55 protein-coding genes, 1 tRNA gene and 1 pseudogene (2 of these 57 only partly in view) are annotated in these 56396 nt (G+C 59.6%); 22 read left to right on the top strand and 35 right to left on the bottom strand.

The window, feature by feature from the left end; all coding sequences use genetic code 11:
• Window positions 1–429 carry the 3' portion of an RDD family protein gene (locus NPS56_RS09200; RefSeq protein WP_274074371.1) on the top strand. The gene continues 60 nt to the left of window position 1, outside the view, so only the last 429 of its 489 coding nucleotides appear in the window; its start codon lies off the left edge, out of view; its stop codon occupies window positions 427–429.
• A 138-nt stretch (window positions 430–567) separates the two neighbouring features.
• Here the strand turns inward: NPS56_RS09200 and nadA are convergent, their stop codons facing one another.
• From nadA to NPS56_RS09105, 19 genes are all read right to left on the bottom strand, one after another.
• Complete coding sequence (gene nadA / locus NPS56_RS09195; RefSeq protein ID WP_192410366.1) at window positions 568–1626, bottom strand: quinolinate synthase NadA; 1059 nt, start codon at window positions 1624–1626, stop codon at window positions 568–570.
• A 264-nt stretch (window positions 1627–1890) separates the two neighbouring features.
• Window positions 1891–1966: transfer RNA gene (locus tag NPS56_RS09190), tRNA-Lys, on the bottom strand.
• Between the two features lie 63 nt (window positions 1967–2029).
• Window positions 2030–2722, bottom strand: coding sequence for a 7-cyano-7-deazaguanine synthase QueC (gene queC / locus NPS56_RS09185; RefSeq protein WP_274074370.1), 693 nt, complete (start codon window positions 2720–2722; stop codon window positions 2030–2032).
• Between the two features lies 1 nt (window position 2723).
• Complete coding sequence (gene queE, locus NPS56_RS09180) at window positions 2724–3371, bottom strand: 7-carboxy-7-deazaguanine synthase QueE (protein ID WP_274074369.1); 648 nt, start codon at window positions 3369–3371, stop codon at window positions 2724–2726.
• A gap of 167 nt (window positions 3372–3538) precedes the next feature.
• The gene (ybgF, locus tag NPS56_RS09175; protein ID WP_274074368.1) at window positions 3539–4387 is read right to left on the bottom strand and encodes a tol-pal system protein YbgF; all 849 of its coding nucleotides are present in this window, start codon (window positions 4385–4387) and stop codon (window positions 3539–3541) included.
• A gap of 6 nt (window positions 4388–4393) precedes the next feature.
• Window positions 4394–4891, bottom strand: coding sequence for a peptidoglycan-associated lipoprotein Pal (gene pal / locus NPS56_RS09170; RefSeq protein ID WP_003178634.1), 498 nt, complete (start codon window positions 4889–4891; stop codon window positions 4394–4396).
• A 52-nt stretch (window positions 4892–4943) separates the two neighbouring features.
• On the bottom strand, window positions 4944–6224 hold the full coding sequence (gene tolB / locus NPS56_RS09165; RefSeq protein ID WP_406592123.1) for a Tol-Pal system beta propeller repeat protein TolB: 1281 nt from the start codon (window positions 6222–6224) through the stop codon (window positions 4944–4946).
• 17 nt (window positions 6225–6241) lie between these two features.
• The gene (tolA, locus tag NPS56_RS09160) at window positions 6242–7339 is read right to left on the bottom strand and encodes a cell envelope integrity protein TolA (protein ID WP_274074366.1); all 1098 of its coding nucleotides are present in this window, start codon (window positions 7337–7339) and stop codon (window positions 6242–6244) included.
• Window positions 7339–7791: a protein TolR gene (gene tolR, locus NPS56_RS09155; protein ID WP_162279067.1), complete on the bottom strand. Its 453-nt coding sequence runs from the start codon at window positions 7789–7791 to the stop codon at window positions 7339–7341. The genes tolA and tolR overlap by 1 nt, the downstream gene beginning before the upstream one ends.
• A gap of 24 nt (window positions 7792–7815) precedes the next feature.
• On the bottom strand, window positions 7816–8511 hold the full coding sequence (gene tolQ, locus NPS56_RS09150; RefSeq protein WP_007995636.1) for a protein TolQ: 696 nt from the start codon (window positions 8509–8511) through the stop codon (window positions 7816–7818).
• Window positions 8501–8968, bottom strand: a complete 468-nt coding sequence (gene ybgC / locus NPS56_RS09145) for a tol-pal system-associated acyl-CoA thioesterase (protein ID WP_274074365.1) — start codon at window positions 8966–8968, stop codon at window positions 8501–8503. Before ybgC ends, tolQ begins: the two co-directional genes overlap by 11 nt.
• A 127-nt stretch (window positions 8969–9095) precedes the next feature.
• The gene (gene ruvB / locus NPS56_RS09140; RefSeq protein WP_046818807.1) at window positions 9096–10157 is read right to left on the bottom strand and encodes a Holliday junction branch migration DNA helicase RuvB; all 1062 of its coding nucleotides are present in this window, start codon (window positions 10155–10157) and stop codon (window positions 9096–9098) included.
• Window positions 10158–10766, bottom strand: coding sequence for a Holliday junction branch migration protein RuvA (gene ruvA, locus NPS56_RS09135; RefSeq protein WP_046818808.1), 609 nt, complete (start codon window positions 10764–10766; stop codon window positions 10158–10160).
• A gap of 114 nt (window positions 10767–10880) precedes the next feature.
• Complete coding sequence (gene ruvC / locus NPS56_RS09130) at window positions 10881–11405, bottom strand: crossover junction endodeoxyribonuclease RuvC (protein WP_008015799.1); 525 nt, start codon at window positions 11403–11405, stop codon at window positions 10881–10883.
• A gap of 134 nt (window positions 11406–11539) precedes the next feature.
• Window positions 11540–12286, bottom strand: a complete 747-nt coding sequence (locus NPS56_RS09125) for a YebC/PmpR family DNA-binding transcriptional regulator (RefSeq protein WP_274074364.1) — start codon at window positions 12284–12286, stop codon at window positions 11540–11542.
• A gap of 126 nt (window positions 12287–12412) precedes the next feature.
• Window positions 12413–14188: an aspartate--tRNA ligase gene (gene aspS / locus NPS56_RS09120; protein ID WP_274074363.1), complete on the bottom strand. Its 1776-nt coding sequence runs from the start codon at window positions 14186–14188 to the stop codon at window positions 12413–12415.
• A gap of 109 nt (window positions 14189–14297) precedes the next feature.
• Window positions 14298–14519: an FmdB family zinc ribbon protein gene (locus NPS56_RS09115; protein WP_007977333.1), complete on the bottom strand. Its 222-nt coding sequence runs from the start codon at window positions 14517–14519 to the stop codon at window positions 14298–14300.
• Between the two features lie 136 nt (window positions 14520–14655).
• A complete protein-coding gene (locus NPS56_RS09110; protein WP_274074362.1) occupies window positions 14656–14994 on the bottom strand; it encodes a ribbon-helix-helix domain-containing protein in 339 nt (112 codons plus the stop codon).
• Window positions 14995–15249: 255 nt separating this feature from the next.
• Complete coding sequence (locus NPS56_RS09105) at window positions 15250–15720, bottom strand: Dps family protein (protein WP_180205182.1); 471 nt, start codon at window positions 15718–15720, stop codon at window positions 15250–15252.
• A gap of 307 nt (window positions 15721–16027) precedes the next feature.
• Here NPS56_RS09105 and NPS56_RS09100 point away from each other — a divergent pair, with 307 nt between their 5' ends.
• The gene (locus NPS56_RS09100; protein ID WP_274074361.1) at window positions 16028–16630 is read left to right on the top strand and encodes a cold-shock protein; all 603 of its coding nucleotides are present in this window, start codon (window positions 16028–16030) and stop codon (window positions 16628–16630) included.
• Window positions 16631–16707: 77 nt separating this feature from the next.
• On the opposite strand, the gene NPS56_RS09095 is transcribed toward NPS56_RS09100, so the two are convergent.
• From NPS56_RS09095 to NPS56_RS09085, 3 genes are all read right to left on the bottom strand, one after another.
• Window positions 16708–16914 carry a SlyX family protein gene (locus NPS56_RS09095; protein ID WP_007977339.1) on the bottom strand — a complete coding sequence of 69 codons (207 nt, stop codon included), beginning with the start codon at window positions 16912–16914 and terminating at the stop codon, window positions 16708–16710.
• Between the two features lie 3 nt (window positions 16915–16917).
• The gene (locus tag NPS56_RS09090; protein ID WP_274074360.1) at window positions 16918–17343 is read right to left on the bottom strand and encodes an HIT domain-containing protein; all 426 of its coding nucleotides are present in this window, start codon (window positions 17341–17343) and stop codon (window positions 16918–16920) included.
• Between the two features lie 140 nt (window positions 17344–17483).
• Window positions 17484–17798, bottom strand: coding sequence for a hypothetical protein (locus NPS56_RS09085; protein ID WP_274074359.1), 315 nt, complete (start codon window positions 17796–17798; stop codon window positions 17484–17486).
• A gap of 452 nt (window positions 17799–18250) precedes the next feature.
• Here NPS56_RS09085 and NPS56_RS09080 point away from each other — a divergent pair, with 452 nt between their 5' ends.
• Window positions 18251–19579 carry an OprD family porin gene (locus tag NPS56_RS09080; protein ID WP_274074358.1) on the top strand — a complete coding sequence of 443 codons (1329 nt, stop codon included), beginning with the start codon at window positions 18251–18253 and terminating at the stop codon, window positions 19577–19579.
• 203 nt (window positions 19580–19782) lie between these two features.
• Here the strand turns inward: NPS56_RS09080 and NPS56_RS09075 are convergent, their stop codons facing one another.
• On the bottom strand, window positions 19783–20625 hold the full coding sequence (locus NPS56_RS09075) for a mechanosensitive ion channel family protein (RefSeq protein ID WP_274074357.1): 843 nt from the start codon (window positions 20623–20625) through the stop codon (window positions 19783–19785).
• 136 nt (window positions 20626–20761) lie between these two features.
• Entirely contained in the window at window positions 20762–21247 is a 486-nt protein-coding gene (locus tag NPS56_RS09070; protein ID WP_007990750.1) for a YajQ family cyclic di-GMP-binding protein, read from the bottom strand.
• A 142-nt stretch (window positions 21248–21389) separates the two neighbouring features.
• Between NPS56_RS09070 and NPS56_RS09065 the strand changes: the two genes are divergently transcribed.
• From NPS56_RS09065 to NPS56_RS09055, 3 genes are read left to right on the top strand one after another with little or no spacing between them, the layout of a single operon-like run.
• Window positions 21390–22307: a putative 2-dehydropantoate 2-reductase gene (locus NPS56_RS09065; protein WP_274074356.1), complete on the top strand. Its 918-nt coding sequence runs from the start codon at window positions 21390–21392 to the stop codon at window positions 22305–22307.
• A 45-nt stretch (window positions 22308–22352) separates the two neighbouring features.
• Window positions 22353–24389, top strand: a complete 2037-nt coding sequence (locus NPS56_RS09060; protein ID WP_274074355.1) for a sensor histidine kinase — start codon at window positions 22353–22355, stop codon at window positions 24387–24389.
• Between the two features lie 2 nt (window positions 24390–24391).
• A complete protein-coding gene (locus tag NPS56_RS09055) occupies window positions 24392–24973 on the top strand; it encodes a cob(I)yrinic acid a,c-diamide adenosyltransferase (RefSeq protein ID WP_274074354.1) in 582 nt (193 codons plus the stop codon).
• 117 nt (window positions 24974–25090) lie between these two features.
• Here the strand turns inward: NPS56_RS09055 and NPS56_RS09050 are convergent, their stop codons facing one another.
• The 4 genes from NPS56_RS09050 to secA form a co-directional block, all read right to left on the bottom strand.
• Window positions 25091–26035 carry a Nudix family hydrolase gene (locus NPS56_RS09050; protein WP_274074353.1) on the bottom strand — a complete coding sequence of 315 codons (945 nt, stop codon included), beginning with the start codon at window positions 26033–26035 and terminating at the stop codon, window positions 25091–25093.
• Window positions 26032–26664 carry a glutathione S-transferase family protein gene (locus tag NPS56_RS09045; RefSeq protein ID WP_274074352.1) on the bottom strand — a complete coding sequence of 211 codons (633 nt, stop codon included), beginning with the start codon at window positions 26662–26664 and terminating at the stop codon, window positions 26032–26034. The genes NPS56_RS09050 and NPS56_RS09045 overlap by 4 nt, the downstream gene beginning before the upstream one ends.
• A 132-nt stretch (window positions 26665–26796) precedes the next feature.
• On the bottom strand, window positions 26797–28014 hold the full coding sequence (argJ, locus tag NPS56_RS09040) for a bifunctional glutamate N-acetyltransferase/amino-acid acetyltransferase ArgJ (RefSeq protein WP_274074351.1): 1218 nt from the start codon (window positions 28012–28014) through the stop codon (window positions 26797–26799).
• A gap of 122 nt (window positions 28015–28136) precedes the next feature.
• Window positions 28137–30872 carry a preprotein translocase subunit SecA gene (gene secA, locus NPS56_RS09035; RefSeq protein ID WP_274074350.1) on the bottom strand — a complete coding sequence of 912 codons (2736 nt, stop codon included), beginning with the start codon at window positions 30870–30872 and terminating at the stop codon, window positions 28137–28139.
• 307 nt (window positions 30873–31179) lie between these two features.
• On the opposite strand from secA, the gene NPS56_RS09030 reads away from it, so the two are divergent.
• Entirely contained in the window at window positions 31180–31635 is a 456-nt protein-coding gene (locus tag NPS56_RS09030; protein WP_274074349.1) for a DUF721 domain-containing protein, read from the top strand.
• Window positions 31636–31761: 126 nt separating this feature from the next.
• Here NPS56_RS09030 and NPS56_RS09025 read toward each other — a convergent pair whose 3' ends face one another.
• Window positions 31762–33249 carry a helicase HerA-like domain-containing protein gene (locus NPS56_RS09025; protein WP_274074348.1) on the bottom strand — a complete coding sequence of 496 codons (1488 nt, stop codon included), beginning with the start codon at window positions 33247–33249 and terminating at the stop codon, window positions 31762–31764.
• Window positions 33250–33438: 189 nt separating this feature from the next.
• Between NPS56_RS09025 and NPS56_RS31320 the strand changes: the two are divergent.
• The 5 genes and pseudogenes from NPS56_RS31320 to NPS56_RS09005 all read left to right on the top strand — a co-directional run.
• Window positions 33439–34470, top strand: a pseudogene (locus tag NPS56_RS31320) (cache domain-containing protein); the annotation flags it as partial.
• A gap of 93 nt (window positions 34471–34563) precedes the next feature.
• The gene (locus NPS56_RS31315) at window positions 34564–35328 is read left to right on the top strand and encodes a methyl-accepting chemotaxis protein (RefSeq protein WP_406592124.1); all 765 of its coding nucleotides are present in this window, start codon (window positions 34564–34566) and stop codon (window positions 35326–35328) included.
• Window positions 35329–35515: 187 nt separating this feature from the next.
• Window positions 35516–36637: a glycosyltransferase family 4 protein gene (locus NPS56_RS09015; protein WP_274074346.1), complete on the top strand. Its 1122-nt coding sequence runs from the start codon at window positions 35516–35518 to the stop codon at window positions 36635–36637.
• Complete coding sequence (locus tag NPS56_RS09010) at window positions 36630–37406, top strand: polysaccharide deacetylase family protein (protein WP_274074345.1); 777 nt, start codon at window positions 36630–36632, stop codon at window positions 37404–37406. Before NPS56_RS09015 ends, NPS56_RS09010 begins: the two co-directional genes overlap by 8 nt.
• A complete protein-coding gene (locus tag NPS56_RS09005; protein WP_274074344.1) occupies window positions 37403–38398 on the top strand; it encodes a lysylphosphatidylglycerol synthase transmembrane domain-containing protein in 996 nt (331 codons plus the stop codon). Before NPS56_RS09010 ends, NPS56_RS09005 begins: the two co-directional genes overlap by 4 nt.
• 268 nt (window positions 38399–38666) lie before the next feature.
• On the opposite strand, the gene purU is transcribed toward NPS56_RS09005, so the two are convergent.
• Window positions 38667–39515 carry a formyltetrahydrofolate deformylase gene (gene purU, locus NPS56_RS09000; protein WP_020797876.1) on the bottom strand — a complete coding sequence of 283 codons (849 nt, stop codon included), beginning with the start codon at window positions 39513–39515 and terminating at the stop codon, window positions 38667–38669.
• 337 nt (window positions 39516–39852) lie between these two features.
• On the opposite strand from purU, the gene mvaT reads away from it, so the two are divergent.
• A complete protein-coding gene (mvaT, locus tag NPS56_RS08995; protein ID WP_008058684.1) occupies window positions 39853–40230 on the top strand; it encodes a histone-like nucleoid-structuring protein MvaT in 378 nt (125 codons plus the stop codon).
• A 95-nt stretch (window positions 40231–40325) separates the two neighbouring features.
• On the opposite strand, the gene sbcB is transcribed toward mvaT, so the two are convergent.
• A complete protein-coding gene (sbcB, locus tag NPS56_RS08990; protein WP_274074343.1) occupies window positions 40326–41756 on the bottom strand; it encodes an exodeoxyribonuclease I in 1431 nt (476 codons plus the stop codon).
• A 184-nt stretch (window positions 41757–41940) separates the two neighbouring features.
• Here sbcB and NPS56_RS08985 point away from each other — a divergent pair, with 184 nt between their 5' ends.
• From NPS56_RS08985 to NPS56_RS08960, 6 genes are read left to right on the top strand one after another with little or no spacing between them, the layout of a single operon-like run.
• Window positions 41941–42666, top strand: a complete 726-nt coding sequence (locus tag NPS56_RS08985) for an RDD family protein (protein ID WP_274074342.1) — start codon at window positions 41941–41943, stop codon at window positions 42664–42666.
• Window positions 42663–43640 carry a stage II sporulation protein M gene (locus NPS56_RS08980; RefSeq protein WP_274074341.1) on the top strand — a complete coding sequence of 326 codons (978 nt, stop codon included), beginning with the start codon at window positions 42663–42665 and terminating at the stop codon, window positions 43638–43640. The genes NPS56_RS08985 and NPS56_RS08980 overlap by 4 nt, the downstream gene beginning before the upstream one ends.
• Window positions 43627–45174, top strand: coding sequence for a DUF4129 domain-containing protein (locus NPS56_RS08975; RefSeq protein ID WP_274074340.1), 1548 nt, complete (start codon window positions 43627–43629; stop codon window positions 45172–45174). Before NPS56_RS08980 ends, NPS56_RS08975 begins: the two co-directional genes overlap by 14 nt.
• Window positions 45171–46334, top strand: a complete 1164-nt coding sequence (locus NPS56_RS08970; protein ID WP_274074339.1) for a DUF4350 domain-containing protein — start codon at window positions 45171–45173, stop codon at window positions 46332–46334. The genes NPS56_RS08975 and NPS56_RS08970 overlap by 4 nt, the downstream gene beginning before the upstream one ends.
• Complete coding sequence (locus NPS56_RS08965; RefSeq protein ID WP_274074338.1) at window positions 46331–47332, top strand: AAA family ATPase; 1002 nt, start codon at window positions 46331–46333, stop codon at window positions 47330–47332. The genes NPS56_RS08970 and NPS56_RS08965 overlap by 4 nt, the downstream gene beginning before the upstream one ends.
• Window positions 47329–48660 carry a DUF58 domain-containing protein gene (locus NPS56_RS08960; RefSeq protein WP_274074337.1) on the top strand — a complete coding sequence of 444 codons (1332 nt, stop codon included), beginning with the start codon at window positions 47329–47331 and terminating at the stop codon, window positions 48658–48660. The genes NPS56_RS08965 and NPS56_RS08960 overlap by 4 nt, the downstream gene beginning before the upstream one ends.
• Before the next feature lie 40 nt (window positions 48661–48700).
• Here NPS56_RS08960 and NPS56_RS08955 read toward each other — a convergent pair whose 3' ends face one another.
• A complete protein-coding gene (locus NPS56_RS08955; RefSeq protein ID WP_274074336.1) occupies window positions 48701–49060 on the bottom strand; it encodes a PilZ domain-containing protein in 360 nt (119 codons plus the stop codon).
• A gap of 241 nt (window positions 49061–49301) precedes the next feature.
• Complete coding sequence (locus NPS56_RS08950; RefSeq protein WP_274074335.1) at window positions 49302–49676, bottom strand: tetratricopeptide repeat protein; 375 nt, start codon at window positions 49674–49676, stop codon at window positions 49302–49304.
• Window positions 49677–49848: 172 nt separating this feature from the next.
• Here NPS56_RS08950 and pyk point away from each other — a divergent pair, with 172 nt between their 5' ends.
• The 3 genes from pyk to NPS56_RS08935 all read left to right on the top strand — a co-directional run bounded on the left by pyk (window position 49849) and on the right by NPS56_RS08935 (window position 54467).
• Entirely contained in the window at window positions 49849–51300 is a 1452-nt protein-coding gene (pyk, locus tag NPS56_RS08945; RefSeq protein WP_274074334.1) for a pyruvate kinase, read from the top strand.
• A gap of 238 nt (window positions 51301–51538) precedes the next feature.
• Window positions 51539–52921, top strand: a complete 1383-nt coding sequence (locus tag NPS56_RS08940) for a hypothetical protein (protein ID WP_274074333.1) — start codon at window positions 51539–51541, stop codon at window positions 52919–52921.
• A gap of 244 nt (window positions 52922–53165) precedes the next feature.
• Entirely contained in the window at window positions 53166–54467 is a 1302-nt protein-coding gene (locus NPS56_RS08935) for a hypothetical protein (RefSeq protein WP_274074332.1), read from the top strand.
• Between the two features lie 319 nt (window positions 54468–54786).
• Here the strand turns inward: NPS56_RS08935 and NPS56_RS08930 are convergent, their stop codons facing one another.
• Both NPS56_RS08930 and NPS56_RS08925 read right to left on the bottom strand, forming a co-directional pair.
• Entirely contained in the window at window positions 54787–55722 is a 936-nt protein-coding gene (locus tag NPS56_RS08930; RefSeq protein WP_274074331.1) for an iron-sulfur-binding ferredoxin reductase, read from the bottom strand.
• Window positions 55715–56396, bottom strand: partial view of a GGDEF domain-containing protein gene (locus NPS56_RS08925; protein WP_274074330.1) — the 3' portion only. The gene runs 425 nt beyond the window's last position; the window shows 682 of its 1107 coding nt (coding positions 426–1107); its start codon lies beyond the right edge, outside the window — the gene reads right to left on this strand; it ends in the stop codon at window positions 55715–55717. The genes NPS56_RS08930 and NPS56_RS08925 overlap by 8 nt, the downstream gene beginning before the upstream one ends.

Genomic DNA, 56396 nt, shown 5'->3' with positions numbered 1-56396 from the left:
CTGGCAGCGATGTTCTATGACTTCCTGCTGTGCACCGCCCTGCTGATCGTCACCAGCGGTGTCTACAAGATGATCCAGATGGCGATCATCGGCGAAGAGAAAATGCGCACCCTCACCGAAGCGGGCGCGCTTGATGGCGATCCTCTGCTGTCGACGGTGCTGTTGTTCGTGCTGTTCGGCTTCTTCGCCAAGTTCTGGACTTACTCAGGCCAGACCCTGGGCATGCAGGTGTGGGGCGTGCGCGTACAGAATGCCGATGGCTCGTCCATCAGCCTGTGGCAGGCGCTGTTGCGCTTTGTGGTGTCGATCGCATCGTTGCTGTGCGTGGGCCTGGGGTTCCTCTGGTCGCTGTTCGACAAGCAGAAACGCAGCTGGCATGACATGTATTCCAATACCCAGCTGGTGCGGATCCCGAAGAAGACCAAATAATTTCCGGTAAGCACAAACCAGTGTGGGAGCGGGCTTGCTCGCGAAGAGCGCGTGTCAGGCAACATCTATGTCGACTGATACGCCCTCTTCGCGAGCAAGCCCGCTCCCACAGTTTTTATGCGACCTGCCTGATAGATCTCAGGCGTTCCCGGCCAGCTTCATCCGCGCCGCCTGGGTGAAGTCGAGCATCCGCTTCAACGGCCGAATCGCCTGCGGAATCAACGCCGGATCAACAAAGATCTCGTTCGTCCCCTCCTTCAAGCTCTTGAGCGTGCGCTCAAGGGTGTTCATCGCCATCCAGGGGCAATGCGCGCAACTGCGGCATGCCGCGCCGTTACCGGCCGTTGGCGCCTCGATAAAGACCTTGTCCGGGCACAACTGCTGCATCTTGTAGAAGATACCGCGGTCGGTGGCGACAATCAGGGTCTTGTTCGGCAGGCTCTGTGCCGCTGCAATCAACTGACTGGTGGAGCCCACGGCATCGGCCAACTCGATCACCGAGGTCGGCGACTCCGGGTGCACCAGGATCGCCGCATCTGGATACAGCGCCTTCATGTCTTCGAGCTGCTTGGACTTGAACTCTTCGTGAACGATGCAGGCACCGTCCCACAGCAGCATGTCGGCACCGGTCTGACGCTGAATGTAGGTGCCCAGGTGCTTGTCCGGCCCCCAGATGATGGTTTCGCCGTTATCCATCAGGCTTTCGACGATTTCCAGCGCACAGCTCGACGTCACCACCCAGTCCGCGCGGGCTTTGACCGCCGCCGAGGTATTGGCGTAAACCACCACCGTACGCTCCGGATGCTGGTCGCAGAACGCGGAAAACTCATCGACCGGGCACCCGAGGTCAAGCGAGCAGGTCGCTTCCAGGGTCGGCATCAGGATGCGTTTTTCGGGGTTGAGGATCTTGGCCGTCTCGCCCATGAATTTCACCCCTGCGACCACCACGGTCTTGGCCGGGTGGGCGTTGCCGAAGCGAGCCATCTCAAGCGAGTCGGAGACACAGCCACCGGTTTCTTCGGCCAGGGCCTGAATAACCGGATCGCAATAGAAGTGAGCCACCAGCACCGCGTCCTGAGCCTTGAGCTCGGCGGCGATGGCAGCACGGTAATAGGCCTCCTCTTCGGCGGTCAGCGGCTTGGGCTGCTTGGCGTCGAGGTGGGCCTGGACCAGAAGGCGTTCGGAAATCTGCGTCATGTTCGCAAGACCTGCAGGCGCTTAAGCGCGAAAGTCGAGTATACACCCCAGCTCTGGACCCTTGAGGGTACCGCCGGGAGAGTGAGTAATCATCAGAGCTTTGAAGAGGCGCAAGGCTACAGAATATCCGCGGGATGCAAAAGATGATTCTGACCTGAGCCACGCAGTGCTGGCCGGGATCGGCGAACGCACAAATCGCAGGCAAAAAAAAACCCGGAAATCCTCACTTGCGTGGGCCTTCCGGATTTTCTAAACCGCCAAAAATGGTGGGTCGTGTGGGATTCGAACCTACGACCAATTGGTTAAAAGCCAACTGCTCTACCAACTGAGCTAACGACCCGCTGTGTGGTGGCGCGTATAATACTGATTTTTAAGGACTATTCAACACCTATTTTAAAAAAAATCAAAAATAACGTGTTGGGTCGCTGATTCCGGCCGCCGCGAAGCCTTCCGCTCGCTGGCGGCAGCTGCTGCACTTGCCGCAGGCACGGCCGTCATCGTCGGCCTGATAGCAGGAAACGGTCAGGCCATAATTCACCCCAAGCCTGGTACCCGCCTGAACGATCTGTGCCTTGCTGAGATGTTGCAGCGGCGCCTGAATGCGAAAACCCATTCCTTCTACACCGGCCTTGGTCGCCAGATTGGCCATGCGCTCGAAAGCCTCGATGAACTCGGGACGGCAGTCCGGATAACCGGAGTAATCCACCGCGTTGACACCGCTGAAGATGTCCCGTGCACCAAGCACTTCCGCCCAGCCCAGCGCCAGGGACAAGAACACCGTGTTACGCGCAGGCACGTAAGTCACCGGAATACCTTCAGCCGCGACTTCCGGGACGTCAATGCTGGTATCGGTCAGTGCCGAGCCGCCCATGCCGTTCAGGTTCAGCCCGATCACCTTGTGTTCGACAACACCCAGGTCTTTGGCCACACGTTCGGCGGCGTGTAACTCAGCGTGAGACCGTTGGCCGTAGTCGAAGCTCATGGTGTAGCAGCTGTAGCCTTCGGCACGCGCCATGGCCACGACGGTTGCCGAGTCCAGGCCACCGGACAAGAGGATCACCGCGCGTTTTTCAGCAGTATTGAGTGGTTCAGTCATTTCAGCGCCCCGGCTCGTCATTCCAAAGATATTTATGCAGCTGCAATTGCAAACGCACTGGCAGGTTGTCCGCCACCACCCAGTCGGCCAGGTCTCGCGCATTGAGATCATGGTGGCTTGGCGAGAACAGGACTTCACCGGCGCGCTTGTCCAGACCGTACTGGATCAGCTTGGACACGGACCAGTCATAGTCTTCCCGCGAGCAGATGACAAACTTCACCTGATCGTTGGGCGTCAGCAGCTCGATGTTTTCGTAGCGGTTGCGATGCGCTTCCTTCGACCCCGGGGTCTTCAGGTCGACGACGCGACTGACCCGGGAATCTACCGCCGAGATATCGATCGAGCCACTGGTTTCCAGTGACACTTCGTAACCGGCATCGCACAGGCGCTTGAGCAATGGAATGGCATTGGGCTGGGCCAGGGGCTCGCCGCCCGTGACACAGACGAAGCGCGGGCGAAAGCCGGCGACCTGCTCGAGGATATCGTCGAGGGTGCGGATGGTGCCGCCGGTGAAGGCGTAGGCGCTGTCGCAGTATTGGCAACGCAGAGGGCAACCGGTCAGGCGCACAAAAACAGTGGGCAGGCCAGCGGTCCGCGTTTCCCCCTGCAACGAGTAGAAAACTTCGGTAATTCTCAATGTGTCTTGCATAGTCGCCACGGGCGTAACAGCTAAACAGGCTGTCCGCCTCCGTCAGGCACTTCAAGAAGCCCCGGCAATGCGCAGGCCCCAAAAAGCGTGTTTCATAAAAAGGGCGTGAATTCTAACGAAAAAACCCGCGACAAGCGCGGGTTTCTTCGAAAGGGGTCAAGCAGCCCTTACATTTTTTGCAGATCACGCTGGGCCAGCTGAGCGGCAGACGTGCCCGGATACTGGGACACAACCTGTTGCAGAATGCCTTTTACCTTGTCGGGATGACCCAGGCGGCGCTCTACGTCAGCGAGCTTGTACAGCGAGTCAGGCACTTTGGCGTGCTTGGGGTACAGCTGCGAAACCTTGGCAAAGGCCTGACCTGCACCTTGCAGATCGCCTTTGGCCAGGTTCACTTCGCCCAACCAGTACTGGGCATTGCCTGAGTACTGGCTGTTCGGGTACTTGCGCAGGAATGCGGCAAAAGCCTGGCTGGCCTTGTCGAAATCCTTGGCCTTGATCAGGTCGAAGGCAGCATCGTAATAGAGCTTTTCCTTCGCCGGATCCGCCGGCTCGCTACCCGCGGCGGGTGCTTGAGCGGCTGCCGCTCCGGCACCCGCAGCTGCGCCAGCCGCTGCTGCACCGGGGGCGTTCAAGTCGCCACCGGCAGGAGAATTCTCAGGAGTCGCGGCAGGTGCAACGCCGCTTCCTATGCGCCGATCAAGATCCTGGTATCGCTCCAGGCTTTCCTGCTTCATGCGCGCTACATCATTTTGCAGTTCTTCGATCACACCCTGTTGGCGCGAGATCTGATCCTGCATTTGTTGCAGTTGGTTGAACAACTGACCCTGTGCCGAGACAGGGGTCGAAACCCCTCCCCCGGCATAGGCGCCGTTCGTACCGTAACCTGCAGGCGGATTACTGCTCCCGCTATTGTTATAGCCGGAGTCGTTGTCGACCACAGGAACCGCAGCCCACGCCGCAAGCGGCGCGAGACTGAGAGCCAGGACAGTTACAGCACGACGGCACGTTCGCATGACGAATTACTTACGCAGTTCGACGCGACGGTTTTGAGCCCAGGACTGCTCGTCGTTGCCGGTAGCAACTGGACGCTCTTCGCCGTAGGAAACCAGTTCCAGCTGAGCTGGGGAAACACCTTGCAGTACCAGGTAGCGCTGAACGGCTTTCGCACGACGCTCGCCCAGTGCCATGTTGTACTCACGAGTACCACGTTCGTCGGTGTTGCCTTCCAGAACAACGCGAGCGCCGTTTGCTTTCAGGTCCTTGGCGTGAACGTCCAGAGCGCGCATGGCTTCTGGCTTCAGGTCCGAACTGTCGTATTCGAAGTAGAAAGTGGTGATAGCGCGCAGTGCAGCTTCTTCGCTCAGGGAGCCGTCAACTGCACCAGTGTTTGCGCCGTAACCAGCGTTTGGATCTACCGCGCCTTCACCGGCATTGTCGCCGCCTTTGGACGAGCAACCTACAGCTACAGCCATGGCCAGTGCCAGCGCAGCAAATTTACCAAACTTCAGCATTTCCATCGTGAAACTCCTAATGAACCCCAGTGTGTTAAGTACAACGTATAGCGCCGCGTCAGTTCAGGTAAGGGGACCAGGAAGGTTCTCTGACTTCGCCTTGAGCGGTAGGAAGCGGGAGCCTTACGCGTCCATTGATAGACACGAGCATCAAGACTCCCCGGCCCTGCTGGCGGGTGGCGTAGATTACCATGGTGCCGTTGGGCGCGACAGTAGGCGACTCGTCCAGAGTGCTATCAGTGAGGATTTTTACACTACCGCGCTGCAAATCCTGGGCCGCCACCTTGAAATTGGTGAAGCCATCCTGACGGTGAATCATGACAAGCGTCTTTTCATCGGCCGACAGTTTAGGGTTGGCGTTGTAGTTACCGACGAAAGTCACGCGCTCGGCACCGCCCCCACCCACACTGGTCTTGTAGATCTGCGGCTTGCCGCCACGATCGGACGTGAAGTAGATGGTCGAGCCATCCTTGCCCCAGAACGGTTCGGTGTTGATGCCAGGACCGTTGGTGACGCGGGTGATCTGACGCGAGCCCAGGTTCATCACATAGATGTCCGGGTTGCCGTCCTTGGACAGTACGAACGCCAGGCGATTGCCATCCGGCGACCAGGCTGGCGCGCCGTTCAGGCCTTCGAAGTTGGTGATCTGCTCACGGCGACCGGTGTCGATGTTCTGCATGAAAATGCGCGGACGCTTCTGCTCGAACGAGACGTAGGCGATACGCTTGCCATCGGGCGCGAAACGCGGCGACAGGATTGGCTCACGCGATTGCAGCAGGGTCACGGCACGGGCACCGTCATAGTCCGAACGCTGCAGCGTGTAACGGGTGTTCTTTTCGGAGAAGCGCTCGGCCGTCACGTACAGCAGGCGAGTCGAGAACGCACCCTTGATGCCGGTGAGTTTTTCGAACGACTGGTCGGCGATGTAGTGCGACATGTCGCGCAACTGATCGACGCTGCCCGACACGCTGCCGGTCAGCACTTGCTGCTCGGTGGCGACGTTGAACAGGGCGTATTGCACCTGCAGGCGACCGCCCGCCGGGGCAATGCTGCCGACCATCACGTACTGGGCGCCCAGCGCCTTGAAGTCACGGAAGATGATTTCGCTGGCCTGGCTAGGCTGGCTGATCATGTTCTGCTTTGGAATCGGCGAGTAGTAACCCGAGTTGCGCAGGTCGTTACCGATGATTTCCGCCATGTCGTCCGGCAGCACGCTGCCGCCCTGGTTGCCAAACGGCACGACCGCGATCGGGGTGGCCCGATCGCTGCCGCTGGTGACCAGAATGTTTTTCTCATCTGCCATCGCCATTCCTGCCATGCAGCAGATAGCGACAAGCATTCCTCGTAGAAGGTTTCTCACGGGGCTAAATCCTCAGGCGTGAATGTCATCTTGAATGAACGATACGGAGCAAAATCGCTCGGCTTCATTCCCTGCATTTCTGTCAAACGTCCAATATTCTTGACCGCCGCTACAGCAGACGCATCAAACGGACCGTCACCACTGGACTTGGCCACGCTGGCCGAAGTCACCGTACCGTCCGGCAACATGCCGATTTGCAGCACGACCGTCATGCCTTTGCGGGCCGAAGGTGGACGAGCCCAGCCTTCCGCTGCACGAAGACGAATCAAATCATCAAAACTGCCGGCGACTTCGTCACCGCGCTCATCGGCCAAGGCCTGCTGACGCTGCGGCGTATCGGAAAGCAAATCTGCCAGGGCCTGGGCCTTTTTGTCTTCGGCGGATTTACGCGCCGCGTCCTGCGATTTTTTCTTCGCAGCATCGGCAGCAGCTTTCTTCTTCGCTTCCTCGGCGACTTTCTTCTTCGCCTCTTCAGCTTCAGCTTTCTTCTTGGCGTCTTCGGCGGCTTTCTTCTTCGCGTCTTCGACGATCTTTTTCTTCGCTTCTTCAGCAGCCGCTTTCTTGGCCTCTTCTTCAGCAGCCTTCTTGGCTTCTTCTTCCGCTTTCTTCTTGGCTATATCAGCCAATTGTTTCTCTTCTGCCTTCTTGGCTTCGGCGGTCTTCTTCGCTTCGTCGGCTTTCTTGGCTTCATCGGCCTTCTTGGCCTCATCAGCCTTTTTCGCCTCTTCCGCTTTCTTCGACTCGTCGGCCTTCTTGGCTTCCTCGGCCTTTTGAGCCGCGTCTTCTTTCTTTTGTTCCGCAGCCTTTATCGCTTCCTGCTCGACCTTCTTCTGTTCCAACTGCTCGACTTCGGTCTGGCGTGCGGCGGATTTCTTCGCCTCACCCGCAATCTTCTGATTGGTCTGGGTGGTTGCCTGACTTTTCGATTTCAGCTGGTACAGGGTCGCCTGGACAATCGGCTTGGCCGGCGGCAACTCCGGAGTAAAGGCAAAACTGACAAACAGCATGCCGAACACCAGCACGTGCAAGCCAATCGCCCAGACACTAGGCCAGAAGTAGCTTTCCGAGGCGGACGGCTCTCGCTGTTGCTGCATCAGGGCGCCTCGGTAATCAAGCCAACATTACCGACGCCGGCTTTCTGCAACCCGCCCATGGCGCCCATGACGGAGCCGTAGTCGACAGTCTTGTCGCCGCGAATGAAGACCTGGGTGCGCTTGCCGTTATCGTTACCGGCGGCAATGATCTTGGTTACTGCACTGGTCATTTGCGGCAGGGTCATGGCCCTGTCCTGTTGCTTCTCGGTGTCGACTTCGCTGCCAAGGTTCCAGTAATAGGTCTTGTCAGCCTTGATCGAAATGGTCAGGACCTGGGTGTTGTTGTCCTGCGGCAAGGCTTCGCTGGAAACCTTGGGCAGATCAACTTTCACGCCCTGATTGAGCATCGGCGCGGTCACCATGAAGATGACCAGCAGTACCAGCATCACGTCGATGTAAGGCACTACGTTCATCTCGGCAACCGGCTTGCGCTTTTTGCGAGCTCGAGCGATTAAAGCCATCTGGAAATTACCTGCTTATTCTTCGCTGGTGTGCACTTTGCGGTGCAGGATCGCCTGGAATTCATCGGCGAAGGTGTAGTAACGGCCCAGCAAGGTTTCACTGCGAGCAGCAAAACGGTTGTAAGCGATAACGGCTGGAATGGCCGCGAACAGGCCGATCGCGGTGGCGATCAGGGCTTCGGCGATACCCGGGGCAACGGTGGCCAGGGTCGCTTGCTGGGCAGTCGCCAGGCCACGGAAGGAGTTCATGATGCCCCAGACCGTACCGAACAGACCGATATACGGGCTCACGGAACCGACAGTGGCGAGGAACGGCAGGCTCTGCTCGAGCTTTTCTTCTTCACGGGAAATGGCCACGCGCATGGCACGGGCCACGCCTTCCATGACCGCCTCGGGATCGACCCCAGGCTGCTGGCGCAGACGGGAAAATTCCTTGAAGCCGGCGCGGAAGATCTGCTCGACACCGGAATCCGGGTCCGGGTTGCTACCCGCCTGACGGTAGAGTTTGGACAGGTCGATACCCGACCAGAAGCGCTCTTCGAAGCTCTCCAGGGCGCGTCGACCGGCGCGCAGCAGGTTGCTGCGCTGAAAGATCATGATCCATGAGGTCACCGATGCGGCTACCAGGGTCAGCATTACCAGTTGCACCACGATACTGGCATTGCTGACCAGGCTCCACATGGAGGAATGGTCGACGACGTTAGCTTCCACGCTTTATCTCCTGCTTTGAGTGTGTACCCGCGCCGCTCACGGCGGCAAAGGCCGCTCGTAGAGCTTCGGGAATGGCCCGGGGTTTCAAACTTTCAGTGCGCACACAGGCCACCAGAAACTGCCCTTCGCAGAGCAGTGCATCATCCGTGGCCCGCCTGACCTGCTGCTTGAAGCGCAGGCTGGCACGGTTCAATTCGATTACTTCAGCGCTTACCAGCAGCTCGTCGTCCAGTCGCGCCGGCGCGTGGTAGCGCGCTTCGCTGGAATGCACGACGAACAACAGGTCCTCACCGGCAAGCTTGGATTGGGCAAAGCCCAGCTCTCGTAGCCGCTCGGTTCGAGCCCGTTCCATAAACTTGAGGTAATTGACGTAATACACGATGCCGCCCGCATCGGTGTCCTCGTAATAAACGCGACAACGATGTGCGAAAGGCTCAAGCCCGTTTTGCGCGCGCATACTCTAGTGCTTACTCCTCGGGTTGCCAATCCGGCCAGGCAACTGTTTTTCAATGTTCTGCGGCTTTCGCGCAAAAGTACGGTCCTGGGACCACACATTGCCCGAAAAAATCAGCCCGCAAAGTTAATTAATCGTCCACGGCATCAAGGAACTCGTCTACCACGGGCATTTCGCCCAATCGTGACGGAATGTTTAATCCGAAATGCAGGTACGCATGCCGGGTCACTACCCGCCCCCGCGGCGTGCGCATGATGTAGCCCTGCTGGATCAGGTACGGCTCCAGCACGTCTTCAATGGTGTGACGCTCTTCGCTGATCGCCGCGGCCAGACTATCCACCCCCACCGGCCCACCATCGAACTTCTCGATCATGGTCAGCAGCAGACGTCGGTCCTGGTGATCGAAGCCACGCTCGTCGACATCCAGCAGGTTCAGGGCCAGGTCGGCAATCGGCTTGGTGATGTGGCCTTTGGCGCGCACTTCGGCGAAATCCCTTACCCGGCGCAGCAGACGGTTGGCGATCCGCGGCGTGCCACGGGCGCGGCGAGCGATTTCGAAGGCGCCCTCCGGGTCGAGCGGCAGGCCGAGGATGTTCGCCGAACGACTGACAATCGTCGAGAGGTCGGCGGTGCTGTAGAACTCCAGGCGCTGGACGATACCGAAACGGTCACGCAACGGGTTCGTCAGCATCCCCGCCCGGGTGGTCGCACCGACCAGGGTGAACGGTGGCAGATCGAGCTTGATCGACCGCGCGGCCGGCCCTTCGCCGATCATGATGTCGAGTTGGAAATCCTCCATGGCCGGGTACAGCACTTCCTCGACAATCGGCGACAGGCGATGGATTTCATCGATGAACAGCACGTCGTGGGGCTCAAGATTGGTCAGCAGCGCCGCCAGGTCACCTGGACGCTCGAGGACCGGGCCTGAGGTGCTCTTGATCGACACGCCCATTTCCTGGGCGATGATATTGGCCAGGGTGGTCTTGCCCAGGCCCGGCGGGCCGAAGATCAACGTGTGGTCCAGGGACTCGTTACGCCCGCGGGCAGCCTGGATGAACAACTCCATTTGCTCGCGAACGGTCGGCTGGCCAATGTACTCGGCCAGGCTGACGGGGCGTATCGCCCGGTCCTGGACTTCCTCGCGATCACGGGGGGCACCCGTGGCGGCGATCAGACGGTCAGCTTCAATCACTTAGATCATTCCCTTCAGGGCACGACGAATCAGGTCTTCGCTGCTCAAGCCTTTCTCCTTGATCGCGGAAATCGCCTTGCTGGCTTCCTGTGGCTTGTAGCCCAGGGAGATCAGCGCGCTGACCGCGTCGTTTTCGGCGCTGTTGACCGGCGCTGGCCCGTCCGGCTGGTTCGGCACCAGGGCAAACATGGCCGGCACGGTTTCCCAGGCCTTGAAGCGATCCTTGAGCTCAACCAGCAGGCGCTCAGCGGTTTTCTTGCCCACGCCCGGCACCTTGGTCAGCGCCGAGGTATCCTGGGACTGCACGCAACGCACCAGCTCGTCGACTTCCAGGCTCGACATCAGGGCCAGGGCCAGTTTCGGCCCTACACCATTGAGACGGATCAGTTCGCGAAAAAAGTCTCGCTCGCGCTTGCCGACGAAGCCATAGAGTAACTGCGCGTCTTCGCGTACGACCAGATGGGTGTGCAGCGTCAGCGGTTCACCGACCGACGGCAGGCGATAAAGCGTGGTCATGGGCACTTCAAGCTCATACCCCAGGCCATTTACATCCAGAATCAGGTGCGGCGGCTGTTTCTCAGCCAGTGTGCCGCGTAAGCGTCCAATCACGTTACAGATCCTTGAGCGTTGGCCAGCCCTGGGCCAGCGACTGAGAGAACAAGGGTTTTGCGCCGACAACCCAGGCGCATCACCCTCATTCCAGAAAAATGATTGCTGATGCTATCAGAGACGCAGGCGCCCGCCACGACTGCGTGCGGCGCCCAGGCCATGGGGCAACAGGCTGGAGCGGGTGTGCGCATGGCAAATGGCAATGGCCAGGGCGTCGGAGGCATCGATTTGCGGTTTGCTGGTCAGCTTGAGCATGTGCATGACCATCATTTGTACCTGCTCTTTGTTGGCCGCGCCGGTGCCGACGACCGCCTGCTTGACCTGGGTGGCCGTGTATTCGGCGATCTCCAGGCTTTCTTCCGCGCCAGCCACGATGGCCGCGCCACGGGCCTGCCCCAGCTTCAGGGCGGAGTCGGCATTGCGCGCCATGAACACCTTCTCGATGCCCATGGTGACAGGATGGTAGGTCTGAATGATCTCGCGCACGCCGCGGTAGACAATCTGCAGGCGCTCATGCAGCTCGCCGGCACCGGTACGGATGCAGCCGGAGGCCACGTACTCGCAGCCACGTCCGGTATCGCGTACCACGCCATAACCGGTAATGCGCGAACCGGGGTCGATACCAAGAATTAAAGTCATAACGCCTATAACGCTGATGCGAGTATCCGAGGAAATTGTAGGAGCTGGCTTGCCAGCGAAGGCGGCCTCAAGACTTGCAAAAGTTCAAGGGCCTCTTCGCTGGCAAGCCAGCTCCTACAATGAGGGCGTAGCATTCAGCTTAGTTGTGCGGCGACCGACTCTGGAATGTCCGCATTGGAGTAGACGTTCTGCACATCATCCAGGTCTTCGAGCATGTCGATCAGCTTGAGAACTTTCTCGGCGCCTTCCAGGTCCAGCTCGGCGCTGGTGGTCGGCAGCATGACGATTTCCGCGTCATCGCCCTTGAACCCAGCCGCTTCCAGCGCGTTGCGCACCGCGTAGAATCCGGTGAACGAGGTGAACACGTCGATAGAGCCGTCTTCGTTGGCGACCACGTCATCGGCGTCGGCTTCCAGGGCCGCTTCGGTCAAGGCATCTTCATCGACGCCTGGCGCAAAGCTGATTTGCCCTTTGCGTTCGAAAAGATAGGCCACCGAACCGTCGGTGCCGAGGTTGCCGCCGCACTTGCTGAACGCATGGCGAACTGCCGCCGCGGTACGGTTGCGGTTGTCGGTCATGCACTCGACCATCACCGCCACGCCGCCGGGGCCGTAACCTTCGTAGGTCAGCTCTTCGACGTTGTCGGCCTCGGTCGCACCGGCACCACGGGCAATGGCGCGATCGATGATGTCGCGACTCATGTTCGCCCCAAGGGCCTTGTCCAGGGCCAGGCGCAGACGCGGATTCGAGCCCGGCTCGCCACCACCCTGACGGGCCGCGACGGTCAGCTCACGAATCCACTTGGTGAAGATCTTGCCTCTCTTGGCATCCTGACGTTCTTTGCGGTGCTTGATGTTCGCCCACTTGGAATGACCTGCCATAACTCGCTCCGAATTCTCTTTGAAACATTGCCCGCCACGCTGCATCGCGCCGGCCGGCAAACAAAAAATCTTGAACTGCTGTAGGTATAAAGAAAGGGCGCATCCACAGATGCGCCCTCCTGAGCCTTACTCAGCCTTGGGCGTTTCGCGCAGACGAATGTGCAGTTCGCGCAATGCCTTGGCATCGACCTGGCCCGGTGCCTGCGTCATGACGTCCGCCGCGCTCTGGGTTTTCGGGAAGGCGATCACTTCACGGATCGACTGGGCGCCGGTCATCAGCATCACCAGACGGTCGAGACCGAAAGCCAGGCCACCGTGCGGCGGCGCGCCGTATTTCAGGGCGTCGAGCAGGAAGCCGAATTTCTCTTCCTGTTCCGCTTCGTTGATACCCAACAGACGGAACACCGACTGCTGCATCTCTTTACGGTGGATACGGATCGAACCGCCACCCAGCTCGGTACCGTTCAAGACCATGTCGTAGGCGCGGGACAGAGCGCCAGCCGGGTTGGCTTCCAGCTCTGCCGGGGTGCACTTCGGCGCGGTGAACGGGTGGTGCAAGGCGGTGAAGCTGCCGTCGTCGTTTTCTTCGAACATCGGGAAGTCGACGACCCACATTGGCGCCCACTTGCAGGTCAGCAGCTCCAGGTCGTGGCCCAGCTTGATCCGCAGCGCGCCCAGGGCTTCGCTGACGATCTTGGCTTTGTCGGCACCGAAGAACACGATATCGCCGTCGACCGCACCGACGCGATCGAGGATCACGTTGAGGTTGGCCTCAGGAATGTTCTTCACGATTGGCGACTGCAGGCCCTCGACGCCTTTGGCGCGCTCGTTGACCTTGATGTACGCCAGGCCCTTGGCACCGTAGATGCCGACGAACTTGGTGTAATCGTCGATCTGCTTGCGCGGCATGCTCGCCCCGCCTGGAACGCGCAGGGCGGCAATGCGGCATTTAGGGTCGTTGGCCGGGCCGCTGAACACCTTGAAGTCGACTTCCTTGAGCTGGTCGGCAACGTCGACCAGTTCCAGCGGGTTACGCAGGTCCGGCTTGTCGGAACCGTAGCGGCGCATGGCCTCTTCGAAGGTCATGTGCGGGAACTCGCCGAATTCCAGGCCCAGCACTTCCTTGAACAGGTTGCGGATCATTTGCTCGGTCAGGCCCATGATCTCTTTTTCATCGAGGAAGCTGGTCTCGATGTCGATCTGGGTGAATTCCGGCTGGCGATCGGCACGCAGGTCTTCGTCGCGGAAGCACTTGGCGATCTGGTAGTAACGGTCGAAACCGGCGACCATCAGCAGTTGCTTGAACAGCTGCGGCGATTGCGGCAAGGCGAAGAACGAGCCGGCGTGGGTACGGCTAGGGACCAGGTAGTCGCGAGCACCTTCAGGGGTGGCACGGGTCAGGATCGGCGTTTCGACGTCGAGGAAGCCGTTCTCGTCGAGGAAGCGACGGATGCTGGTGGTCATGCGCGAACGCAGGCGCAGCTTTTCGGCCATTTCCGGACGACGCAGGTCGAGGAAGCGATAGCGCAGGCGGGTTTCTTCGCCGACGTCGGAGAACTCGTTCAGCGGGAACGGCGGGGTTTCCGACTCGTTCAGCACTTCCAGTTCATAGCCCAGGACTTCGATCATGCCAGACGCCATGTTGGCGTTGGTGGCACCGGCCGGACGCAGGCGAACCTTGCCGGTGATCTTCACGACGTACTCGCTGCGCACGCGATCGGCAGCGGCAAAGGATTCAGCGCGGTCCGGATCGAACACCACCTGGGCCAGACCGTCACGATCACGGATATCGAGGAAAATCACCCCACCGTGGTCACGACGACGGTGGACCCATCCGCAAAGGGTAATTTCCTGGCCTTCCAGGCTTTCGTTCAGTTGGCCGCAATAATGGCTGCGCATCATGGTAGTGGTTTCACTTCTCGTAATTCGACATTCGGTTGGAGAGCTCGCGTCGATCCGCTGACGGATGACGCAAGAACTCGCGCGTGTGGTTCAACTCAGGTCCGCAACCCTAGTCAGCTTTGTCGCCGCCGGCCAGGTTCTTCTTGGAACCGGTCTTGAAATCGGTCTCGTACCAGCCGGTGCCGCTGAGGCGGAAACCTGGCATGGACAGCATCTTCTTAAGCTCTGGCGCCTGGCACGCAGGGCAGTCGACCAACGGTGCATCGCTGATCTTTTGAATGGCTTCCAACTGATGACCACAGGAAGCACATTGGTAATCGTACATCGGCATGGGGGTTGTCTCGGCGATCAGATTGCTACCGCGCACGCTGGGTTTTGCGGCAAAGAGCGGGATTATATCCATTAAATGCAGCCTGTGCAGCCGTAAGACTGCACAGATCGACACGTTGCTCCTTCATTCATCCGGTTCAAGCCATGACCGGGTAACGCCCTTCCTTGCGGCTGTGGACAACACAGACCACCCGCACCAGCCCGCTGAAATTTCTCACCCCACCATGACGCAAATGCACTTCGCGATCGACATGGGACAGCAGCGCGCTGACCGAACAGCAATTGACCCTGGCCATGTCGCCCAAGATATCCCAATACACCTGTTCAAGCCGCAAACAGGTGGCAAAGCCATTCAATCGCACCGATCGCGATTGCGGCCGGGCCAGTCCCATATCGAACTCACTGACAAATGGGTCGATTCTTATATCCCTGGCCGAACCGATCCGCCCCTCGTCTCTTGCGCCTTCATATTGCATATCGCTGACACTCCTTTGCCATGTGCGGTTTCCATAAAAGCAATTGCATGCCTATAAAAACGTGAGGGCAAAGTTATAGCCAGATGACTTTAGGACCGTCCGCGTAGGATAAGCCAACAACTGAAGGCGGATAAGGGAGAGGGTCCTAGTCGAGCGCTTTTCCCACAGCTACAAGCGAAAAATCGCTCAATCGACAGGGCGTCTATCCGAAGAAAGGCAGCGCGCGAACAACAGTGCCATCCACGCGCTGGCGTATCACTGATCCAGCAGTGCGCGGAGCATCCACGCGGTTTTCTCGTGGACCTGCATGCGCTGGGTCAGCAGGTCAGCCGTAGGTTCGTCGCTGACCTTATCCAGCAGCGGGAAGATCCCCCGGGCGGTACGCGTGACAGCCTCCTGGCCCGCCACCAGTTGCCTGATCATGTCTTCGGCAGCAGGCACACCCTCTTCTTCCTTGATTGAGGACAGGCGCGCATAAACGGAATAGGCACCCGGCGCCGGAAATCCGAGCGCGCGAATGCGCTCGGCAATCGAATCGACCGCCAAAGCCAACTCGTTGTATTGCTCCTCGAACATCAAATGCAGGGTGCGGAACATGGGACCCGTCACGTTCCAATGGAAGTTATGGGTCTTCAGGTAAAGCACATAGGTGTCCGACAGCAGCCGCGAAAGTCCGTCGACGATGGACTTGCGGTCCTCTTCACTGATACCGATATCGATTGCCATGTTTTTCCCCTAAAGGTGATGAAGTTCATCCAACAGGTGCAGGACCACTCTAGCAAGCCTGTCGCCAGGCTGCAGCCCGGAGGTCCTGCCATACGCCGGCAAGAGGCCCCGATGCACCGCTGGACTCCTTGATTTGAGTAGGCTGCAGCTTTGCTGTTAAATAGGCAGCGTGTCGTCAGTGCCTATTTTTTCGGGCGCGGCGCATAGGCTGATACCGGGTACGTGTCCACCGCCTCTTATTTATTCCGAAGCGAACCGTGCGCCATCAGCTCTTCCTTGTGAGCTGTCTTAACGTGAGTTAATCAAAATGTTGAAAATCGTCCACCTGCTGATAGGCGCAGCGGCTTTGCTGCTGTCCTTCATCCCTAGCCTGCGATCCGAAGCCTTACCGTACCTGCAACAACCTGAAGCGCTTTACCTGGCCTTTTTCGGCCTGCTCAACCTGACGCTTGCCCCGGTTATCCCTTACTGGAACAAAGGCCCGCGCCATCAACTGCAAAACCTGGTCAGCGCCCTGCTGGTGCTGGCTGTCGCACTGCAAACCGTGACACTGATCGCGGAGATGCCGGTCATTGCCGGTCAGCCTGCCGTGCTGTTCAGCCTGGTCGCAGCCTTTATCGCTGTTGCCCTGCACCTGGCCATCAGCTTCTACAAATCGTCACCGGCCGCCGCTTCGCCAAGCTATGACATGAGCAACCGCGATACCGGGACCGTCAAGTGGTTCAACACCTCCAAAGGCTTCGGCTTTATTTCCCGCGACTCCGGCGATGATATTTTCGTGCACTTCCGGGCCATTCGCGGTGAAGGCCATCGCGTTCTGGTCGAAGGTCAGCGCGTCGAGTTCTCCGTCATGAATCGTGACAAAGGCCTGCAAGCCGAAGACGTCATCGCCGCCCTGCCGCGTCGCTGATAGAAAGGCAATAAAAAAACCGCGAACATGTTCGCGGTTTTTTATTGCCTGCACTTTCAGTTAAAGGGCCGCGGCGCTCAATAATGCGGTGGCGGCGCTTCTTCTTCAAAAGACTCGAACTGGCCGACCATTTCCTCTTGCCGCTTGAGCAGCGCGGCCATCTGCAGCTGCAGGCGTTCGACCACCCGCTGCTGCGCCACCAGGACATCATTCAATGCCTGGATGGTGTCATCCTGAAACGCCAGTCGGCTTTCAAGGTCGGTTACGCGCTCTTCGAGGCTCATGGCTCAACCCTCCGAAAACTTGAAATCATCGGTCAACACCAGGCGCAGCCGTTCGCGAATCGCCGCGACCTGCTCTGCACTGTAGGGCCTGGCCGGATGTTTGCCCCAGACCGGCGCCGGCCAGGCCGCGTCTTCACGCTTGCGCACGATCACATGCATGTGCAACTGGCTGACCACGTTACCCAATGCAGCGACGTTCAGTTTGTCCGCATCGAACGAGTCCTTGAGCAGCTCTGACAACGCGGTCGTTTCCTGCCACAGCTGCTGCTGATCGGCGACACTCAACTGAAATATCTCACTGATATCGTCCCTGCGTGGCACCAGGATGAACCAGGGGTAGTTCGAGTCATTGGACAACAGCAACCGACAAAGCGGGAAATCACCGATCGGTAGTGTGTCTTGTTGAAGTCGTGGATCTAAAGCGAACACTGCGCGTACTCCCGCCAGGTCATCATTTTTCAGCTTAGCGCCCATCCAGAGAGGTCGTACGCCAGGCCACCGGACGGCAGCATACCCTGCCGGCTTCACGGCGAACCACTGCCTGGACCACTCGAGGACCTTCAAAGGGCTCAAGCCCGCCCCGAGATGAGACATTTTCTGCGAAAACGCACCAACACCGAACCAGACAGCTGATAAAAAACGCCGAAATGACCAGAAAACCAAGGCCTGTTCACGCCACGCAAGATGCCCGACTGTGTGAATTCAGCACAGTCATAAAAATTTTTTGCACCAAAACCGCACAGCGCGTCTACGCTGAGTGCTTCGCATATCCGCCAATTACTCACTGGCGGGGTGAACCGGTAACGCTTTTGCATGTCAGGCGACTCAACAGGAGGCTGAAACACGATGCCAACCATGGCGTCAAGCCCGAAGAAAAGAAGCATGAACCCCCCGGTTTCATGAGGTTTTTACCGCATCAGGCAGCCTGTCAGAAAAAAACATCGGTGGAGTTCTGATTTGTGCACGCTTGTTGCATTGTTACCCACATCGTCTATAAGGCACCGCGGGAAGCGTGCAGCCTCAAGACCAAAAAAACAGTGGCAGGGTAGCCCGATGGAGATTCAAACGTTTCACCAGGGACTCTTTTTATCGATGCGCCAGCCCAGAAAAACAGCATTAAAAGTTGTCAGTCCGGTTGCATCGGGGCTGTAAATTTGCGACATCTAGCTAGCCGTTTACGACAGGGTCGTAAAGAAGCTGAAAGGTTAGATGCGCAAGTATCGCCAACATTGTCGGCGTGATATAAGTTTGCGCCGACACAAAAAGAAAGAGCCGCCCAGATAATAAAACAGGTGGAGCGGCAGTACTCTTCTAAAAACCAAAGGAGCAAATCACGATGCGCGTGATGAAGTGGAGCATGATCGCACTGGCTGTTGCAGCAGGCACCTCGCAGTTCGCAATGGCGTCCTCCCAGGACGAATCCAAGGGTTTCATCGACGATTCGAGCCTGAAACTCAAAACCCGTTTTGAGTACATGAACCGCGACTACAAGAATGGTGCAAGCAACCCTAGTTCCGGTACTGCCGGCTACCGTCAGGATTCCGGTCTGAGCCAATTGCTCACCTACGAATCGGGCTTCACTCAAGGTATTGTTGGTTTCGGCCTCGACGCCATGGCCATGGGTTCGGTCAAAACGGACGGCGGCTCAGGCAAGCGCGGTAACGGCCTGTTCGCCAACGACAGCGAAGGCAACCCGGAAAAATCCCAGGGCAAGGTAGGCGGTGCAGTGAAACTGCGTCTGTCCGACACCACCCTGAAATACGGCCAGCAATTCGTTGCAAGCCCTGTATTCGCTACCGACGACAGCCGTCTGCTGCCAGAAGTCGCTACCGGTACCCTGCTGACTTCCAAGGAAATCAAAGGCCTGGAACTGAGCGCTGGTCGCTTCACCGCGCTGAGCAAGCAAACCGGCATGGCCCGTGACAGCATCGGCGGCGTGTCCGATGAAGACGGCAACCACGGCAAAGGCCTGAGCGGCGGCATCAACATCTTCGGTGCCAGCTACGCCTTCACCGACAACTTCACCGCTGCACTGGCTGCATCGGATGCTGAAGAGTACTTCAAGAAGTACTACGCAAACCTGAACCTGACCCTGCCGATCAACGACGAACAGTCACTGAACTTCGACCTCAACGCTTACAAAACCAAAGGCGATAAGCGCGGCGACACCATTGACTTCCTCGGTGACGGCGTTCTGGGCGTGGACAACAACCTGTGGTCCCTGGCAGCGGCATATAGCCTGGGCGCTCACAAGTTCACCCTGGCCTACCAGCAGTCGAGCGGCGACAACGCTTACTACTACGGCGTTGACGGCAACAGCACCATCTTCGTATCCAACTCCATTCAGATCTCCGACTTCGTGGGCCGCGAGGAGAAATCCTACCAAGCTCGCTATGACCTGAACATGGCGACCTACGGCGTTCCTGGCCTGAGCTTCATGACCCGTTACGTAATGGGTGACAACATCAAGACCAACGGTCTGGGTGAAGGTAAGGAAAACGAGTGGAACCTGGAGTCCAAGTACGTCGTACAGGAAGGTCCAGCAAAAGACCTGTCGTTCCGTGCTCGTTTCGCCAACTACCGTTCGAACGGTGCATACAGTGCCTATTCGGCTGACAACTATGACACCCGCCTGATCATCGAGTACCCGCTGAGCATCCTGTAATCAGGGTGTAACACCGGAACTCCGTAGATCAAAAACCGCTCACCTCTTCCGGTGGGCGGTTTTTTTATGCCTGCCACATAACAAACACTGCAGCAAGCAACTTGCGCGCATAACGTTAATACTTTTTTCAATGAACCGATCAATAGTCACAAAAAAACCCAAGAGACCATTAGCCTCTTGGGTTTACGCAGTAACAAACAGACTTACTGTACCGACGCTTCCTGAACCACGCGAACTACACGCTGGGGAAATGGAATGTCAATACCCGCAGTCTTCAAACGATCACGGGACTGTTCGTTAAACATGAACATCACATCCCAGTAATCCGCTGTTTTCACCCAGACCCGCAGGGAAACAGTGATCGAACTGTCACCCAGGGTCGAAATCACTGCCTGAGGCTCCGGATCGGCCAGCACCCGCGGATCCTTGGCCAGCTCGAGCAAGACTTCACGGGCCTTTTGCAAATCCGCTTCGTAATCGACACCCACATCAAACACCACCTTGCGGGTCGGTTGACGGTTGGTGTTAGTGATGATGCCATTAGACAGGTTGCCGTTAGGCACGATGATGGTCTTGTTGTCGCCGGTGCGCAGCACGGTATGGAAGATCTGGATGCTGTCGACGGTGCCGGCAACCCCCTGGGCTTCGATCCAGTCACCGATACGGAACGGACGGAACAGCAAGATCAGCACACCGCCGGCGAAGTTCGCCAGGCTGCCCTGCAACGCCAGGCCGATGGCCAGGCCCGCCGCACCGATCGCCGCCACGAACGAGGTGGTTTCCACACCGATCATCGACGCCACGCTGACAACCAGCAGGATCTTGAGAATGATGTTCGCCAGGCTGCTGATAAACCCTTGCAGGGCAAGGTCAGCATTACGCAGGGCGATCAGGCCGCCGAGCTTTTGCGTGACCTTGTTGATCAGCCACCAGCCGATCGCCAGGGTGATCACCGCCAAGAGCACACGGCTGCCGTATTCCATGATCATCGGGATCCAGGACTGCGACACCCTGACCAGGTTGTCTACTTCAGCATTCAAATCCATCTTGGTTCTCCTGATGTGCGGCTACGCGGCACACGAAAAATAAAGCGGCAGAAAGACCGAACCCTATCCGGATCAATCGTTTCTGCCGTTGCTTGGGCCTCGGACGCCGAAAACGCCAAGAGGTTCCCGCCCAAAGTCAGTCGCGGAAGTTGTTGAACTGCAGCGGCATGCCGAATTCCTTGGCGCGCAACACAGCGATGGCTTCCTGCAGGTCGTCACGCTTCTTGCCGGTGATGCGCACTTGCTCGCCCTGGATGGCCGCCTGGACCTTGAGCTTGGCGTCCTTGACGTGAGCGACGATTTTCTTCGCCAGCTCCTTGTCGATGCCTTCCTTGAGCACAGCGTCCTGCTTCATCAGCTTGCCCGATGCGAACGCATCCTTGACCTCAAGGCACTGCACATCGATCTTGCGCTTGACCAGGGCCAGCTTGAGGATCTCAATCATCGCTTCGAGCTGGAAATCCGCTTCGGCGGTCAGGTTGACGGTCAGGTCCTTTTCCTTGAACTCGAAGCTGCCTTTGCCTTTCAGGTCATAACGACGATCGAGTTCCTTGACGGCGTTCTCGACCGCGTTGGTGACTTCGTGTTTGTCCAGTTCGGATACCACGTCGAACGACGGCATGTAATCTCTCCAATAAATAGGGCACGCTCAATCAAGAGGGAGCACGCCTGGCTTGCGGTTAAAATCCGCGCTGATTATAACGGGTCTTTCCCATCATTCACTGCGAGCCTCCCATGCGCGCCTCAAACAGAGCAAAAAGCTGATGTCCACCACCTGGCATGTTCTAGGCGCCGGTAGCCTCGGTACGTTGTGGGCCACCCGTCTGGCGCGGGCAGCAGTTCCGGTGCGACTGATCCTGCGCGACGCGGCGCGGTTGCAGGTGTACGAGGCGGCAGGCGGCTTGACCCTGGTCGAACAGGGCCAGGCACAGCTCTACCCGGTGAGCGCCGAAACGGCGGACAGTACCACCCCGATCCATCGCCTGCTGGTCGCCTGCAAGGCCTATGACGCGGACCAGGCCGTGGCACAACTGGCGCCCCGCCTGGCGCCCGGCGCCGAGCTGATCCTGTTGCAGAACGGCCTGGGCAGCCAGGACGCCGTGGCGGCGCAAGTGCCGCAGGCGCGCTGCATTTACGCCTCAAGCACGGAAGGCGCCTTTCGCGACGGTGACTGGCGCGTGGTCTTCGCCGGGCACGGGTTCACCTGGCTGGGCGATGCCGGGCATCCCGTCGCACCGATCTGGCTGGACGACCTCGACGCCGCGGGCATTCCCCATGAGTGGAGCACCGAAATCCTCACCCGGTTGTGGCGCAAACTGGCCCTCAACTGCGCGATCAATCCGTTGACGGTCCTGCACGATTGCCGCAATGGCGGGTTGCAGGAGCACCACTGTGAGGTCGCCACCCTGTGTGGCGAACTGATGGAGCTGCTTGAGCGTTGCGGCCAGCCGGCAGCCGCGGAAAACCTGCAACAGGAGGTTGAACGGGTGATTCACGCGACCGCCGCCAACTACTCCTCGATGTACCAGGACGTCAGCAACCGGCGCCGCACCGAAATCAGTTACCTGCTGGGGCATGCCTGTAAAGTCGCCGCCCGGCATCAACTGAACCTGCCGCACCTCAATCAGCTTGAGTCGAGGTTGATCGCACGCCTGCACAGCCTTGGATTGCCCAGCGACTGAGCAGCGGCTACGCTGGCCACTTGTTCCTTTGCAGCGATAAACCTGATGCCATTGCGCCAGCGTCTTGAAAACCTCCCTGTCGGCCAGAAACTGCTGGCCGCCCTGTTGGTGCTGTTGACCACCGTCCTGCTGGTTGCCAACCTGACCTTTATCAGCGCCGCGTACTACATCTCCCAGGAAAGCATGGCGCCCCAGGCTCTGCAGACTATCGGCCGGCTGGTCTCCAACCCGAGCCTGGTGTCCGAAGCGCTGCAGTCACCAGAAAGCGCCCAGCGCCTGCTCGATGAGCTCGACAGCTATTCACCGCTGCGGGCCGCGGCCCTGTATGACGGCAAGGGCGAGCGCCTGGCGCAGTTGCAACACGGCGATCACCTGAGCCTGCCCAAGCGTTACCGGCACATCGAATCCTGGCAGGTCACCGAGTTTCGCAGCAACCAGGTCATCACCCTACCCCGCCCCGGCAGCGCACCCGGCCACCTTTTGCTGGTGGCCAGCAGCGAACTGCCCATGGCGTTCTATACCGGCACCCTGACCGCCAGCCTGGGCATCCTGATTTTCAGCGTGCTGCTGTGGCTGATCATCGCGCGGCAGATCAAACGCCTGATTACCCAGCCGATTCATCAGCTGGAAGAACTGTCACGACAAGTGACCCGGGAAGAGAACTACGCCCTGCGAGCCTCCCGGGGCAACCACGATGAAATCGGCAGCCTGGCCGAAGCGTTCAACACCATGCTCTCGCGGATCGAGGCCCGGGAGCAGCAACTCAAGCGCGCCCGTGACGACTCCCAGGCCGCCTATGACCAGGCCCAGGGCCTGGCGGAAGAAACCCGTCACACCAATCGCAAGCTGGAACTCGAAGTCCAGGTACGCAGCAAGATCGAGAAAAAACTCACGGGGTTCCAGAATTACCTCAACAGCATCATCGACTCCATGCCTTCGGCGCTGATCGCTCTCGACGAACAGCTCTACGTGACGCAGTGGAACCAGGAAGCCAGCGCCCTTTCCGGCACGCGACTGGACGAAGCCTTGAACCAGCCTATCTTCCTCGCCTTCGAACCGCTCAAGCCTTTCCTGCCGCAGCTCAAGCAAACCGTCGAGCAGCACACGGTGGCCAAGATCGAGCGCGTGACCTGGGTCAAGGACGATGAACCGCGCCACTACGCCCTGACCTTTTATCCGCTGATGGGGGGTGCCGGGCGAGGCGTGGTGATCCGCATCGACGACATCACCCAGCGCCTGTCCCTTGAGGAAATGATGGTGCAGTCGGAGAAAATGCTTTCCGTCGGTGGCCTCGCCGCCGGCATGGCCCACGAAATCAACAACCCGCTCGGCGCGATTCTGCACAACGTACAGAATATCCGTCGCCGCCTGTCCCCCGAACTGCCGAAGAACCTGGAACAGGCCGAGCAAGTCGGCATCGAGCTGTCGACCGTCAACCAGTACCTGCAAGCGCGGGAAGTACCGCAGCTGCTCGACGGCATCCAGCAGGCCGGTGCACGGGCGGCGAAAATCGTCACGCACATGCTCAGTTTCAGTCGCCGCAGCACCCGACAAATGGCCCCGTGCGACCTGCCGGCGCTGATCGATCAGGCGGTGGAAATCGCCGGAAACGACTTCGACCTGGCCATCGGTTTCGACTTCAAGGGCCAGGCGATCATTCGCCAGTTCGACCCGGCGCTGGGGCCTGTACCCGGTACCGCCAACGAATTGGAACAGGTGCTGCTCAACCTGCTGAAAAACGCCGCGCAAGCCATCCACTTGCGTGAAGATGACCGTGAACCGGGGCGAATCATCCTGCGCACCCGGCTCAATCCACCCTGGGCGGAAATCCAGGTCGAGGACAACGGCATCGGCATGAGCGAAAGCGTGCGCAAGCGCACCTTCGAACCGTTTTTCACCACCAAGGAAATCGGCCAGGGCACCGGCCTTGGCTTGTCGGTCTCGTACTTCATCATCACCAATAACCACAAGGGCCAGATGGAAGTGCAATCGACCCTGGGCCAAGGCACCTGCTTTACCCTGCGCCTGCCATTGGCGAGCACCCCGCTCGTCTCTCATGAACTCAACCAGCTATCGAGGTAACCATGGGCTTTCGCCTGTCGAAGATTTACACCCGCACCGGCGACAAAGGCGAAACCGGCCTGGGCGACGGTCGCCGCGTGCCCAAGGACCACCCACGGATCGAGGCCATTGGCGAGGTGGATACGCTGAACAGCCAGGTCGGCGTATTACTGGCCGGACTGGCGGCAGAAAGTGCCCGGTATCCGGGGTTGCAGGAAGTAATCGAGGTATTGGCGCCTTGTCAGCACCGGTTGTTTGACCTCGGCGGTGAGCTGGCGATGCCGGAGTATCAGGCGTTGAACGCCGGTGAAATCGAGCGCCTGGAGGCGGCGATTGATGTGTGGAATGAAGAGCTGGGGCCGCTGGAGAATTTCATCTTGCCGGGTGGTTCGGCGTTGATTGCCCAGGCCCATGTCTGCCGGAGCCTGGCGCGCGGTGCCGAGCGCCGCTGTCAGCATTTGAATGCGCTTGAGCCGTTGGCCGGGGTGGGTTTGGCGTACATCAATCGGTTGTCGGATTTGTTGTTTGTGGTGGCGCGGGTGATTGCCCGGCGGCAGGGGGTTGCGGAGATTTTGTGGCAGCCGGCGGCGAAACCTGAGGTTTAGTCGGCGTCTGTCAGACCCTCATCGCCAGCAGGCTGGCTCCCACAGTGGATTTGTGGCGCACACAAAACCTGTGGGAGCTAGCCTGCTGGCGATGAGGCCCTCTGCATCATAGGAAAATCAGGCTTCAGGCCAAAACGCCCGAATCCCCGCCACACCCTGGGCACCGGCAGCCCATGCCTTCTGAACTTCCGCCGGACCAACGCCGCCCAGCAGAAACACCGGCTTGCTGAAGCCAGCGATCAAGCTCGAAGCCTGCTCCCAACCCAGCGGCTGCGCGCCAGGATGAGTCAGGGTCGGTTGCACCGGCGACAAGGTCACGAAGTCGACGCCCATCTCCTCGGCCAACGCCAATTCCTCGGCGTTATGACAGGACGCGGCCAACCAGCGCGATGCGGGCAGCGGTCGACCGGCGGCCGCGTACTTGCGCAACTGCGCCGAGGTGATGTGCCATCCAGCGGAAGGAAAATCCCCCAACCACTCGAACGGCCCCTTGATCATCAACTGCGCCTTGCCAGCACACAGCCCTGCCGCATCCACGGCCAGGTCGCGGTACTTGGGGTCATAACCATTCGGCGCGCGCAACTGGATCAGCTTGATGCCGCCCGCGATGGCTTTCTGGATACCCCGCAGCAAGGCCGGAGTTTCCAGGTCTTCCGGGGTAATCAGGTATTGCTCGGGCAAGCGGGCAGCCGCCACGATTGGCCGGTTGGCTTCAGGGAATTCGTAACCCGACAGGTCACGCGCCGACACCCAGGCCAATGGCTGGCCTTCGGCGCCGTGCGGCTCGCCGGTGAACGCCGAGACTTCCCAGACATCCAGCAACACCTGTTTGTCCGGGTAATCATGGCGGACCTTGATCAGCGGGCGCGCCGCGCCGACCACAATACCCAGTTCTTCCTGCAGCTCACGGGCCAAGGCGCTTTCAACCGACTCGTCGGCCTCGACCTTGCCACCGGGAAACTCCCACAGGCCGCCTTGGTGCTGAGTGTCGGCACGCCGGGCGATAAGGATCTTGCCGCTGTCATCACGGATGACGGCGGCCGCTACGTGTACTCGTTTCACCGCTCGATTTCCTCCAGTCCGGCCTTCTGCCAGGCCTTGAAGGCTGGCCATTGGTAGATGGTTTGAACATAGGCTTCGTCAGCCTCGGGCAGCTTCACCTGATAGGTGCGCAGGCGCACGGCAATCGGTGCGAAGAATGCATCGGCCAGGGTTACGCGGCCAAACAGGTACGGACCACTTTCGGTCGCGGCGGCGCGGCACTCGGCCCACAGGGCGGACATGCGCTCGATGTCGGCCTGGACATCCGCCGGTGTCGGTGTCAGCGGTGCATCATGGCTCAAATCAAACGGCATGTTGCCGCGCATCGCGAAGAAACCGCTGTGCATCTGCGCACACGCCGAACGCGCCTGGGCGCGAGCGCCAACGTCCTTGGGCCAGAGGCCAGCGTCGGGAAACTGTTCCGCCAGGTATTCGGCAATCGCCAGGGAATCGGCGATGGTGCCATGCTCGGTCTTCAACAGCGGGACCTTGGCGGTCGGCGAGTGTTTGAGCAGGCGTTCGCGGGTGTCCGGCTGGTTCAGCTTGATCAGTTCTTCGGTGTAGGGGGCGCCGGCCAGATCAAGGGCCAGGGCGCCGCGCAGGGACCAGGAGGAAAGCAGTTTGTCGCCGATGATCAGGTGCAGGCTCATGTTCAAGCGTCCTTAAGCTAAAGGGATGCCTGTAGGAGCTGGCTTGCCAGCGATAACGGTAGCGGCCTCATCACATGTTTCGGGGCAGAGGACGCCTTCGCCGGCAAGCCGGCTCCTACAGTTTCTGCAACGTTACGTACGGTACTCGGCGTTGATCTTCACGTATTCGTGGGACAGGTCGGTGGTCCAGATGGTTTCGCTGCAATCACCGCGACCCAGCTCGATACGGATGGTGATTTCTTCCTGTTGCATCACCGCCGCGCCCTGGGCTTCGGTGTAGGTCGCAGCGCGGGCGCCACGGCTGGCGATGCACACTTCACCGAAGAACACATCGATCTTGCTCACGTCCAGGTTCGGCACGCCGGCACGACCGACAGCTGCGAGGATACGACCCCAGTTCGGGTCGGACGCGAACAGTGCGGTCTTGATCAATGGCGAGTGGGCCACGGTGTAGCCAACGTCCAGGCATTCCTGGTGATTGCCGCCGCCGTTGACTTCAACGGTAACGAATTTGGTCGCGCCTTCGCCATCGCGAACGATCGCCTGGGCCACTTCCATGCACACCTCGAACACCGCTTGCTTGAGCTTGGCGAACAACTCGCCTTCGGCACGGGTGATTTCCGGCAGTGCCGCCTGACCGGTGGCGATCAGCATGCAGCAGTCGTTGGTCGAGGTATCGCCGTCGATGGTGATGCGGTTGAACGACTTGTTGGCGCCGTCCAGCATAAGGTTCTGCAACACATCGCGGGCGACCTTGGCGTCGGTAGCGATGTAACCGAGCATGGTTGCCATGTTGGGACGAATCATGCCCGCGCCCTTGCTGATGCCGGTGACGGTGATGGTCACGCCGTCATGCTGGAACTGGCGGCTGGCACCCTTTGGCAGGGTGTCGGTGGTCATGATGCCGGTGGCGGCAGCTTCCCAGTTGTTTTCCGACAGATCGTCGAGGGCGGCTTGCAGTGCGCCTTCGATTTTCTCGACCGGCAGTGGTTCGCCGATTACCCCGGTGGAGTACGGCAGCACCAGGCTGGCATCGACACCGGTCAGCTCGGCCAGTTTGGCGCAAGTACGCTCGGCCGCGGCCAGGCCCGGCTCACCGGTACCGGCGTTGGCATTGCCGGTATTGGTCAACAGGTAACGCACCGGGCCTTGCACGCGCTGCTTCGCCAGGATCACCGGGGCTGCGCAGAAGGCGTTCAGGGTGAATACGCCCGCCACCGTGGAGCCTTCGGCACAACGCATGACCACAACATCCTTGCGCCCCGGGCGCTTGATACCGGCCGAGGCGATACCGAGTTCAAAACCGGCAACCGGGTGCAACGTTGGCAAAGGACCAAGACCAACAGCCATGAATGCGTTCCTCTATAGATGATGTCTGCACCGCTTCAGCAAAAGCGGGGGGTTGAAATGGCAAAACGCCGCGACGGCATGAGCCGGTCGCGGCGCGGGTATTTCAGCGTATGAAACGGGGGTTACTGGATCTGCCCGTGGCAATGCTTGAATTTCTTGCCCGAACCGCAGTAGCACAGCTCGTTACGGCCCAGCTTCTGCTCGTTGCGAACCGGGGCGGTGGCCAGAGCCACATCGACCTCTTCACCCACCTGCTCCGGCTGCTCCAGGCCAGGGGCCTCTTCATGCAGGAACTGCATGCGAGCGGCCAGTGCTTCGGCTTCCTGGCGCAGGCGCTGCTCTTCTTCGATCGGATCTTCGCGACGAACCTGAACGTGCGACAGCACACGGATCGAGTCGCGCTTGATCGAATCCAGCAGCTCGGAGAACAGCGTGAACGACTCGCGCTTGTACTCCTGCTTCGGGTTCTTCTGAGCATAACCACGCAGGTGGATGCCGTGGCGCAGGTGATCCATGGTCGACAGGTGGTCTTTCCACAGGTCGTCCAGCACGCGCAGAACGATTTGCTTCTCGAAGGTGCGCAGCGCTTCGGCGCCTGCCTGGTCTTCTTTCTCGTTGTACGCGGCGATCAGCTCCTGCATCAGTTTCTCGCGCAGGGTTTCCTCGTACAGGTGATCGTCTTCGTCGAGCCACTGCTGGATCGGCAGTTTCACGCCGAAATCGCTTTCCAGGGCCGCTTCCAGACCCGCCACGTCCCACTGCTCTGGCAGCGATTGCGGTGGAATGTGTGCGCTGACGGTAGCGTTGAGCACGTCCTGACGGAAGTCGGCAATGGTTTCACCGATGTTGTCAGCGGCCAGCAACGTGTTACGCATGTGATAGATCACTTTACGCTGTTCGTTGTTGACGTCGTCGAACTCGAGCAGTTGCTTGCGAATGTCGAAGTTGCGGCCTTCGACCTTGCGCTGGGCCTTTTCGATGGCGTTCGTCACCATGCGGTGCTCGATCGCTTCGCCAGGCTGCATGCCCAGGGCCTTCATGAAGTTCTTCACCCGGTCAGAGGCGAAGATGCGCATCAGGCTGTCTTCCAGCGACAGGTAGAAACGGCTGGAACCGGCGTCGCCCTGACGACCGGCACGACCACGCAACTGGTTGTCGATACGGCGCGATTCGTGACGCTCGGACGCGATCACCTGCAAACCACCCGATTCGAGCACCTGCTGGTGACGTTTCTGCCAGTCGGCCTTGATCTGGGCAATCTGCTCAGGGGTCGGGTTTTCCAGGGTCGCGACTTCCACTTCCCAGTTGCCGCCCAACAGGATGTCGGTACCGCGACCGGCCATGTTGGTGGCGATGGTCAGCGCACCCGGGCGACCGGCCTGGGCAATGATCTCGGCTTCCTTTTCGTGGAACTTGGCGTTCAGGACCTTGTGTTCGATGCCTTCCTTGTTGAGCAGGTCGGACATGCGCTCCGAGGTTTCGATAGTCGCGGTACCCACCAGCACCGGACGGCCCGCGGCCATGCTTTCCTTGATGTCAGTGACGATGGCCGCGTATTTCTCGTCGGCGGTCAGGAACACCAGGTCATTGTAGTCTTTACGGGCCAGCGGCTTGTTCGTCGGAATGACGATGACCTGCAGGCCATAGATCTGATGGAACTCGAACGCTTCGGTGTCGGCCGTACCGGTCATGCCGGACAGTTTGTTGTACAGACGGAAGTAGTTCTGGAACGTGGTCGATGCCAGGGTCTGGCTTTCGGCCTGGATGTTCAAGTTTTCCTTGGCTTCGATGGCCTGGTGCAGGCCTTCGGACAAACGACGGCCCGGCATGGTACGACCGGTGTGTTCGTCGACCAGTACGACCTGGCCGTCCTGCACGATGTATTCGACGTTGCGATGGAACAGCTTGTGCGCGCGCAGACCGGCATACACGTGAGTCAGCAGGCTCAGGTTGTGCGCCGAGTACAGGCTCTCGCCTTCGGCCAGCAGGCCAAGGCGGGTCAGCGAATCTTCGACGAACTGGTGACCGGCTTCGTTGAGTTCGACCTGACGGGTCTTCTCGTCCACGGTGTAGTGGCCAGCCTTGGTGACTTCGCCCTCGACTTCCTCGACGTGCAACTCCAGCTGCGGGATCAGTTTGTTGATCTCGATGTACAGCTTGGAGCTGTCCTCGGCCTGACCGGAAATGATCAGCGGGGTACGGGCTTCGTCGATGAGGATGGAGTCGACTTCGTCGATCACGGCAAAATTGAGTTCGCGCTGGAATTTTTCTTCCATGCTGAACGCCATGTTGTCGCGCAGGTAGTCGAAACCGAATTCGTTGTTGGTGCCGTAGGTGATATCGGCGGCATAGGCCACGCGCTTCTCTTCCGGCGGCTGGAACGGCGTGACCACGCCGACCGTCAGGCCGAGGAATTCGTAGAGCGGACGCATCCAGTTGGCGTCACGACGGGCCAGGTAGTCGTTCACCGTCACAACGTGCACGCCCTTGCCGGACAGTGCGTTGAGGTAAACGCCCAGCGTTGCCACCAGGGTCTTGCCTTCACCGGTACGCATCTCGGCGATCTTGCCTTCATGCAAGGTCATGCCACCGATCAGCTGGACATCGAAGTGGCGCATGCCCATGACGCGCTTGCCGGCTTCACGGGCGACCGCGAAGGCTTCCGGCAGCAGCTTGTCGAGGGTTTCCCCTTTGGCGAAGCGGGCCTTGAACTCATCTGTCTTGGCACGCAATTGATCGTCCGAAAGGGCCACCATTTGCTCTTCGAAGGCATTGACGAATTGCACCGTCTTGAGCATGCGCTTGACTTCACGCTCGTTCTTGCTTCCAAAAAGTTTCTTTAACAAAGGCGCAAACATATCGGCAGGATCTTCCACACTAAAGGGATGGAGGGCGGCCCCGTGAGTCGCCCGAGCAGCCCTCATGGCCGCATGCGAACGAGCATTCTACCCGGAAACGGTGGTGAGGAAAGTGGCGTTGTTCCACGATGCTGGCACAGCGTTGTAACGGGGCTCACTTAAAATAAGGGCAAATCGCTGAACTTCAAGTCATTCACGGCAGAAGTTACTCGTTGATTTAATGGGTAAAGCGCGCGCAAAGCAATGGGTCGGGCGCATCCGCTGCTTTCTGCTACCATGGCGGCTCTGTTACTTCAGGTGTCTGATCATGGCATTTCGCCCTCTTACGGCCAGAGCACCCGCCGTCCTGCTTCGCGAAGCCAAGCCTCTGAAGGCCATTCTCGGCCACGCTCAACGCCTGGGTCATTTGCAACGTTTGCTCGAAAGCCAGCTGCAACCCGCCGCGCGCGCCCATTGCCACGTGGCGTCCTGGCGTGAAGGCAGTTTGTTGCTGATTGTCACCGACGGTCATTGGGCCACTCGTCTGCGCTACCAGCAAAAGCGCCTGCAACGGCAACTGCAGATGTTCGACGAGTTCGCCAATCTCACGCGAATCCTGTTCAAGGTCCAGCCGCCCACCGTTCAGCAAGGTGCAGCGGGGCATACCATGGATTTGTCCTTTGATGCGGCCGCGACCATCCAGGCCACGGCTGACGGGATCAGCGATCCGAACCTGCGGGCGGCGCTGGAGCGGTTGGCGGCGCACGCCAAGTCCAAGGAATGACATAGAACATATGTGGGAGCGGGCTTGCTCGCGAATGCGGTGTGTCATTCGACGAAAATGTTGACTGGTGCACCGCATTCGCGAGCAAGCCCGCTCCCACATTGATCGTGCCCACTCAAGATGGATTTATCGGCTTTTTTTGCCACCTAATAATGAACCCATCAGTCCGCGCACCAATTGCCGGCCCAACTGGTTGGCAGCCTGGCGCATCGCCGATTTCAGTGCCTGCCCCGCCGCCGTGCCGAGGAACTCTCCGGCCTGTTCGGTGAAACTCGGCTCCTGGGCCGCCGGTTTACCCGGCGCCGCCTCGGGTTCCGGCGCCAGGCCCTTGCGCCCCATCAACACTTCATAAGCCGATTCGCGATCGATTGGTTTGTCATACCGCCCTTTGAACGGCGAGCCGCCGATCAGCACGGTGCGTTCGGTGTCACTCAATGGCCCGATCCGCGATTGCGGTGGCGCCACCAGCACGCGCTGGACCATCTCCGGCGTGCCCTTGTCCTGCAAGGTGCCCACCAGTGCCTCGCCGATGCCCAGCTCGGTGAGCACCGACAGGGCGTCGAACGCCGGATTGGGTCGGAAGCCGTCGGCCACCGCCCGCAGGGATTTCTGCTCCTTGGCGGTGAACGCGCGCAAGCCGTGCTGGATGCGCAGGCCCAGCTGTGCCAGCACGTCGTCCGGCAAGTCACCGGGTGACTGGGTGACGAAATACACCCCCACGCCTTTGGAACGAATCAGCCGTACCACTTGCTCCAGACGCTCCTGCAACGCCTTGGGCGTGCCGGCGAACAACAGGTGCGCCTCGTCGAAAAACAGCGCCAGCAGCGGTTTTTCGGCATCGCCGCGCTCCGGCAGTTGCTCGAACAGTTCGGCCAACAGCCACAGCAGGAAGGTCGCGTAGACCTTCGGTGCTTCATGCACCAGGCGACTGGCATCGAGCAAGTGAATGCGTCCGCGGCCATCGGCGGTCGGTTGCAGGATGTCCTCGAGTTGCAGGGCCGGCTCACCGAACAGCGCTTCAGCGCCCTGCTGCTCCAGGGTTGCCAGGCGCCGTAACAGGGCCTGGCTGGAGCCGGTGGTCATCAGCGCCGCGTCATCACCGAGCAGTTCGGGGTTGTCCTTGAGGTGATTGAGCAGCGCCTTGAGGTCCTTCAGGTCCAGCAGCAACAGGCCTTCACGGTCGGCAACCTTGAACGCGGCATACAGCGCCGACTGCTGGCTGTCGGTCAGTTCCAGCAGGCTGCCCAACAGCAGCGGCCCCATTTCGCTCAATGTCGTGCGCAATGGATGACCGGACTGACCATGAATGTCCCACAGGGTCACCGGATACGCCGCAGGCTTGTAGTTCAGCCATGGCATGCCGGTTATCCGCTCGGCGATCTTGCCCTGGGGGTTGCCGGCCGCGCCCAGGCCGCACAGGTCACCCTTGATGTCGGCGGCAAACACCGCCACGCCGGCATCACTGAAGGCTTCGGCCATACGTTGCAAGGTGACAGTCTTGCCGGTCCCGGTCGCGCCTGCGATCAAACCGTGGCGGTTCGCCAGGCGCATGGCCTGCGCGATCGGCTGCCCCGCGAGGTCGGCGCCGATAACAAGTTGCAATGAATCAGGCATTTGGTCACCCATGGTTAATCTTTGGTCCTACACGGCCGATAGAAATAACGACAAAGCAGACAGACACAAATTTGTCGGACATTTCCCTTAAGGAGCGACGGAAATATCTCTTGCTTTCAACATTGCCCATCGTGCGTCCCTTTATAAAAGCACGCGCAGGACATTAAGACCTTAGCGGAACCCCAAGCCATGAACAAAAATCTACGCTTCAGCCATAAAATCCTGCTTGCCGCCGCCCTCATCGTCATTGCCACTTTCGCCTCATTCACCCTGTATAACGACTATTTACAGCGCAATGCCATCCGCGAAGACCTGGACAACTATCTCAACGAGATGGGCGACGTCACCGCCAGCAACATCCAGACCTGGCTGACCGGTCGTATCCTGCTGATCGAGAACCTCGCGCAAAACATTGCCATCAACCCGGAACCCGCCAACGTTGCCACCCTGCTGGAACAGAAAGCACTGACATCGACGTTCATGGCGTCCTACCTGGGTGACGCCACCGGACACTTCACCATCCGCCCGGACGCGAAGATGCCGGACGGCTTCGACCCACGGGTTCGCCCTTGGTACAGGGGGGCGCAAAACAGCAGCACGCCGACCCTGACCGAACCCTATGTCGACGCGGCGACCGGTCAGACCATCATTTCCCTGGCCATGCCCTCGACCAAAGCCGGGCAAGGCGTCGGCGTGGTGGGCGGCGACCTGAGCCTGCAAACCTTGATCGACACCCTCAGCGCCCGGGATTTCGACGGCATGGGCTACGCCTTCCTGGTCAGTGCCGACGGCAAGATCCTGGTCCACCCGGACAAGGCCCTGGTCATGAAGTCCCTGGGCGAGGCGTACCCGCAAAACACCCCGCGCATCAGCCGCGACTTCAGTGAAATCGTGGTCGACGGCAAGACCCGCATCGTCACCTTTACCCCGATCAAGGGCCTGCCGTCGGTCAACTGGTACATCGGCCTGTCGGTGGACAAGGACAAGGCCTTCTCGATGCTCAGCGAGTTCCGCGCCTCGGCGGTGGTTGCCACGGTGATCGCCGTTGCCATCATCATTGCCCTGCTGGGCATGTTGATTCGCCTGCTCATTCAGCCGCTGCACGTCATGACCCGGGCCATGGCCGATATCGCCGACGGCGAAGGCGACCTGACCAAGCGCCTGGTGATCCAGAACAACGACGAGTTCGGTAGCCTTGGCACCGCCTTCAACCGCTTCGTGGAACGTATCCACGGTTCGATCCGCGAAGTGTCCTCGGCCACCGGCCAGGTCAACGAAGTGGCGTTGCGCGTGGTCGCCGCCTCGAACTCCTCGATGTACAACTCCGATCAGCAAGCCTCGCGCACCAGCAGCGTGGCCGCGGCGATCAACCAGCTCGGTGCCGCCACCCAGGAGATCGCCCGCAATGCCGCGCACGCGTCGAGCCAGGCCAGCGATGCCCGTAACCTGGCCGAAGATGGCCAGCAAGTGGTGGACCGCAGTATTGCCGCGATGAATAAACTGTCGAACATGCTCAGCGCCTCGAGCAGCAACATCGAATCGCTCAACAGCAAAACCGTGAACATCGGGCAGATTCTCGAAGTGATCACCAGCATTTCCCAGCAGACCAACCTGCTGGCGCTCAACGCCGCCATCGAAGCGGCGCGGGCCGGTGAAGCCGGGCGTGGGTTTGCCGTGGTGGCCGATGAAGTGCGTAACCTGGCGCATCGCACCCAGGAATCGGCGCAGCAGGTGCAGACCATGATCGAAGAACTGCAGGTCGGCGCTCGCGAGTCGGTCAGCACCATGAGCGACAGCCAGCGCCACAGTCAGGACAGCGTGGAAATTGCCAACCTGGCCGGCGAGCGCCTGAGCAGCGTGACCCAACGCATCGGCGAAATCGATGGCATGAACCAGTCGGTGGCAACCGCGACCGAGGAACAGACCGCGGTGGTCGAGTCGATCAACGTCGACATCACCGAAATCAACACGCTGAACCAGGAAGGCGTGGAAAACCTGCAATCGACGCTGCGCGCCTGTTCGGACCTTGAGCAACAGGCGGCGCGGTTGAAGCAGTTGGTGGGCAGCTTCCGAATCTAGCGTCTGAAAGGGCCTTTTCGCGGGCAAGCCCGCTCCTACAAGATCGCGTGATTCTGTAGGAGCGGGCTTGCCCGCGAAGGCAATCGCCCAAACTCCGCGAATCCTCGCTGACACCCCACCTGCTGAACACCAACCGAACATCTATTCTTCAATAAGGTCAACCAAGGGAGAACAACGGACCGGAGGGATGTTCATCGTGCATATCGCTGACATAACCATGTTCTACGCCCCTGCCAGCGGTGGCGTGCGCACTTATCTGGATGCCAAGCATCATCGCCTGTGCATCCGGCCAGGCATTCGCCACAGCGTGCTGATACCGGGGGCTGTCCTCAGCGAAAAGGATGGCATCTACACGGTTCCGGCACCCGCCCTGCCCTTCGGCAAAGGTTATCGCTTCCCGCTGCGTCTCGCGCCCTGGCGCAATGTCCTGCAGGATCTGCAACCCGAGCTGATTGAAGTCGGCGACCCTTACCTCACCGCATGGGCGGCCTTGGATGCGCGCCGCCAACTGGACGTGCCGGTAATCGGTTTTTATCACTCCGACCTGCCGCTGCTGGCCAGCAATCGCATGGGCAACTGGGTCACGCCAAACGTCGAGGCCTATGTCAGCAAGCTCTACGGCAACTTCGACCGGGTGCTGGCGCCGAGTCAGGTCATGGCCAACAAACTGATCGGGCTGGGGGTGAAGAATGTTTTCGTGCAGCCCCTGGGGGTCGATCTCCAGATGTTTCATCCCAATGCACGGGATACCGGTCTTCGGGCCGAGCTGGGCCTGGACGAAAACACTCATCTTTTGATCTTTGCCGGGCGTGGTTCCAAGGAGAAGAACCTGCCGGTGCTGCTCGAATGCATGAAACGCCTGGGCCGACATTACCACCTGCTGCTGGTCGGTTCGTCGATGCCGACCTCGGTGCCGGGCAACGTCACGGTTATCGACGAGTTCTGCCCGGCCACGCAAGTTGCCCGTCTGATGGCCAGTGCCGATGCACTGCTGCACGCCGGCGACCAGGAAACCTTTGGCCTGGTGATCCTCGAAGCCATGGCCTGCGGCATCCCGGTGGTGGCGGTGGCAGCCGGCGCGTTCGAGGAAATCATCAACGATCAATGTGGCCTGTTGTGTGCCCCCAACGATCCGTTGGCCATGGCCAACGCGGTGCGCGAGCTGTTCAGCCAGGGTAGCGCAGCCCTCGGCCAGCAAGCCCGTCGCCATGTCGAACGGCATTACGCATGGGACGCCGTAGTCAACAGTCTGCTCGGTCACTATCACGCCGTCCTCGGCAGCCAATGGCCGCGAGCCGCCAATGCTTGACCCCACGGAGGCACCCGGCCTGCTGTTGGTACTGCACGATGTCGCGCCACCGACCTGGGCCGATTACCAACCCTTTGTCGAAGCCGTCGATGCACTCGGCGACGTGCCAATCACCTGGCTGGTGGTGCCGGATTTCCACAAACACAACGACCTGCAAGCCCACCCGGCATTTCGTCGTCAGCTCGGCGCACGGCTCGAGCGCGGCGATGAACTGGTGCTGCACGGTTACTTTCACTGCGATGACGGGCCGAGGGCGAGCAATCCCCGCGACTGGTTCATGCGCCGGATCTACACCCACGAAGGCGAGTTCTACAGTTTGTCTCGCGAGGCCGCCCTCACCCGCCTCCACGCCGGCATTGAAATGTTCCAGCGATACGATTGGCCACTGCAGGGCTTCGTCGCGCCGGCCTGGCTGATGAGCGAAGGCACGCGCCAGGCCTTGAGCCAATTACCGCTGAAGTACACCAGCGACGCGCAGCATCTTTATCGCTTGCCGGAATTCGCTGCGATCGATGCCCCAGGACTGGTCTGGAGTGCACGCAGTGCCTGGCGTCGTGGCATGTCGAAACTGCTCAGCCAGCAACTCGAACAACGCTGGCGAACCGCACCGGTGATTCGCCTGGGCCTGCACCCGGTGGACATGCGTCATGCGTTCTCACGGACGTACTGGTTGCAAACCCTCAAGCGCCTGCTCGATGAGGGCCGCGTACCCATGACCAAGGCCCGTTGGCTGGCCTTGCACAGCCAGCGCATGGGGCGCGCGGCATGAGTCGCTCGATTCTGCTGTGCATCGGCCTGCTCGCCGCGGTGCTGATTCCCTGGCTGCTGGGCGGCAGCGAAACCTGGTCACGGCTCAATGACTTTCCGCTGAGCAGCTTGCTGGTCATGTTCGGCATGATCCTGCTGTGTTGGCTAGTCAATACGATGCGCCTGCGCCTGTTGCTGGGGGATCAGCGCAACAGGGTCGGCACGCTAAAAAGCCTCGGCGTGGTGATGGCCGCCGAATTCGCCTATTGCGCCACGCCGGGTGGCAGCGGCGGGCCACTGACCATCATGGCGTTGCTGGCGCGCAACGGCGTGCGACCGGCCAGGGGCAGCGCGGTATTTGCCATGGATCAACTGAGCGATCTGTTGTTTTTCCTCTGCGCATTGAGCGCAATCCTGATTTACGCCCTGTTCCAGCATCTCAGCCAGCACATGGCGTGGTTGCTGACCGTCAGTGCCCTGTCGATGTTCGGTGGCCTGGTCAGTTGCGTGGTGGTGGCGCGCTATCATCGCCTACTGATTCGTTTGGGCGGCCGACTGCTGGCGCGCCTCAACGTCGAGCCCTCGAGCCGTATGCGCTGGGCACGAAAACTCCTGCACTTCCTGGCGGCGTTCACCGACACCCTGAAGCTGCCCCTGCAGACGCTGGTCATTGTGTTTGGCTTGACGTGCGTGCATTGGATCCTGCGTTACAGCGTGTTGTACCTGGCACTGCGCGGGCTCGGCGCTGAATTGCAGTGGGCCTGGAGTTTTCTGATCCAGATGGTTTCATTGAGTGCAGGGCAGTTCAGCCTGTTGCCAGGCGGTGCGGGGGCTGCTGAATTGACGTCGGCGGCACTGTTGGCGCCCATGGTCGGCAAATCCACGGCGGCGGCGGCCATTCTGATCTGGCGGGCGGTGACGTTTTACTTCTATCTGCTGGCCGGCGGGCCGGTATTTCTGTTGATGCTCGGACGCCCGCTGCTCAAGAAGCTGATGAAGGGCGTGTATCTGTAGGAGCCGGCTTGCCGGCGAAGGCGTCCTCAAGCGTTGCGTTGGTCTTTCTGGCGCCTTCGCTGGCAAGCCAGCTCCTACATGCCATCTTCCGGGCTCATCTCATCAGGGTCGTAACGGCTCAAACAACCCTCGCCCAAAGTGGCGGGTGCCTTGGAAGTGGCTTTGTCCAGTGGATCGGCCATGGTCATGTCCTCGGTTCAAAAACGGCGAAGGGCCTGCAGCGATTGAACGCCCAGGCCCTTCGAATTTCAACCGTGACGAGCGCTGATCAGAACACCACGGTTTTGTTGCCGTGTACCAGCACCCGGTCTTCCAGGTGGTAGCGCAGGCCACGGGCCAGCACCATTTTCTCGACGTCACGGCCGAAACGTACCATGTCTTCAATGCTGTCGCTGTGGCTGACGCGCACCACGTCCTGCTCGATGATCGGGCCGGCGTCCAGTTCTTCGGTCACATAGTGGCAGGTAGCACCGATCAGCTTCACCCCGCGCAGGGAAGCCTGGTGGTACGGCTTGGCACCGACGAACGACGGCAGGAAGCTGTGGTGGATGTTGATGACCTTGTGCGCATATTCACGGCACAGCTCAGGCGGCAGGATCTGCATGTAGCGGGCCAGTACAACCACTTCGGCATCGTGCTGCTTGACCAGGCGTGAGACCTCGGCGAATGCCGGCTCCTTGTCCTGGGGATTGACCGGTACGTGGTAGTAAGGGATGCCGTGCCATTCGACCATGCTGCGCAGGTCGTCATGGTTGGAAATCACGCAGGCGATTTCACAATCCAGCTCATCGCTGTGCCAGCGATGCAACAAGTCGGCGAGGCAGTGAGACTCGCGGCTGGCCATCAGCACCACGCGCTTCTTCTGCTCGGTATCGGTGATACGCCAGTCCATCGAGAATTCTTCGGCAATCGGCGCAAAGGCCTCGCGCAAGGCCTCGATACCGAAAGGCAGCGAGTCGGCACGAATTTCGTGACGCATGAAGAACCAGCCACTCAGATTGTCCGAGTGGTGGCTCGCTTCAGTGATCCAGCCGTTGTGTGACGCCAGAAAGTTACTGACTTTGGCAACGATGCCGACGCGGTCCGGGCAAGAAATCACCAGCCGAAAAGTGCGCATGAGGGGGAAACTCCAGAACTTCGCAAAGTCGGCCATTCTAACGATTGCGCAGCAAATCTGCAGTATTGATCACGTGTTGCCTTGGCCGATGGCTTGCGCCAGGGTTCCCACGCCACCGGGTTGACGCCCGCCACACTGTACTTGGCCCATCGACAAGCAGCGGTTTGTAAATAGGTGTAGCACAAGCATTGAACTATTTAATTGCGTATCCAATGCGTGCTGACTTCACTGGATTTTAATTAAATAAACTCCAGTTTAATGTTTACTTGATGATACACCCTGACTATTATTGCCGCACTGTCACCTGCCATCCAGCGTTCTACATAAGGTAGTAATCATGTCCTTGATCAACGAATACCGTGCCACCGAAGAAGCTATCAAAGAGCTGCAAGCCCGTTTGAAGAACCTGTCCCAAGACGACAAACTGCAGACCGAGCTGGAATTCGAAGGCAAACTGCGCACCCTGATGGGCGAATATTCCAAGTCCCTGCGCGACATCATCGCGCTGCTGGATCCAGAAGCCAAAACCAAAGCCCCACGTGGCGGTGCAGTAAAAACTACCGGCACCAAGCGTGCTCGCAAAGTTAAACAATACAAAAACCCGCACAACGGCGAAGTCATCGAAACCAAAGGTGGCAACCACAAGACTCTGAAAGAGTGGAAAGCCAAGTGGGGCGGCGACGTGGTTGAAGGCTGGGCTACCCTGCTGGGCTGATCCTGCGCGCTTGCCGCGAATCGATTGCGAAAAAAAACGCCAGCCTACGCTGGCGTTTTTTATGCCCGGAATTTAACCCTTGGACATTTTCGATTTCAAAGATTCAAACGTTTGCGTAAATCCTGAACATATTCCTGCCAATCATTGAGCACCGCCTGCTGCATCGATGTCGCTGTAAGGGCCAATTGGGCTGCGGCCTCTACGAAACTATCCAGCGTATTGGGCGCGCCGTATTCAGGCACTGACAAACGTTTCTGGCAGAATATTCGCCAGCGTTCCTGCTCATCGAGACTCAAGGTATCGGGAAAGTTACGTGCTCGATATCGAAACAACAGCTCGGGCAAACGTTCATCATCGAAAGGCCATTGCTGTTGTGCCAATTGCAGCGGATCGACTGTTCTGACTTGCTCGCAGAGACGCCGATCACGGTCGCCGATAAATCCGTCGTATAACTGTTGTTCCGGATCCTCGCTCAAGGAGAAATCTTCACGGGCATAAATCGCCAGAACTTTAGCTTGCCAATCTTGCTGCGCGTCACTTAGTCGCAGTGCTCGTGCCTGGTAAAGCGCAACATCCATTCCCAGGCGCAGCTGATCTTCCGGACGAAGTACCGATAAAGGCGCCACCACGGGGCATTTATTGACGTGGATAAGCTTGAGCGGTACTGGCAACTCCCCCTCTGCCAGCTCTTCGTGACGGGTATACAAGCGCTGACGCAAGGTTTCGGCATCGAGATCGAGCAAGCCCTGCGGGTCGAGGTGCAGGTCGCAGACGATCAGTGCGTTCTTGTTGCGCGGGTGCCAGGCCAGGGGCAACACCACGCCGACATAGTTGCGCGCCGCAGAAAAGCGTCCCGACACATGCACCATGGGCTGCAGCAGCCGTACCTGGTCCAATACCTTTTGCTTGCTGCGAAGTTGAAATAACCACTCATACAATTTCGGCTGTTTTTCCCGGATCAGCCGCGCCAGGGCGATCGTGGCGCGAACGTCCGACAGCGCTTCGTGGGCATTGCCATGATCGATGCCGTTGGCGGCGGTCAGGCGCTCAAGCTTGAGCGTCACCCGCCCCTCAGCGTCCGTCGGCCAGACAAGGCCATCGGGGCGCAAGGCATAGGCCGCGCGCACGACGTCGATCAGGTCCCAGCGGCTGTTACCGCCCTGCCATTCCCGCGCATAAGGGTCGAAAAAATTTCGGTACAGGCTGTAGCGGGTCATCTCATCGTCGAAGCGCAACGTGTTGTAGCCCGCGCCGCACGTACCTGGCGCGGCCAGTTGGGCATGGACCCGGGTCATGAAGTCGGCTTCGCTCAACCCGTGCTCGGCCAGTTGGGTGGGCGTGATGCCAGTAATTGCGCAAGCCGCGGGATGCGGCAGGATGTCGTCGCTGGGCCGGCAGAAGAGGTTGACCGGCTCGTCGATTTCATTGAGGTCGAAGTCAGTACGCAGCCCCGCCATTTGCAGCGGGCGGTCGCAACGGGGATTGATGCCCGTCGTTTCGTAGTCGTACCAGAAGATGGAAGTCACGGGCTATTCCTGAACTGAAGATTGGCCAAGTCTAGGCGTTCCCGTCCCGCTCCGGCCAGCAATCCTGCCATTCAATCATCCCCGGTTACTCAATGTGCAATACATAGTTATGTCGTTTTGACCGGCGAGGCTGCTAGCATCCGGTACAGAGACAAACCGATCAGGCCACACCATCAGGTTGCCCATGCTCGACGTCACAGCACTGCCACGGAAAGCAACGCTGCCCCCGCCACTGGACACGCGGTATCAGGTCGAAACGCCCGAAGGCATCGACTTGCCACTGCGCCCGGCCGGGTTGATGGTGCGCGCCCTGGCATTTTCCATCGACCTGGTCCTGCGCGGGTTGATCCTGGGCCTGTTGTTCATCGTCCTGGCGATGCTCGGAAAACTCGGTGCCGGCCTGGTTTCGATCCTGCTGTTCGGCGTGAGCTGGTGGTACATGGTGCTGTTCGAAGTCTTCAACCAGGGCTGTTCGCCGGGCAAACAATGGATGGGCTTGCGCGTCATCCAGGACGATGGCACGCCTGTTGGCTGGTCCGCGTCACTGTTGCGTAACCTGCTGCGATTTGTCGACATGTTGCCGTTCGGCTACTTCCTTGGCGCCATCAGTTGCCTGCAACACCCCAACTTCAAGCGCCTCGGTGACCTGGCCGCCGGTACACTGGTGATCTACCGCGAACAACTGCTCACCCGCCCGCAACTGCCCCCCGCGCAACCCCGTCGCCCGCCCTTTGCCCTGACACTGTCCGAGCAACGCGCCATCCTCGGGTTCGCCGAACGCCAGGCCGGACTGTCCGACGCCCGGGTCAACGAGTTGGCAACGATCCTCGCGCGCCCCTTGCAGGTTACGCCACCCCGGGCCGTCGCCGAACTCAACGGCATCGCCCACGGCTTGTTGGGTCCGGCATGAAACAAAGCCTTTTCGAACATCGGCACATGGCCGAATGGGAGCAGTTTTCCCTCATGCTGGACAGGCTGGAGCGTGGCAGGAAAGCCGATGGGGCCGTTCAATTTCCAGCCGATTATCGGCGCATGTGCCATCACCTGGCGCTGGCCCGCGAGCGTGGTTACAGCAGCTTCCTGATCGACTCGTTGCAGCAACAGGTGTTGCGCGGACATCAACAACTGTATCGGCATCGCAGCCAGCTCGGAGCCAATGCGCTGGGTTTCATCCTGGCCGGCTTCCCGCGGCTGGTACGCGAACAATGGCGCTTCGTGCTCGCCGCCAGCCTGCTGTTTTTCGGTAGCCTGATTGCGTTTGCAGGGCTGGTGTATCTGTTTCCGGACCTGGTCTATAACCTGATCCCGGCCGACCAGGTCAGCGACATGCAAAGCATGTACGACCCCGAGGCCGGTCACCTCGGGCGCTCGATGGAGCGGGCGGCCAGTGAAGACTGGGCGATGTTCGGCTACTACATCATGCACAACATCGGGATCGCCTTTCAGACGTTCGCCAGCGGCTTGCTGTTTGGCCTGGGCAGCGCTTTTTTCCTGGTCTTCAATGGCTTGATGATCGGCGCGGTGGCCGGGCACCTGACGCATATTGGCTATGGCCAAACCTTCTGGTCATTCGTAGTGGGGCACGGTGCCTTTGAACTGACGGCCATTGCCCTGGCCGGTGCCGCCGGCCTGCAACTGGGCTGGGCGTTGATCGCACCGGGCCCCCTGCCCCGTGGCGAAGCCTTGCGCCTGGCGGCCCGCAAAAGCGTGCTGCTGATTTGCGGCGTGATGCTGTTTCTGCTGATTGCGGCATTTATCGAGGCCTACTGGTCTTCGATGACGGCCCCGGCGCCCCTGACCAAGTACCTGGTCGGTGCGGCCCTCTGGGTGCTGGTGGCGGTTTACCTGTTATTCGCCGGAAGGACCCGCCATGCGCCTGAGTGACACCACCGTGGTCATTCGTCCCAGACCCACCTTCGAAGCCATGGACCTCGGCGTGCTGCTGAGCCAGCGCCACCGACGCCTGCTGATGACCAGTTGGGCGATTGTCACCTTGCCGGTTTTCGCCTTGCTGACATGGTTGCTGTGGGATTCGCCGACCCTCGCCGTGTTCATCTTCTGGTGGCTGAAGCCGGCCTTCGAACGCTTGCCGCTGTACATCCTCTCCAAAGCCATCTTTGGCGAAACGCCCACCCTCAAACAGGCACTTTACCAATGGCCACGGTTGCTCAAGCCGCAACTGCTGGCCAGCCTGACCTGGCGCCGCCTGAGCCTGAGCCGCAGCTTCCTGCTGCCCGTGTTGCAGCTCGAAGGCCTGGGCGCAGAGGCACGCCAGCAACGATTGCAAGTGTTGTTGCAGCGCGACGCCGGCGCGGCACGCTGGCTGACCGTGATCGGTGTGCTCCTGGAAAGCGCGTTATGGATTGGCTTGATGGTGCTGTTCTACCTGCTGCTGCCACCACAGGTCGCACTCGACTGGAGCTGGCAGTCGCTGATCAGCGCCGCGACGCAGGATTGGCACTGGCTGGAACACCTGTCCAACGGCTTCTACGCCCTGGTGCTGGTGGTGTGGGAACCGGTCTACGTGGCCGCAGGCTTCAGCCTGTATCTGAACCGGCGCACCGCGCTCGAGGCCTGGGATATCGAGCTGGTGTTTCGCCGCCTGTCCCAGCGTTTGAGCGGCACAACCCTTGCCCTGTTGCTGGCAGTGTCCTTGCTGTTGCCCATCGCACCCACCGTCCTGGCGGTCGAACAGGCCCCGGCGGCGCCAGACAGCCCGCGCCTGCTGGAGCAATCCCTGACCAGCCAGGCGTCCCGGGACAGCATCAAGGCGATCCTCGATCAGCCACCGTTCAAGAACAGGGAAACCGTCACCCGCTATCGGTTCGGCGAAAACCAGGCCGGCGACGAAAGCGCGGACGACGACAACATGCCTCAATGGCTAAAGAGGCTGCTGCAGATGTTTGACCAGCAGCACTTCGGCGCCGTGGCCACACTGATCGAAGTCACGCTGTGGGCCGTGCTGCTTAGCGCCATCGGGGCATTGATCTGGTACTACCGTGAGTGGTTGCAGGCGTTCGTCAGCCGACGCCCGCGCCCCGTCGAAAAAGCCCCACGCGCGCTTCCTGCGCAGGCCTTCGGCCTGGACCTTGACCGCGAAACCCTCCCGCCCGACATCGCAGCCAGTGCCGAAAACCTCTGGCAGAGCAACCCGCGCGCAGCCCTTGGCTTGCTTTATCGCGCCCTGCTCAGCCGCTTGTTGCACGACTTCGACCTCCCGCTCAAAGCCGCCGACACCGAAGGCCAGGTCCTGGAACGCATCGAGCAACTGCAGCAACCGGACCTGTTGGCCTTCAGCAAAGACCTGACCGTGCACTGGCAAAACATGGCCTACGGGCACCAACTGCCGCCCGCCCATGCGCAGCGCCAACTGTGTGACGCCTGGCGTGGTGTATTTGGCCCGGGAGCCGCCCGTTGAACCGGCGCACCTGGCCGATCATCGGCGTAGTGAGCGCTGCGCTGCTGGGCGCGCTGACGATTTATCTGTACCTGAAGGCAACGCCCTACCCGGTCGAAATCGACCACGGCCCGGCGCCGGAGGCCCTGGCTAATCCCTACCTGGCCGCCGAGCATTTCCTGCGCAAACAGGGCTTGAGTGTCAGCCATGCCAACAGCCTCGATATCCTGCCGAGCCTCACGCCAAAGCATCACAGCCTGTTGTTGCTCGGCGACCGCTACAACATGACACCCAGGCAGATCGATCAGGTGCTGGACTGGACCCGGGCCGGCGGGCGCCTGCTGTTCGTTGCGCAGTCGTTATGGGATGAACAGACCGGGCAAAGCAATGACCTTTTGCTGGATCGGGTGCAACTGCAGCAATCGCTGAGCAAAGACCTCAAGGACCCGCCACCCGGTACGCCTGGCGACCCCTTCGCGCAATTGACCAAACTCTATCTGGAAAATGAGGACGCACCGGCCTACGCCGGCTTTGATACCGCGTTCCATCTCGAAGATCCGAAGAACCTCGCCCAGGCCTGGGCCAACAGTGGCAAGGCCACCCATATGATGCAGCTGAACCACGGACTCGGTTCGATCATCGTGGTGACCGACGCCGATCTGTGGAAAACCCCGGCGATCGATCAATACGACAATGCCTGGCTGCTCTGGTACCTGACTGTCGATACCGCTGTGACCCTGCTGTTCAACACAGAACACGACAGCCTGCCGACATTGCTGCTGCGCCATTTCCCCCAGGCGCTGGTCGCCTTGATCGCCCTGGTCGGGCTGGCTTTCTGGCACTTCGGCGTGCGCCAGGGCCCTCTGCAGCAACCACAACCGAAAGCCCGGCACCAATGGCAGGAACACTTGCGCGCCAGCGCCGATTTCATGTTGCGCCACAATGGCCAGGACAGCCTGCTGCAAGCCTTGCGGCAAGACATACTGTGTCGTGTGAGACATCGCCATCCTGGCTACGAACGACTCGATGCCATCGAACAATGGCGGGTGCTCGCCCGCCTGGGCGGGCAACCCGAGAGCACCGTCAGCCAAGCCATGAGCCCGCGGCCGAAGCAGCGGCTTTCCAGTGCTGAATTCAGCCGCCAGGTCGCCCGTCTGCAAATTTTGAGGAATGCGTTATGAGTCAACCGACCGAGCCCGATGCAATCAACCACGCCACTGCGCAACGCCAGCGCGCCAGCCAGCTGGCCCAGACCGTGCGCCATGAATTGCAAAAAGCCGTGATCGGACAGGACACTGTCATCGACGACGTGCTGACCGCCCTGCTTGCCGGCGGCCACGTATTGCTCGAAGGCGTGCCGGGCCTGGGCAAGACGTTGCTGGTCAGGGCGCTGGCCCGCTGTTTCGGCGGCGAGTTCGCGCGTATCCAGTTCACCCCGGACCTGATGCCCAGCGATGTCACCGGGCATGCGGTGTACGATTTGCAGACCGAGCAATTCAAACTGCGCAAAGGTCCGTTGTTCACCAACCTGTTGCTGGCCGACGAGATCAACCGCGCCCCGGCAAAAACCCAGGCAGCGCTGCTCGAAGCCATGCAGGAACGCCAGGTCACCCTCGAAGGCCGCGCCCTGCCCATCGCTCAGCCGTTCATGGTGCTCGCCACGCAAAACCCCATCGAACAGGAAGGCACTTACCCGTTGCCGGAAGCCGAACTCGATCGTTTCATGCTCAAGGTGCGCATGGACTACCCCGACGCCAAGCAAGAGCTGGACATGGTGCGTCAGGTCAGCCGCTCTACCCGTGCCGACATGCTCGATGTGCAACCAATGCGCACTGTGCTGCAAGCCAAGGACGTGCTGGTCCTGCAACGCATAACCAGTCATTTGCCGCTGGACGAACAAGTCCTCGATTACGCCGTGCGCCTGGCTCGCACCACCCGCAGCTGGCCCGGCCTGACCCTCGGCGCCGGGCCTCGTGCGTCCATCGCGCTGGTACGCTGCGCACGGGCACGAGCCTTGTTGCGCGGCGGCGAGTTCGTGATACCAGATGACATAAAAGGCTGCGCTCTGGCGGTGTTGCGCCATCGCGTGCGCATCGCGCCGGAGCTGGATATCGAAGGGCTGGACGTCGATCACGTGCTGCAGCAACTGCTCGATCAAGTACCGGCGCCACGGCTGTGAAACCTTCGCGCCTGCTGCTGATCTGGCTCGCGATCCTGCTGGTCATCGGCATCGTGCCGGGCACATTGCGGGCGCTGGACATGGCTGTTCCCCCAACGCTGTTCTCGATCAACTGGGGCTTGCTGCTGGCGCTACTGGCCCTGGCCATAATCGACGCGATCCGCCTGCAACGCCTGCCCTCCCCCCGCGTACAACGACAAATGCCCGGCAGCCTGGCCCTCGGCCGCTGGAGCGAAGTACGACTGCAAGTCGAGCACGACCTTGCCCTGCCACTGAACATCCAGATCCATGACCACGTACCCGATGGCCTGAGCTTCGAGAACCTGCCCCTGTCGGTCGAACTGCAACCCGGCCAGCACAGCCACGTCGGCTATCGCCTGCGCCCGCTCAAGCGCGGTCACTTCACCTTCGATCACTGCGAAATCAACCTGCCGAGCCCGCTGGGCCTGTGGTCCGGCAAGCGCCTGCTGCACGTGACGGACAGCACCCGTGTCTACCCGGACTTCGCCCGACTCTACGGCGGCCAACTGCTGGCGGTGGACAACTGGCTCAGCCAACTCGGCGTGCGCCAGCGCCAACGACGTGGCCTGGGCCTGGAGTTTCATCAGCTACGGGAGTTTCGCGAAGGCGACAGCCTTCGCCAGATCGACTGGAAGGCCACCGCGCGCCAACGCACACCGATTGCCCGGGAGTACCAGGACGAGCGTGATCAACAGATCATCTTCATGCTCGATTGCGGTCGACGCATGCGCAGTCAGGACGGTGAGTTGGCGCATTTCGATCACGCGCTCAACGCCTGCCTGTTGCTGAGCTACGTCGCGCTGCGTCAGGGGGATGCAGTGGGCCTCAGCACCTTTGCCAGCGATCACCCGCGCCACCTCGCCCCGGTGAAAGGCGCTGGCCAGCTCAACGTGCTGCTCAACACGGTCTACGACCTGAACAGCACCCAACACAACGCCGATTATCAAGCGGCTGCCACCCAGCTACTGGCTCGGCAGAAACGCCGGGCGCTGGTGCTGCTGATGACCAACCTGCGCGATGAAGACGATGAAGAACTGCTGACGGCCGTCAAGCGATTGAGCAAACAGCATCAGGTGCTGGTCGCCAGCTTGCGGGAAAGTGTCCTCGAGACTACACGCCTGTTGCCGGTGCAAACCTTGTCGGAGGCACTGAGCTATTGCGGGACCGTTGAATACCTGAATTCACGCGCAGCACTCCATGAGCGTTTGAACGCCCATGGAGTACAGGTAGTGGACATGCAACCCGAGGCGTTGGGGCCAGCATTGGTCACGCGTTACCTGAACTGGAAAAAAGCAGGAATGATTTAGAGGTCTCCCTGTTCCAGAACACAGCAAAATATTTGCTGTATCAGGCCGAAGCCGGCAACGGCTGAAAACTGAAGTATCGCTTCAATGCCTGCACCAACTGGCCATACTCCGGCGGTGCCCGTTGCAGGCTGAACCCAGCGTCGTAATGGTGGGGCGTTGCGTCCTCGTGGCACCACAGGCAACACGCCTGCAAATCGATGACTTGCATACCCCCGTCGCTCGCGGGGATTTTCAGGCGCAAACCGAAATCGGCACCGATCATCATCGGCAACTGACTGACGAGCATCAGCCCGTCTGCGGAGACGTTGCCCAGAAAGCCGATCGGCTTGTCGGTGACGCTGTTGAACACTCTCAGAAAATACGGCAGTTGATGCCGCTCGATACGGCGGTCAGTGAACATGCGCAATTCGCCCAGCAAGGCCCTTAAGCAGGGCCGCACTAATGCTTCGGAACGGGCCTGCCTGCGGTTGAATCAGACATGGGCGCGCTCTCCCCGCTCCTGGTGCGACAGTCCATGAACCGCTGCCGCTTACTCCTGCCGATCACGGGTGTTACGTCGGTTTGAAGGCAAGGCTTTCAAACCGCTTTATTCGACTATAGCTCACCGTCGTCGCTGAGCCAGCGCTGAATGGGTAACGTAATCAGAAGCGGGTAGGACGCACCGCCGCCGCACTGCGCAGCGGATAGTGACCCAGCGCCTGCAAGGTTTCCAGGCGCGCCTGGGCGCGGTAGGCGTATTCGCTTTGCGGGTACGACGCGATGATGAACTGGTAGGTTTGCGCCGCATCGACAAACAGCTTCTGCCGTTCCAGGCACAGACCGCGCAGCATCGACACTTCCGGCCACACATAAGGCCGCGCGCGGCTGGCGCGTTCGACCTTGGACAGCTCGAGCGTTACCTGCTCGCAATTGCCCCGGTCATAGGCGCTGTAGGCAAGGTTCAAATGATGGTTCATCGACCAACGGGTGCAGCCCACGACACTGAGGGCAAGGACGGCTATGAGCACGAATCGCATGGGAGTTCTCCTGACTTGAGCTCTGTATCGACCCATGGGCGAAAATCTTCAGGCGACCGGTCAGCAAAAGTGTCCGGTTCAATAAACAAACGAATAAGTAGTGCACATGAACAATGACTACACCCCAAGAGCATAGTAGCCTCACTCAGCGCTTGAACTCAGGAGTCTTTGCATGTCCGTCCGTCGTACCAAAATCGTCGCCACCCTTGGCCCGGCCAGTAACTCGCCGGAAGTCCTCGAACAACTGATCCTGGCTGGCCTGGACGTCGCCCGCCTGAACTTCTCCCACGGCACCCCCGACGAGCACAAGGCTCGCGCGAAGCTGGTGCGTGACCTGGCAGCCAAGCACGGTCGTTTCGTTGCCCTGCTGGGCGACCTGCAAGGCCCGAAAATCCGTATCGCCAAATTCGCCAACAAGAAGATCGAGCTGAAGATCGGTGATCAATTCACCTTCTCCACCAGCCATCCCCTGACCGAAGGCAACCAGCAAGTGGTCGGCATCGACTACCCGGACCTGGTCAAGGACTGCGGCGTGGGCGACGAACTGTTGCTCGACGACGGTCGCGTAGTGATGCGCGTCGACACCGCCACAGGCACCGAACTGAACTGCACCGTGACCATCGGCGGCCCGCTGTCCGACCACAAGGGCATCAACCGTCGCGGTGGCGGCCTGACCGCTCCGGCCCTGACTGAAAAAGACAAGGCTGACATCAAGCTCGCCGCGGAAATGGAAGTCGACTACCTCGCGGTGTCCTTCCCGCGTGACGCCGCGGACATGGAATACGCCCGTCAACTGCGCGACGAAGCCGGCGGCACTGCCTGGCTGGTGGCGAAGATCGAACGCGCCGAAGCCGTGGCCGACGACGAAACCCTCGACGGCCTGATCAAGGCGTCCGACGCCGTGATGGTGGCCCGTGGCGACCTCGGTGTGGAAATCGGCGACGCCGAGCTGGTGGGCATCCAGAAGAAGATCATTCTGCACGCACGCCGCCACAACAAGGCCGTGATCGTGGCGACCCAGATGATGGAGTCGATGATCCAGAACCCGATGCCGACCCGCGCCGAAGTGTCCGACGTAGCCAACGCCGTGCTCGACTACACCGACGCCGTGATGCTCTCGGCCGAAAGTGCTGCCGGCCTGTACCCGCTGGAAGCCGTGCAGGCGATGGCGCGCATCTGCGTCGGCGCTGAAAAGCACCCGACCAGCAAGACCTCCAGCCACCGCATCGGCAAGGAATTTACCCGCTGCGACGAGAGCATTGCGCTGGCGACCATGTACACCGCCAACCACTTCCCGGGCGTCAAAGCGATCATCGCCCTGACCGAAAGTGGCTACACCCCGCTGATCATGTCACGTATCCGTTCCTCGGTGCCGATCTACGCGTTCACCCCACACCGCGAAGCCCAGGCCCGCGCGGCGATGTTCCGTGGCGTGTACACCATCCCGTTCGACCCGGCTTCGCTGGCGCCGAACGAAGTCAGCCAGAAGGCGATCGACGAGCTGGTCAAGCGCGGCGTCGTACAGAAAGGCGACTGGGTCATCCTGACCAAGGGCGACAGTTACCACACCACCGGCGGCACCAATGGCATGAAGATCCTGCACGTTGGCGATCCAATGGTCTGAGTGACACGCTGAAAACCAAAAGCCCTGCCATGTGAATGGCGGGGCTTTTTTGTGCCTGAAACTTCGCCATCAGAAAGCTTTTGTATCTCAAAATAATCGACAAACCTGTCAATTCTGATAGTTGTTCATTTTCCCCCGCCCCCGTCTCATAGAGAGCAGCAGCACCGTTCTGTTTTTGCGGAACGGGCAGAGGATGCGAGTGCAAAGGCACTCGCCCATTACATCAAGGGAAAGTGCAATGACCACGGAGCAAATACATTCTTCGACTTTATCAGGCGAACTGGACCCCATTTTTGGTGAAAACGGCTTGGCCTTCCTCCGTTCACCAAACCCCGATTTCCCAAACTGGTCCTCACGGGTTGTCGCTGTAGGTCCTGACGATATGATCTACATCGCGGGAGTTCTATATGATGATGTCAACGGAATGCTCTACGCGCTGACACGTCTGAATGAAGCTGGCTCTGTCGACACCAGCTTTGGCAAACAAGGTTTCTTCTACGATTTTTTTTACGGATCCGCTAGCTCCAGCTTCTACGCCGAACAGATTGCATTTGTGAATGGCAGAGTTCTGCTGACGGGAACGCTGTTTTACCGTGTAGGCGGCGTGAGTGAGCGGGAAAAGGCCGCCGTTCGTTTTCTACCCAATGGCACCATTGATGAAGAATTTGGCGAACAAGGAAAAGTCATTATCCCGGTTCCTAAAACGACTGCTGATTTACACGCCGTATCCGCGTACAACGAAAAATGTCTGGAAATCGAAAAGGCAAGATGTGTTTCATCCGATTCTCTGAATAAGCTTGCGCCCTACGCGCGCGAAGCTTCGCCAATTACCGACGATCGCATCATATTGCTTCATTATTCTGGCACCTTCGCCTCGATTGATGCCTGGATCATCTGCTTGACTCCAAGCGGGGAACTTGACCTTTCATTCAATGAATCGGGTTTTGTCCGTGTCAGACATGACATGTTTAACTTCTTGCAACTGAGTAGCCTGATCGTCGACGATGCGGGCAACTACATCAGTGCCGGCCACGTCAAAACAGGTTACTTCAATCCCCCTGAAGCAGTTGTTCTAGTAAAACACAGCAAAGACGGCAAACTGGATAAATCCTTTCAACGAGACGGATTTCTGGTTATGGAAGATGAAGACCCACTCTATTACCGGGAGGTTGCCAATATAGTAAAACAACCCAACAATCGCATTCTGTGCACAGGTTCAAGGCATTCAAGACACGACACTGCGATCTCCGGATTTTTAATGAGTCTGGAAGCTGACGGTTCGAACAATATCCAGTTCAACGGTGGAAAACCGGTATTTATGAACATAAATTCATCCAGTACGTATTTGTACACTGCTGACTTCCTGCCTGACGGAAGCTTTCTGACTACCGGACTTTTAGAAAGATATCGCAAAGAAAGTCATTACGCTATCTCGCGTTTCTTTTACAACGGCGTTCATGACAAGGACTATAACAACGGGGTGGGCTGGCTTGACTATAAAGAAGCGGTAAACATTGGTTTGTATTCTTCAGCCATTAAAGACAACAAGGCCTTTTTTGCGGTGGAATTTAAAGAAGAAACTGTAGTCATCCGCGCAGTAGCAAAAGGACTGATGCCCTGAAAAACAAAAGCCCTGCCATGTGAATGGCGGGGCTTTTTTCGTTTAAAAAATAGTCAGATAGACGATTTCACTGCCCCTCACCTGTCAGATCTGACAGTAGACAGCCCTCTTGCCCAGCCCCTTTAATCGATCCGGTCAACCGCGGCTATCGCTGCCATCAAGGCTTTCTCGCGCCAGGCTGTTGCGGGCTCGTCATTGGCAGCCCTTGTCGACGGACAACTCACCCCATTAAAGGAATAGAACGATGAGCCAATACACAACGCTGACCACCGCCGACGGTGATCTCGATCCACGGTTTGGTCTTGAAGGTAGGGTGTCTGTGCTTATCCCTGGTGCCAGGTCCACTATAGCCCAATGTATTGTTGTAGGCCCTGACGACAACCTTTATGTCACCGCATCAATAGAGCCAAGTAACAATATTCGCGAATTCACTCCAGCCGTGGTTTGCCTGCACAAGAACGGGGCTATAAACGAAGCGTTCGGTAACAAAGGAATCGTCATCCAGCGTTTTACTCCTCAACTTGGAGTACGAATGCAACAGATACATTTTCTCGAGGACGGGACTGAAACAAAAATCCTCCTTTGCGCTGTCGACAATACCAACGACATTAATGTACTCATTCGCCTTCACATCAACGGGCGGCTGGATGAAACGTTTGGCGAGAATGGCCTGCTAAAGGTAATACTGCCTGCACCCCTTTCCGATAGCCCGGAACAAATGCCCACATCGCAGGCATCAAGCGACATCGGCGCCTCAGGGATCAGCACGGTAGCCAATGGAAAAATCTACCTTGCCAAACACGTTTACATGGCAGGCTTGATCGCCGACATCGGCATAATCACCCGGCTCAACGCTGACGGCTCGCTGGACCTCAGCTTCAACAAAACCGGTTATGTCGCCGTTGCTCATGGATACTGGGCTAATACCACCATCAACGACATCTTCGTGCAGAACGGAAAAATCACCGTGTGCGGATCGCTCTATAAACGCGATAGCTCCCAGCACTACGGCATGCTTGCTCGTCTGAATGACGATGGCACTCTCGATCAGACCTTTGCTGAAAATGGGTTTGCACTCGTCCCGGAAGCGACGTTCGATAGACTCACTCAATACGCCGAAGACAGTATTCTCGCTGCTGGCTCGACGTTATCGCCTGCCCAGGGTGTATTGGCTTGTTTCACCAAAGAGGGTCAACTCGACCAAAAATTCAATGGTGGAAAAATTCTTTATCAATCCGACACAGAGAGAGGCGCTATCAGATTCCATGATGTTGGTATAGTCCAAGAGAAAATCATCGTGGCCGGGAAGTTGATACCGAATGCGGGCCTTCACTCATTAATGGTGGCTCGCTACCAGAATGACGGAACCCTGGATCCCGGCTTTGGCAACGGGAAGGGTTTGGTGTATGTACCTCAAGACACCAGTTTTGGGTTCAGCACCACAATGGCCCTGCAAAAGGATGGGAACGTGTTGCTCATCCGCGAAACTGTCGCCATCCCGGATCGGACCTTGATAGCACGCGTACTGAACACGAACCAGGAATAGCAGCACCACACGGCACGTTGGCGACCCGCAGGTCTGAGTGATCGGTTGCTGGAAAAAAGCCCCGCCATTTGAATGGCGGGGCTTTTTTGTTTTGGATCTGCAAGATGTGTTGCCTGGGGAGGCCTCATCGCGGGCAAGCCCGCTCCCACAGGTTTTTGTGGTGGTCACATGATTTGTGAACAACACCGGCCCGTGTGGGAGCGGGCTTACCCGCGAAGAAGCTTGTCAGGGCGGTTCAGTCGTAGCGTCAGCAGGCCGCGGTCGCGTTCAATCTGGATGGCATCGGGCATGGAAGGTCTCGCATCTGAAAAATCAGCGCTCAACCGCGGGGCAGGAAGACGTCGGCCAGCAGTTGGTTGCGTGGCAGCCCCGCCAGGTACAGGCGCCGGGCAAAGGCATCGACGCTGTCGGGGGATCCGCAGAGCAAGGCCTGGGTTTGTCGCGAAACAAGCCGCAGTTGCGCCAAAGCCGCGGGCAACTCGGTCGGTGTCCACAGCTCGATGCTGAGGTTCGGACGGCTGGCGGCCATGGCTTGCAGAGGTTTGGCCAGATAATGCTCGTTGGCATCATGGGCCAGGTGGATGACCCGAATGGCGCCCCGATGATCCTGGCGCAAGGCTTCTCGCAAGACGCCGAACAACGGTCCCAACCCGGTGCCGGCCGCCATCAGCCACAGCGGTCGGTCGTGCCAGTCCGGGTCGTAATGCAAGGCTCCGCCGCGCAACTCGCCGAGACGGATCGGGTCGCCGATGTTCAGCTGACGGGCTAAATCGCTGAATTCCCCCGACTGGCGACAATCGAGGTGAAACTCGAGAAAACGGTCCTCTTCCGGCAGGCTGGCCAAGGAATACGGCCGTGCGACGTTGCCCGCCCACAACACCAGATGCTGCCCGGCGCTGTAGCGCAACGGGCGTTGTGGCGCCAGGCGCAGGCGCAAAACGCTACTGCTCAACCAATCGGCCGCAGCGACCTCGGCCGGACGGCCATCCTCTTGCGGGTCGAAGGTGTGCACCTGCAAGTCCTCGACCACCTGACACTGGCAGGCCAGGCGCCAGCCTTGCTGGCGCTGCTCTGCGCTCAGGGCATCGGGGCGGCTGTCGCTCGGTAATCCTTGCACACACTGCACCAGGCAGGCATGACAACTGCCGGCGCGGCAGCTGTAGGGTACCGGCACGCCGTTCTGATTCAGGGCATCAAGCAGATTGGCGCCGGTTGCCACCGACCATTGGCGATCGCCCACGCGTAATTCAGGCATCGACGTTTTCCCACGCCGCCGCGCAACGATTGCGGCCGTCACGCTTGGCGCGATACAGCGCCTGGTCCGCCCGCTGCAAGGCTTCGTCAAGATCATCGCCCATGTCCAGCAGGGTCATGCCCGCGGACAGGCTGAGACTACCGACCTTCAAGCCGATCAACTCGACATCGATGAAGGCGAGGCGCAGCCGCTCGCAACAGGCGGTCAAGCGCTCGGCATCGCAATCGGGCAGCAACACCACGAACTCTTCTCCACCATAGCGTGCCAGGACATCGCCGTCGCGCAGGCAGGCCGACGCCACGCCGGCAAACGCCTGCAGCACCTGATCCCCAGCCGCATGACCATAAATGTCGTTGATTCGCTTGAAGTGATCGAGGTCGATCAGCGCCAGGCCATGCACGACGCCGGCGTCCATGGCTTTGAGTTCGCGCGAAGCCAGGCGCAGGAAATGCCGGCGATTGAACAATCCGGTCAACTCGTCGGTGGCCACCAGGTCCTCGAGCTGACGCATCATCCCGCGCAAAGTGTCCTGGTGCGCCTGCAGGGCGAAGCGGCGTTGACGCATGCGCAGGCGCGAGGCCTGGACGTAGCGGGCGTACAGTTCCAGCCAGACCAGCACGATAAACAGTATGCACACCTGCAACACGGCCAACGCCGGATCGGCCAGCTGAAAG

It is taken from the genome of Pseudomonas putida (assembly GCF_028682635.1).
Taxonomy (GTDB): Bacteria; Pseudomonadota; Gammaproteobacteria; order Pseudomonadales; family Pseudomonadaceae; genus Aquipseudomonas; species Aquipseudomonas putida_AE.
Note: the sequence above shows the minus strand (reverse complement) of the source record. Positions and strands in the feature narration are given on the sequence as shown.

What these genes read in the sequence shown, in the direction of transcription:
- nadA (WP_192410366.1), bottom strand. Translation starts at nt 1,626, where the DNA reads ATGACGCAGATTTCCGAACGCCTTCTGGTCCAGGCCCACCTCGACGCC.
- queC (WP_274074370.1), bottom strand. Translation starts at nt 2,722, where the DNA reads ATGACTGAACCACTCAATACTGCTGAAAAACGCGCGGTGATCCTCTTG.
- queE (WP_274074369.1), bottom strand. Translation starts at nt 3,371, where the DNA reads ATGCAAGACACATTGAGAATTACCGAAGTTTTCTACTCGTTGCAGGGG.
- ybgF (WP_274074368.1), bottom strand. Translation starts at nt 4,387, where the DNA reads ATGCGAACGTGCCGTCGTGCTGTAACTGTCCTGGCTCTCAGTCTCGCG.
- pal (WP_003178634.1), bottom strand. Translation starts at nt 4,891, where the DNA reads ATGGAAATGCTGAAGTTTGGTAAATTTGCTGCGCTGGCACTGGCCATG.
- tolB (WP_406592123.1), bottom strand. Translation starts at nt 6,224, where the DNA reads ATGCTTGTCGCTATCTGCTGCATGGCAGGAATGGCGATGGCAGATGAG.
- tolA (WP_274074366.1), bottom strand. Translation starts at nt 7,339, where the DNA reads ATGCAGCAACAGCGAGAGCCGTCCGCCTCGGAAAGCTACTTCTGGCCT.
- ybgC (WP_274074365.1), bottom strand. Translation starts at nt 8,968, where the DNA reads ATGCGCGCGCAAAACGGGCTTGAGCCTTTCGCACATCGTTGTCGCGTT.
- ruvC (WP_008015799.1), bottom strand. Translation starts at nt 11,405, where the DNA reads ATGACTTTAATTCTTGGTATCGACCCCGGTTCGCGCATTACCGGTTAT.
- NPS56_RS09125 (WP_274074364.1), bottom strand. Translation starts at nt 12,286, where the DNA reads ATGGCAGGTCATTCCAAGTGGGCGAACATCAAGCACCGCAAAGAACGT.
- aspS (WP_274074363.1), bottom strand. Translation starts at nt 14,188, where the DNA reads ATGATGCGCAGCCATTATTGCGGCCAACTGAACGAAAGCCTGGAAGGC.
- NPS56_RS09115 (WP_007977333.1), bottom strand. Translation starts at nt 14,519, where the DNA reads ATGCCGATGTACGATTACCAATGTGCTTCCTGTGGTCATCAGTTGGAA.
- NPS56_RS09110 (WP_274074362.1), bottom strand. Translation starts at nt 14,994, where the DNA reads ATGCAATATGAAGGCGCAAGAGACGAGGGGCGGATCGGTTCGGCCAGG.
- NPS56_RS09105 (WP_180205182.1), bottom strand. Translation starts at nt 15,720, where the DNA reads ATGGCAATCGATATCGGTATCAGTGAAGAGGACCGCAAGTCCATCGTC.
- NPS56_RS09100 (WP_274074361.1), top strand. Translation starts at nt 16,028, where the DNA reads ATGTTGAAAATCGTCCACCTGCTGATAGGCGCAGCGGCTTTGCTGCTG.
- NPS56_RS09095 (WP_007977339.1), bottom strand. Translation starts at nt 16,914, where the DNA reads ATGAGCCTCGAAGAGCGCGTAACCGACCTTGAAAGCCGACTGGCGTTT.
- NPS56_RS09085 (WP_274074359.1), bottom strand. Translation starts at nt 17,798, where the DNA reads ATGCTTCTTTTCTTCGGGCTTGACGCCATGGTTGGCATCGTGTTTCAG.
- NPS56_RS09080 (WP_274074358.1), top strand. Translation starts at nt 18,251, where the DNA reads ATGCGCGTGATGAAGTGGAGCATGATCGCACTGGCTGTTGCAGCAGGC.
- NPS56_RS09075 (WP_274074357.1), bottom strand. Translation starts at nt 20,625, where the DNA reads ATGGATTTGAATGCTGAAGTAGACAACCTGGTCAGGGTGTCGCAGTCC.
- NPS56_RS09070 (WP_007990750.1), bottom strand. Translation starts at nt 21,247, where the DNA reads ATGCCGTCGTTCGACGTGGTATCCGAACTGGACAAACACGAAGTCACC.
- NPS56_RS09065 (WP_274074356.1), top strand. Translation starts at nt 21,390, where the DNA reads ATGTCCACCACCTGGCATGTTCTAGGCGCCGGTAGCCTCGGTACGTTG.
- NPS56_RS09060 (WP_274074355.1), top strand. Translation starts at nt 22,353, where the DNA reads ATGCCATTGCGCCAGCGTCTTGAAAACCTCCCTGTCGGCCAGAAACTG.
- NPS56_RS09055 (WP_274074354.1), top strand. Translation starts at nt 24,392, where the DNA reads ATGGGCTTTCGCCTGTCGAAGATTTACACCCGCACCGGCGACAAAGGC.
- NPS56_RS09045 (WP_274074352.1), bottom strand. Translation starts at nt 26,664, where the DNA reads ATGAGCCTGCACCTGATCATCGGCGACAAACTGCTTTCCTCCTGGTCC.
- argJ (WP_274074351.1), bottom strand. Translation starts at nt 28,014, where the DNA reads ATGGCTGTTGGTCTTGGTCCTTTGCCAACGTTGCACCCGGTTGCCGGT.
- secA (WP_274074350.1), bottom strand. Translation starts at nt 30,872, where the DNA reads ATGTTTGCGCCTTTGTTAAAGAAACTTTTTGGAAGCAAGAACGAGCGT.
- NPS56_RS09030 (WP_274074349.1), top strand. Translation starts at nt 31,180, where the DNA reads ATGGCATTTCGCCCTCTTACGGCCAGAGCACCCGCCGTCCTGCTTCGC.
- NPS56_RS09025 (WP_274074348.1), bottom strand. Translation starts at nt 33,249, where the DNA reads ATGCCTGATTCATTGCAACTTGTTATCGGCGCCGACCTCGCGGGGCAG.
- NPS56_RS31315 (WP_406592124.1), top strand. Translation starts at nt 34,564, where the DNA reads ATGTACAACTCCGATCAGCAAGCCTCGCGCACCAGCAGCGTGGCCGCG.
- NPS56_RS09015 (WP_274074346.1), top strand. Translation starts at nt 35,516, where the DNA reads ATGTTCATCGTGCATATCGCTGACATAACCATGTTCTACGCCCCTGCC.
- NPS56_RS09010 (WP_274074345.1), top strand. Translation starts at nt 36,630, where the DNA reads ATGCTTGACCCCACGGAGGCACCCGGCCTGCTGTTGGTACTGCACGAT.
- NPS56_RS09005 (WP_274074344.1), top strand. Translation starts at nt 37,403, where the DNA reads ATGAGTCGCTCGATTCTGCTGTGCATCGGCCTGCTCGCCGCGGTGCTG.
- purU (WP_020797876.1), bottom strand. Translation starts at nt 39,515, where the DNA reads ATGCGCACTTTTCGGCTGGTGATTTCTTGCCCGGACCGCGTCGGCATC.
- mvaT (WP_008058684.1), top strand. Translation starts at nt 39,853, where the DNA reads ATGTCCTTGATCAACGAATACCGTGCCACCGAAGAAGCTATCAAAGAG.
- NPS56_RS08985 (WP_274074342.1), top strand. Translation starts at nt 41,941, where the DNA reads ATGCTCGACGTCACAGCACTGCCACGGAAAGCAACGCTGCCCCCGCCA.
- NPS56_RS08980 (WP_274074341.1), top strand. Translation starts at nt 42,663, where the DNA reads ATGAAACAAAGCCTTTTCGAACATCGGCACATGGCCGAATGGGAGCAG.
- NPS56_RS08975 (WP_274074340.1), top strand. Translation starts at nt 43,627, where the DNA reads ATGCGCCTGAGTGACACCACCGTGGTCATTCGTCCCAGACCCACCTTC.
- NPS56_RS08965 (WP_274074338.1), top strand. Translation starts at nt 46,331, where the DNA reads ATGAGTCAACCGACCGAGCCCGATGCAATCAACCACGCCACTGCGCAA.
- NPS56_RS08955 (WP_274074336.1), bottom strand. Translation starts at nt 49,060, where the DNA reads ATGTTCACTGACCGCCGTATCGAGCGGCATCAACTGCCGTATTTTCTG.
- NPS56_RS08950 (WP_274074335.1), bottom strand. Translation starts at nt 49,676, where the DNA reads ATGCGATTCGTGCTCATAGCCGTCCTTGCCCTCAGTGTCGTGGGCTGC.
- pyk (WP_274074334.1), top strand. Translation starts at nt 49,849, where the DNA reads ATGTCCGTCCGTCGTACCAAAATCGTCGCCACCCTTGGCCCGGCCAGT.
- NPS56_RS08940 (WP_274074333.1), top strand. Translation starts at nt 51,539, where the DNA reads ATGACCACGGAGCAAATACATTCTTCGACTTTATCAGGCGAACTGGAC.
- NPS56_RS08935 (WP_274074332.1), top strand. Translation starts at nt 53,166, where the DNA reads ATGAGCCAATACACAACGCTGACCACCGCCGACGGTGATCTCGATCCA.
- NPS56_RS08930 (WP_274074331.1), bottom strand. Translation starts at nt 55,722, where the DNA reads ATGCCTGAATTACGCGTGGGCGATCGCCAATGGTCGGTGGCAACCGGC.